This is a genomic window from Arcanobacterium urinimassiliense, from assembly GCF_900119495.1.
In the GTDB taxonomy this organism is placed as follows: Bacteria; Actinomycetota; Actinomycetes; order Actinomycetales; family Actinomycetaceae; genus Arcanobacterium_A; species Arcanobacterium_A urinimassiliense.
Genome location: NZ_LT632435.1, coordinates 1,616,996 through 1,674,666 on the forward strand (window position 1 = coordinate 1,616,996; position 57,671 = coordinate 1,674,666).

48 protein-coding genes and 3 tRNA genes (1 of these 51 cut by a window edge) are annotated in these 57,671 nt (G+C 49.2%); 19 read left to right on the plus strand and 32 right to left on the minus strand.

Annotated elements, in window-relative coordinates:
• Positions 1-40 precede the first annotated feature (40 nt).
• Complete coding sequence (locus BQ7117_RS07230) at positions 41-3,514, minus strand: SpaA isopeptide-forming pilin-related protein (protein WP_073996848.1); 3,474 nt, start codon at positions 3,512-3,514, stop codon at positions 41-43.
• 252 nt (positions 3,515-3,766) lie between these two features.
• Between BQ7117_RS07230 and BQ7117_RS07240 the strand changes: the two genes are divergently transcribed.
• Positions 3,767-5,938, plus strand: a complete 2,172-nt coding sequence (locus tag BQ7117_RS07240; RefSeq protein ID WP_084790015.1) for a GDSL-type esterase/lipase family protein — start codon at positions 3,767-3,769, stop codon at positions 5,936-5,938.
• A 173-nt stretch (positions 5,939-6,111) separates the two neighbouring features.
• Positions 6,112-7,965 carry a BCCT family transporter gene (locus tag BQ7117_RS07245; RefSeq protein ID WP_073996851.1) on the plus strand — a complete coding sequence of 618 codons (1,854 nt, stop codon included), beginning with the start codon at positions 6,112-6,114 and terminating at the stop codon, positions 7,963-7,965.
• A gap of 103 nt (positions 7,966-8,068) precedes the next feature.
• Here BQ7117_RS07245 and BQ7117_RS07250 read toward each other — a convergent pair whose 3' ends face one another.
• The 3 genes from BQ7117_RS07250 to BQ7117_RS07260 form a co-directional block, all read right to left on the minus strand.
• Positions 8,069-10,633 carry an ABC transporter permease gene (locus BQ7117_RS07250; RefSeq protein WP_073996852.1) on the minus strand — a complete coding sequence of 855 codons (2,565 nt, stop codon included), beginning with the start codon at positions 10,631-10,633 and terminating at the stop codon, positions 8,069-8,071.
• A 5-nt stretch (positions 10,634-10,638) separates the two neighbouring features.
• Positions 10,639-11,445: an ABC transporter ATP-binding protein gene (locus BQ7117_RS07255; protein ID WP_073996853.1), complete on the minus strand. Its 807-nt coding sequence runs from the start codon at positions 11,443-11,445 to the stop codon at positions 10,639-10,641.
• Between the two features lie 342 nt (positions 11,446-11,787).
• Complete coding sequence (locus BQ7117_RS07260) at positions 11,788-11,988, minus strand: helix-turn-helix transcriptional regulator (protein ID WP_073996854.1); 201 nt, start codon at positions 11,986-11,988, stop codon at positions 11,788-11,790.
• A 274-nt stretch (positions 11,989-12,262) separates the two neighbouring features.
• Here BQ7117_RS07260 and BQ7117_RS07265 point away from each other — a divergent pair, with 274 nt between their 5' ends.
• A complete protein-coding gene (locus BQ7117_RS07265; protein WP_073996855.1) occupies positions 12,263-12,502 on the plus strand; it encodes a hypothetical protein in 240 nt (79 codons plus the stop codon).
• 30 nt (positions 12,503-12,532) lie between these two features.
• Complete coding sequence (locus BQ7117_RS07270) at positions 12,533-12,841, plus strand: hypothetical protein (protein ID WP_143273991.1); 309 nt, start codon at positions 12,533-12,535, stop codon at positions 12,839-12,841.
• 227 nt (positions 12,842-13,068) lie between these two features.
• Here BQ7117_RS07270 and BQ7117_RS07275 read toward each other — a convergent pair.
• From BQ7117_RS07275 to BQ7117_RS07330, 12 genes are all read right to left on the minus strand, one after another.
• Positions 13,069-13,144: transfer RNA gene (locus BQ7117_RS07275), tRNA-Thr, on the minus strand.
• Between the two features lie 231 nt (positions 13,145-13,375).
• Positions 13,376-14,914, minus strand: a complete 1,539-nt coding sequence (locus BQ7117_RS07280; protein WP_073996857.1) for an alpha/beta hydrolase — start codon at positions 14,912-14,914, stop codon at positions 13,376-13,378.
• Entirely contained in the window at positions 14,911-16,200 is a 1,290-nt protein-coding gene (locus tag BQ7117_RS07285; protein WP_073996858.1) for a DNA polymerase III subunit delta', read from the minus strand. The genes BQ7117_RS07280 and BQ7117_RS07285 overlap by 4 nt, the downstream gene beginning before the upstream one ends.
• Entirely contained in the window at positions 16,197-16,799 is a 603-nt protein-coding gene (gene tmk, locus BQ7117_RS07290) for a dTMP kinase (protein WP_073996859.1), read from the minus strand. The genes BQ7117_RS07285 and tmk overlap by 4 nt, the downstream gene beginning before the upstream one ends.
• Positions 16,800-16,835: 36 nt before the next feature.
• Complete coding sequence (gene topA / locus BQ7117_RS07295) at positions 16,836-19,610, minus strand: type I DNA topoisomerase (RefSeq protein ID WP_202613037.1); 2,775 nt, start codon at positions 19,608-19,610, stop codon at positions 16,836-16,838.
• 259 nt (positions 19,611-19,869) lie between these two features.
• A complete protein-coding gene (locus BQ7117_RS07300; protein ID WP_073996861.1) occupies positions 19,870-20,295 on the minus strand; it encodes an Rv3654c family TadE-like protein in 426 nt (141 codons plus the stop codon).
• A 22-nt stretch (positions 20,296-20,317) separates the two neighbouring features.
• Complete coding sequence (locus BQ7117_RS07305) at positions 20,318-20,668, minus strand: TadE family type IV pilus minor pilin (RefSeq protein ID WP_073996862.1); 351 nt, start codon at positions 20,666-20,668, stop codon at positions 20,318-20,320.
• Positions 20,669-20,787: 119 nt separating this feature from the next.
• Positions 20,788-20,979, minus strand: a complete 192-nt coding sequence (locus BQ7117_RS07310) for a DUF4244 domain-containing protein (RefSeq protein ID WP_073996863.1) — start codon at positions 20,977-20,979, stop codon at positions 20,788-20,790.
• A 225-nt stretch (positions 20,980-21,204) separates the two neighbouring features.
• A complete protein-coding gene (locus BQ7117_RS07315; protein ID WP_073996864.1) occupies positions 21,205-21,729 on the minus strand; it encodes a type II secretion system F family protein in 525 nt (174 codons plus the stop codon).
• Positions 21,730-21,771: 42 nt separating this feature from the next.
• A complete protein-coding gene (locus tag BQ7117_RS07320) occupies positions 21,772-22,443 on the minus strand; it encodes a type II secretion system F family protein (RefSeq protein ID WP_073996865.1) in 672 nt (223 codons plus the stop codon).
• Positions 22,444-22,460: 17 nt separating this feature from the next.
• Complete coding sequence (locus BQ7117_RS07325; RefSeq protein WP_073996866.1) at positions 22,461-23,600, minus strand: TadA family conjugal transfer-associated ATPase; 1,140 nt, start codon at positions 23,598-23,600, stop codon at positions 22,461-22,463.
• Positions 23,601-23,603: 3 nt separating this feature from the next.
• Positions 23,604-24,614, minus strand: coding sequence for a CpaE-like family protein (locus tag BQ7117_RS07330; protein WP_143273993.1), 1,011 nt, complete (start codon positions 24,612-24,614; stop codon positions 23,604-23,606).
• Between the two features lie 227 nt (positions 24,615-24,841).
• On the opposite strand from BQ7117_RS07330, the gene BQ7117_RS07335 reads away from it, so the two are divergent.
• Entirely contained in the window at positions 24,842-25,924 is a 1,083-nt protein-coding gene (locus BQ7117_RS07335) for a hypothetical protein (protein ID WP_073996868.1), read from the plus strand.
• Between the two features lie 47 nt (positions 25,925-25,971).
• Positions 25,972-26,883: an alpha/beta fold hydrolase gene (locus tag BQ7117_RS07340; protein ID WP_073996869.1), complete on the plus strand. Its 912-nt coding sequence runs from the start codon at positions 25,972-25,974 to the stop codon at positions 26,881-26,883.
• A gap of 107 nt (positions 26,884-26,990) precedes the next feature.
• Here the strand turns inward: BQ7117_RS07340 and nth are convergent, their stop codons facing one another.
• On the minus strand, positions 26,991-27,647 hold the full coding sequence (gene nth, locus BQ7117_RS07345; RefSeq protein ID WP_084790017.1) for an endonuclease III: 657 nt from the start codon (positions 27,645-27,647) through the stop codon (positions 26,991-26,993).
• Between the two features lie 182 nt (positions 27,648-27,829).
• Between nth and BQ7117_RS07350 the strand changes: the two genes are divergently transcribed.
• On the plus strand, positions 27,830-28,507 hold the full coding sequence (locus BQ7117_RS07350; RefSeq protein ID WP_073996871.1) for a Crp/Fnr family transcriptional regulator: 678 nt from the start codon (positions 27,830-27,832) through the stop codon (positions 28,505-28,507).
• A gap of 134 nt (positions 28,508-28,641) precedes the next feature.
• Here BQ7117_RS07350 and BQ7117_RS07795 read toward each other — a convergent pair whose 3' ends face one another.
• Both BQ7117_RS07795 and BQ7117_RS07355 read right to left on the minus strand, forming a co-directional pair.
• On the minus strand, positions 28,642-28,806 hold the full coding sequence (locus BQ7117_RS07795; RefSeq protein ID WP_202613038.1) for a Sp36 family protein: 165 nt from the start codon (positions 28,804-28,806) through the stop codon (positions 28,642-28,644).
• A 14-nt stretch (positions 28,807-28,820) separates the two neighbouring features.
• Positions 28,821-29,147 (minus strand): WhiB family transcriptional regulator, encoded by a 327-nt coding sequence (locus BQ7117_RS07355; RefSeq protein ID WP_073996872.1) that lies wholly within the window; start codon positions 29,145-29,147, stop codon positions 28,821-28,823.
• A 166-nt stretch (positions 29,148-29,313) separates the two neighbouring features.
• Here BQ7117_RS07355 and BQ7117_RS07360 point away from each other — a divergent pair, with 166 nt between their 5' ends.
• The 5 genes from BQ7117_RS07360 (at position 29,314) to BQ7117_RS07380 (ending at position 34,797) form a co-directional block, all read left to right on the plus strand.
• A complete protein-coding gene (locus tag BQ7117_RS07360; protein WP_073996873.1) occupies positions 29,314-31,608 on the plus strand; it encodes a transglycosylase domain-containing protein in 2,295 nt (764 codons plus the stop codon).
• A gap of 17 nt (positions 31,609-31,625) precedes the next feature.
• On the plus strand, positions 31,626-32,747 hold the full coding sequence (locus BQ7117_RS07365) for a metallophosphoesterase (RefSeq protein ID WP_143273994.1): 1,122 nt from the start codon (positions 31,626-31,628) through the stop codon (positions 32,745-32,747).
• Between the two features lie 221 nt (positions 32,748-32,968).
• A tRNA-Pro gene (locus BQ7117_RS07370) sits at positions 32,969-33,042 on the plus strand.
• Positions 33,043-33,157: 115 nt separating this feature from the next.
• On the plus strand, positions 33,158-33,925 hold the full coding sequence (locus BQ7117_RS07375; RefSeq protein ID WP_073996874.1) for an electron transfer flavoprotein subunit beta/FixA family protein: 768 nt from the start codon (positions 33,158-33,160) through the stop codon (positions 33,923-33,925).
• Positions 33,922-34,797, plus strand: coding sequence for an electron transfer flavoprotein subunit alpha/FixB family protein (locus BQ7117_RS07380; protein WP_073996875.1), 876 nt, complete (start codon positions 33,922-33,924; stop codon positions 34,795-34,797). The genes BQ7117_RS07375 and BQ7117_RS07380 overlap by 4 nt, the downstream gene beginning before the upstream one ends.
• A gap of 44 nt (positions 34,798-34,841) precedes the next feature.
• Here the strand turns inward: BQ7117_RS07380 and BQ7117_RS07385 are convergent, their stop codons facing one another.
• From BQ7117_RS07385 to BQ7117_RS07440, 10 genes are all read right to left on the minus strand, one after another.
• A complete protein-coding gene (locus tag BQ7117_RS07385) occupies positions 34,842-35,213 on the minus strand; it encodes a YccF domain-containing protein (protein WP_073996876.1) in 372 nt (123 codons plus the stop codon).
• 433 nt (positions 35,214-35,646) lie between these two features.
• Positions 35,647-38,094, minus strand: a complete 2,448-nt coding sequence (locus tag BQ7117_RS07390) for an HAD-IC family P-type ATPase (RefSeq protein ID WP_073996877.1) — start codon at positions 38,092-38,094, stop codon at positions 35,647-35,649.
• Positions 38,095-38,145: 51 nt separating this feature from the next.
• Positions 38,146-38,880: a helix-turn-helix domain-containing protein gene (locus BQ7117_RS07395; protein WP_073996878.1), complete on the minus strand. Its 735-nt coding sequence runs from the start codon at positions 38,878-38,880 to the stop codon at positions 38,146-38,148.
• A gap of 393 nt (positions 38,881-39,273) precedes the next feature.
• Positions 39,274-39,819, minus strand: coding sequence for a MogA/MoaB family molybdenum cofactor biosynthesis protein (locus BQ7117_RS07405; protein ID WP_084790023.1), 546 nt, complete (start codon positions 39,817-39,819; stop codon positions 39,274-39,276).
• A gap of 1,171 nt (positions 39,820-40,990) precedes the next feature.
• Positions 40,991-41,461: a bZIP transcription factor gene (locus BQ7117_RS07415; RefSeq protein ID WP_073996881.1), complete on the minus strand. Its 471-nt coding sequence runs from the start codon at positions 41,459-41,461 to the stop codon at positions 40,991-40,993.
• A 22-nt stretch (positions 41,462-41,483) separates the two neighbouring features.
• On the minus strand, positions 41,484-41,696 hold the full coding sequence (locus BQ7117_RS08010; RefSeq protein ID WP_073996882.1) for a helix-turn-helix domain-containing protein: 213 nt from the start codon (positions 41,694-41,696) through the stop codon (positions 41,484-41,486).
• Between the two features lie 222 nt (positions 41,697-41,918).
• Positions 41,919-42,545 (minus strand): hypothetical protein, encoded by a 627-nt coding sequence (locus tag BQ7117_RS07425; protein ID WP_073996883.1) that lies wholly within the window; start codon positions 42,543-42,545, stop codon positions 41,919-41,921.
• 2 nt (positions 42,546-42,547) lie between these two features.
• Positions 42,548-43,828, minus strand: a complete 1,281-nt coding sequence (locus tag BQ7117_RS07430; RefSeq protein ID WP_073996884.1) for a tyrosine-type recombinase/integrase — start codon at positions 43,826-43,828, stop codon at positions 42,548-42,550.
• Between the two features lie 163 nt (positions 43,829-43,991).
• Positions 43,992-44,080: transfer RNA gene (locus BQ7117_RS07435), tRNA-Ser, on the minus strand.
• Between the two features lie 67 nt (positions 44,081-44,147).
• Complete coding sequence (locus tag BQ7117_RS07440; RefSeq protein ID WP_237563076.1) at positions 44,148-44,606, minus strand: nucleoside deaminase; 459 nt, start codon at positions 44,604-44,606, stop codon at positions 44,148-44,150.
• Between the two features lie 49 nt (positions 44,607-44,655).
• Here BQ7117_RS07440 and upp point away from each other — a divergent pair, with 49 nt between their 5' ends.
• The 3 genes from upp to BQ7117_RS07455 all read left to right on the plus strand — a co-directional run bounded on the left by upp (position 44,656) and on the right by BQ7117_RS07455 (position 46,973).
• Positions 44,656-45,294: a uracil phosphoribosyltransferase gene (upp, locus tag BQ7117_RS07445; protein ID WP_073996885.1), complete on the plus strand. Its 639-nt coding sequence runs from the start codon at positions 44,656-44,658 to the stop codon at positions 45,292-45,294.
• 68 nt (positions 45,295-45,362) lie between these two features.
• A complete protein-coding gene (locus tag BQ7117_RS07450) occupies positions 45,363-46,220 on the plus strand; it encodes a DUF5926 family protein (RefSeq protein ID WP_073996886.1) in 858 nt (285 codons plus the stop codon).
• A 15-nt stretch (positions 46,221-46,235) separates the two neighbouring features.
• Positions 46,236-46,973, plus strand: a complete 738-nt coding sequence (locus BQ7117_RS07455; RefSeq protein ID WP_084790025.1) for a glycosyltransferase family 2 protein — start codon at positions 46,236-46,238, stop codon at positions 46,971-46,973.
• Here the strand turns inward: BQ7117_RS07455 and BQ7117_RS07460 are convergent.
• The 3 genes from BQ7117_RS07460 to BQ7117_RS07470 form a co-directional block, all read right to left on the minus strand.
• Positions 46,873-49,416 carry a hypothetical protein gene (locus BQ7117_RS07460; protein WP_073996888.1) on the minus strand — a complete coding sequence of 848 codons (2,544 nt, stop codon included), beginning with the start codon at positions 49,414-49,416 and terminating at the stop codon, positions 46,873-46,875. The two genes, BQ7117_RS07455 and BQ7117_RS07460, sit on opposite strands and share 101 nt — an antisense overlap.
• 11 nt (positions 49,417-49,427) lie before the next feature.
• Entirely contained in the window at positions 49,428-50,783 is a 1,356-nt protein-coding gene (locus BQ7117_RS07465) for a PFL family protein (protein WP_073996889.1), read from the minus strand.
• Between the two features lie 98 nt (positions 50,784-50,881).
• Positions 50,882-51,151 (minus strand): ACT domain-containing protein, encoded by a 270-nt coding sequence (locus tag BQ7117_RS07470; protein ID WP_073996890.1) that lies wholly within the window; start codon positions 51,149-51,151, stop codon positions 50,882-50,884.
• Between the two features lie 220 nt (positions 51,152-51,371).
• On the opposite strand from BQ7117_RS07470, the gene BQ7117_RS07475 reads away from it, so the two are divergent.
• The 4 genes from BQ7117_RS07475 to BQ7117_RS07490 form a co-directional block, all read left to right on the plus strand.
• Entirely contained in the window at positions 51,372-52,691 is a 1,320-nt protein-coding gene (locus BQ7117_RS07475) for a sugar porter family MFS transporter (protein WP_073996891.1), read from the plus strand.
• Between the two features lie 61 nt (positions 52,692-52,752).
• Positions 52,753-55,215: a LacI family DNA-binding transcriptional regulator gene (locus BQ7117_RS07480; RefSeq protein ID WP_073996892.1), complete on the plus strand. Its 2,463-nt coding sequence runs from the start codon at positions 52,753-52,755 to the stop codon at positions 55,213-55,215.
• A gap of 222 nt (positions 55,216-55,437) precedes the next feature.
• Entirely contained in the window at positions 55,438-57,267 is a 1,830-nt protein-coding gene (locus BQ7117_RS07485) for an InlB B-repeat-containing protein (protein ID WP_143273995.1), read from the plus strand.
• A 204-nt stretch (positions 57,268-57,471) separates the two neighbouring features.
• Positions 57,472-57,671 carry the 5' end (the start) of a class I SAM-dependent methyltransferase gene (locus BQ7117_RS07490; RefSeq protein ID WP_073996894.1) on the plus strand. The gene runs 604 nt beyond the window's last position, so only the first 200 of its 804 coding nucleotides appear in the window; its start codon is at positions 57,472-57,474; the stop codon falls past the right edge of the window.

The window sequence follows — 57,671 nt, forward strand, 5'->3', positions numbered from 1 at the left end:
CCGCCCGCCTGTTCTATTAATTCGCGTTATTTAGAGTATTTTACAATCCGCGTTTCCGCCGATAGAGCAGATAGCTACCCGCTCCGGTAATAGCACACAGCATAGCGAAAACTCCTGCTAGAGAAGTACCGGTCTGCGGAAGTCCCGGCCGCTTTGGATCTCCCCCCGGAGGTGGCGTATTGGGCTGCGGCATATTAGGAATATACAGCACCGCTCCGTCGTACTGCTGCGTATCATCTTTAGGAAGCGCGTAGAAGGAGAAAGTCAGAGGTTTCTCCAGCAATTTATACCCTTGCGGAGCTTTAACTTCCCGCAATTCGTAAATATATTCGTGCTTATCATCGCTCGTAAGGAAGGTCCAGCCGAGTTTCCCGTCATCTCCCTTAATCTTAACTTCTCCGTCTTTCCCAGTACTGAAAACTAACGGAGCAGCTTCTTTTTGATCTGGAGTGAGCTTCCCTACCACCGGCTCTGCTTTGCCATCCTTAATCTGGTAAAGAGCAAATTCGGCGCCGGCCAGATTCGTACGCAGATCTCGCACATCGTGCTTGTGCAAGGTAATTCCCGGATTCGGCGCATATCCACCGAAGGATAAACGCAGAGCTACCGTACCGGTAGTATGCGCCTCTTCGCTTCCTACCGTCACTTTATTGCTGTAATTTACTACTTTTTCTCCAATAACCTTTGCCTTATAAGTGATTACCACTTTCTGCTTATTAGGAATCTGCATCCGCAGCACCCCGCCCTGATAAACCGGGCGGTACTGATAATCCGCGGGAGTCATTTGCAGAGATTCCGGTTGCAGACGCAAATTAACCATCTCATCTTGGAAAGCTAAACTATCAGCCCCATTGGCAATATCCAGGCCACCCGGATTTACCGTGACTTGGAAAGTAGCAGTATAGCCATTACTACCAGAAGGCTTCTCCGTGATTTCCTTAGTCAGAGGCTTATACGCATATTCTCCGGTAGTTTCCTGCGTATTTACCGGACCCCAGAGAGCTTTATTCTTTACCTGCAGGCCGTCTTTATTCTTATTAATGGCATTTAAAGCTGCCCGATCCTTCGGAATTAGCGCATAGTTCAGATAATACGTCGAGTGCATTTCCCCATCTGAGTAGCGCGGTAAATCTTTCTTAGCTACCTCAAAGAGAATTTCACCCGCTTTTTCAGTTACTTTAACTTTCGCTACTCCCGATATATTCGGCTGCGGATCTTTCGCTAGTTTTAACTTATCCGCCACGAATTTATCAGTAATCTGGAAAGTATCGCCCTCGTATTTATCAAGACCTTCGAGCTGTAGATGGTAATTAAATACCGGATAATCCACCCCGTCAATTTCTTTCGTCGTAATACCCGTGAAGCTCTTACGGAGCCCCTCTAAATCCGGCGTGGCGACTGCCGAAGCGTTCCGCACAACTCCATTAGCAGTAGCTTTTACTTGGTTAGTGTGCCGATACAGGCTAGATTCTCCAGCTCGGTATGCTGCTATCCAAGCCTGATCATTATCGGTGGTGAAAGTGACTTCTACTTTCCGCTCGGCTTTCTTACCATCTTTATCAAGACGTGGATTCCCATTTTCATCCAATAACGGATTCAAACCCGGATGCTGCTTTGCTTTATCTTTATAGAAGGTGAGGGAGAATCCGCGCTCGGGATGCTCTGCGTTGCGCACAAAAGCATAACTTTCCTCTCCAATCAGACCTTTTACCTCAATCTGCGCATTTTCCGGCAAAGTATCTTGGAACCGTTTATCTCCCAGTGTCAGAGCTGGCAGCACATCTTCCAGCACCAAAGAATCGTAGCCTTGCGGTACGACATTCACAATCACTTGCCAAGAAACTTTATCTTTAGATTGCGTGAGCATCTTCTTTTCTACATTAAAAAGATGCGGCGGGCGTAAAGGATCTGAAGAGGAAGTTACTTCTTCCGGAGGGGTCTGCGGATTGCCGTCATCACTAGTAGCTTTGTTTTGTACCGTGGTAGGAGCAATTTTCTTACTCACATCTACCCGCGTGGTGTAGGTAATTTCGTAGCTGGAATATTCCGGATCATCTGCTGGTAATTTATAAGACCATTCTGAATCCGTAGCTTTCGCTAGCTCTGCCCACGGAATAAGTTTCTCCGTCTTAGTGGATTTCCCTTCCGCATCGGGCTTAGTAGTGTTAACTACTTTTATCCCTTCCCCGGAGTACTTCACAATATCGCGAATCTCTTCCGGCACGATATCACTAATGGTATATCCGGTAAGTTTCAGCTTATGGTACTCATTTACTTGTAGTACCCAAGATTGCTCATAAATCCCCGAAGCAGTAGCTGTTTCCTTTGCTCCCTGCGCTTTCTTAGTAATAGTGCCTATCTTTAATTGATTCTTAAGATTATTCTCGGTTTCTTTCGGATTAGGCAGCTGATCGGTACTTATTTTTACCTTATTAGTGGTTTGCTCTAAAGTGCCGCCCTCAGCTGGATCAATCTTGCTGTAATCTACCGTGGCAAAATAAGTAATAGTTACTTCTTCTTTGTGTACCATTTTCGGAATTACCAGCTTAAAACCATTATCGGTATATTCTGGCTTCCCCGGCTTCGGAGCATGCTTATTAGTGGATTTTACCTGCAGATTCTTCGGATTGGTATCGAGCTTAAGCGCACTATTCTCTTTTCCAGTAATCTGGTCGGTAATTTCAATATTTTCATTGGTGTCAATAGATTTGACCTTAATCGTGTAGAACACCTTACCGGCCGAGAAATCATGCCGAGCTGTCTTCGTAATACTTATATCCGGATCATCAGATACCCGCACCTGCAAATTTATTCCCGCAGCCAAGGGAATTATATCTGTAGGAGGCGTAAATTTTACATCAAAAGTAGCGAAGAATTCGGCCTGCTGGGAGGCTTCTAAAGCATCGTCCTTCGCCAATTGTACGTGCAGCACATTATCTTTTATTTCGTAAGTATTATTTTCGACTTCCCCTTCTGAGGTCTGAATAGTGAATTTACCTTTCTGATGTGGGAAAGCCTGCAACCCCGCGGGGAGTTTATAAGTCAAATCTTTTCCACTCGGAATTTGCCCGCCCGGCACTCCCGGCTTTTCCCGGAATTTTAACCGCAACTGGTAGGGAGTATCGGAGTGTACCGTAAATTTTCCATCTTCTCCGGCAGTTAGTTCTTGCCCACCATAAGAAATCCGCACCTCATCAGTGAGGAAATTTATAAGCTGAGTATTATCTAGCGGCTGCGGATCGCCACTACCCGGCTCGCCAGTGCCAGGCTCTGCTGCCCCACCCGGCGTATTTTCTGGAGTATTTGCTTTGCCATTCTCGCCGGCAACATCATCTCCTGCCCCCGCGGGCTGATTTTCCTCGGGGGAAGTAGCAGGAGTTAATTCATCTGCATAACTAATTGCCGCCTGCGTGCCTAGACCCAAGAGAAGCAATAAAGCTAAAAGCGCCGGCAAAATCTGGAAAAGCCAGTTTTTTCGCATCTTTGCGTGCGGAGAAGCGGGAATAATAGGCATAGTATTTCTCTCTACGATAGTTAAAATTCAGTTTGCACTAGCACCTGCGCAAATCCGATGTATATACATACTTGAGGATATTCTACCGGATTCTTGCGACCATTATAAGCCATTGTATTAATTGCTTAAATTGGTAAATCCGCTTAAATACAAGAAAATTACTTAGGAATCTCGGTAGCAGAAGTGCAAATCATAGTTCTTTTCTTCTCTGAAGGCCCTTCTTCTTTTATAAAAATTAGGTAATATATTTTTATGCTATCTAGAACACGTAACAGCGCAGTTATTTTTGCCGCTCTACTAGCCGTTTTTTCTTTTATATTTACTACATTTTCTGCACCTACAGCTCGTGCAGATAGTGACGACAAGTACTTGACCATATCTTTACTTGGTGATTCCTATACTGCCGGTAATGGTGCCGGAGCCTACTACGGGCCTACTCTTTCCTATCGCAGTGCGCGCAGCTGGGGTCACCTCTATTCTGATTGGTTGAACGAGCAAAATATTCGCACTACGCTACATAATTTTTCTTTCAGCGGAGCAATCACGAAAGACGTATTAGGCTCGCAGATTAAAGAAATGCCCGCAGATACCGACTTGGTTATGCTCACCATTGGCGGTAACGACGTCTACTTTGCCGAAATAGTCGTGAACTGCTTCGTACCCGGAAAATCTGGCTATGCCAGCTGTAAAGGTTCGGTAGAGAAGGCCGAGAAGAAAGTAAGTGAAACTTTCGAAAAAACGGAAGAAATTTTCCGGCAACTCGACGCAAAACTCTCCGATAATGCACAGGTGGCCTTAGTTGGATATCCGCTCTTATCGATGGATATGCCCTATATTTGGGAAAGCGGTGGCTGGTTCTTCGGTGGCGGCGATAAGTACGACGCCTCCCGGGCTGTGCGCGAACTAGGTAAATCTGCCGGTGATCTCCAGAAGCAACTGGTAGATAAATGGAATGCAGATCCTAATAATCATTTACACGTAACCTACATTCCCACTGAAGCCAATTTCCAAGGTCACGAGCCTGATCCACGTCTAGATAAATATAATCCGAAGCGCTGGATTAATGAGATTTTGGAAACTGAAGGTCGCGAAGGGGAAGACGGCACCGTCACCGCTACGACCACGGTTGATTTAGGAAACTACTATCATCCGAATATCACTGGGCATGAAAAAATCGCCCAGATAGTGATCGAAAAACTGGGTATACCGCAGAACACTCATTCGGAACCTCCAGCTCAGAAGTTGCCAACGGACGTGGTATTCTTGCTCGATAACAGCACCGAGATGGAGAAGTACCTTCCGGATATCAAGAAGCATCTAGCGCGTATTACCGCAGATAGTGATGCAGAAGCAGCCAAGAATGGGGTAACTGCTCGCTATGCTCTTACTACCTTTAATGACGGCAGTGCTACTCAACCTAATGAGCAAGGAGCAGATAGAGCTGCTCCGCAGCCTCAAATCACCGCTAGTGATTTCATGGATCGCGCCGCTCTGCTAGAAAATATGGAGAAAGTACAGCTAAGCGGTAAATCCAGCACCGATGCGCTTTTCAAGGCCATTGAAGACGCCGCCGGAAGCGGTAAGTGGCGATCCGGCAGCTACCGGCAAATTGTACTGCTGGGAAATGTAACTGCTGCCGATTATGAAGATTCCCAAGATAATAACGATGCTCGCTACAAGCTCACCGCAAAACTGCGGAAGGGGAATATCAATATGATGGCAGGCATAGCAGCCGAAAAGAATGTCAATCCGGTGATTGACAAGTTGGTGCGCAATACCGGTGGCCGTTTCGCAGCCTTAGAAGATATTCGCAGCCTGATACTCGACCCGCCGACGGCGCAAATTTCGAAACTGGGAGTGCTGAAAGTAAATGAGGCAACTGTTTTCGATGCGGGCGGTTCCACCTCTCCAAATGGAGATATCGTCAAGTATGAATGGGATTTCAATAATGACGGTGTATTCGATGCGGTAAGTACCGATAGCCCGCAGGCTACCTACACCTATGCAGCTGAGTATAAGGGGCCGATTACTTTGCAGGTCACTGATGCCGAAGGTAAGCAAGCTACAGCTACGATGGACGTCACCGTAACTAAAGACGGCGATTTAATCCCCGATGACCAGGATAATTGCCCGAACCACGCCAATCCAGATCAGCAGGATAGCGATGGAGATGGAATCGGCGATATTTGCGACCCCACTCCGAATGGAGAACCGGCCAAGCCTGATAATCCGGCGAAACCTGATAACCCGGCAAAGCCCCAACAGCCCGCCAACCCAGCTCCTGCAGAGGGAATGGCAAATATGGCTCCGGCTACGCCCCGCCCCCTGCCTCGCACTGGCTACGCAGCTTTACCGATGATTGGAGCTGCTCTGCTAATCGGATTAGGCGGAGTAGGCACTCGGCGTTTACGGAAAAATAGCTAAGCTAATTAAATAAACACACACCAAGAGCACCCGCCTGAATTGCAGGCGGGTGCTCCTTTATCTTATTTAAGATCTATTCAATTCTCTATAATTCGCTAAATTAAGCGGAAAAACGTGCCTCGCTAAAAAATTTCAAATTGCCCACAGTTAGGAAATTTTAGAGAATAGAAGATATGCAGAAAAATTCCGAGACTAATTCTGAAGATTTAAGCACTTTTCCAGCTGGAGAAACGGCAGAAAATCCCGCATCAGAACGGCGCAGTGCCCCTTTAGATCCCCAATCGAGCGCCACCTCTGAACTAGCCGCCTTGCTTTCTGTAGAGCAAGAGATAAATGCAGCCGATATTAAAGAAAAAGAAATTAAGCTCAGCTCTGAAGCTGGCACGGCGCAAACTCATTGGTCGGTAGTGCTACCGGCACTTGCCGCAATCATCGCCGTAATTATTTGGGGGCTAGGCTTCCCACAGCATTTTTCCGATTTCGCCGGCAGCACTTTTACCTGGATTTTAGATAATGTGGGATGGGCTTTTATTCTTTTCTCTACCGTCTTCGTAATTTTTATTTTCACGATAGCCTTTAGCAAATTCGGTTCCATTCGCCTCGGAGCCGCCGATGAACAGCCAGAATTCACCACTAAATCTTGGATAGCGATGATGTTTGCGGCGGGCATGGGAATCGGAATGATGTTTTTCGGAGCCGCCGAACCACTGGCTTTTTATAGAGACGGCATACCCATGCATGGCGCCAAAGAAGTCGGTACGGCGATGGCGCAAACTATCTTCCACTGGGGTTTACACCCGTGGGCTATCTATGCAGTACTAGCTTTGGCGATTGCCTACTCGACTTATCGAGTAGGACGGCGCCAACTTATTTCTGCCGCTTTCACTCCGCTCATTGGCGAGAAACACGCGAACGGGCGAGTAGGAAGATTCATCGATTCGCTTTCTATTTTCGTCACCGTATTCGGCACTGCCAGCTCCCTCGGAGTGGGTACCCTGCAGATTAGAGCTGGATTAGAAGCCTCTGGCTTAGTAAAAAATCCCGGTACTGCGCTAATAGTTGGAGTAGTTTCGGTGCTAACTTTAGCTTTCCTTCTTTCGGCGATGTCGGGAGTGGGCAAAGGAGTACGAATACTTTCAAACGCCAATATGGTTTTGGCGAGCGCCCTCGCAATAATAGTTTTTGTATTGGGGCCTACCGTAGCGCAGCTCAATATGATTCCCAATACGCTGGGTAACTATATTCAAAACTTTTTCGAAATGGCTTCTCGCACCGGCACTTCTGCAGACGGTTCAGCCGGAGAATGGCTCTCCAGCTGGACGCTTTTCTACTGGGTATGGTGGATGTCTTGGTCGCCTTTCGTAGGCATGTTTTTGGCACGGATCTCGCGGGGGCGTTCCGTACGCGAATTCTGCCTCGGCGTGCTGCTAGTGCCTACCGGGGTCTCTGTTATCTGGTTCAGTATTTTCGGAGGAACTGCTATCTGGATGGAACAGCACGGCAAATCCATCTATGGTTCCGGAATGGCCGAAGAGCAGCTCTTCAATTTACTGCATAATTTGCCCGGCGGCTACGTTTGGGGGATTATCGCCCTGATTTTGCTGGCCACTTTCTTTATAACTTCCGCTGATTCCGCTTCTACCGTAATGGGATCTATCTCCCAAGGTGGCCGCACAAATGCTACTCCGGCAGTAAGTGGTTTATGGGGAGTGATGACGGCACTTATTGGTTTAACGATGCTAATTTCCGGCGGAAATGCCGCTCTCAGCAATATTCAAAACGTCACTATTGTAGTCGCTTCGCCTTTCTTGCTGATTCTTATCGGATTGATGTTTGCCATTGTGAAAGATATGCGTAACGACGTAATCTATCTCGATTCTCGCGAGCAAGAAAAATTTGCTCGGCAACTTGCTATTGAACGGCGACATTTGCGCGAACAAGCCGAACGCGCAGCTAAGCAAGCCAAACGAAAGGGTATAAAACGCATCCATCTACCCCGTGCACAGCGTATCCGGAAAGAAAAGTAATTCCAGCAATTTGAATAACTCCCAAAAGCAAGGCTAAGTATTCTCGCAGTGCGGCTATTCTCGGCGCTGGCTACTCTCGTGGCGCGTTACTCTGCACCACTTGTTACTCGGCAGCAATTGCCGCGAGAATATCGGTTTTAGCAGCTCGCCGAGCTGGGCCAATAGCAGCAAATATACCCACCACTATGGAGCCCGCCAAGCTAATTAGCAAAGTAGAATACGGGATTACTAATTTATTCAAGCCGTCTGCGGCTAGCGACTGCTGGAGACCCCAGCCGAAAAGAATACCTAAGCTCAAGCCTAAAATTGCTCCCAGCAGTGCAATTGCCACCGATTCCAGGGTGATCATCTTGCGGATATTTCCCCGCGTCATTCCCACTGCCCGCAATAGCCCTATTTCGGTAGTGCGCTCAGATACGGAAAGCGTAAGAGTATTTACGATACCCAGCACCGCAATAATAATTGCCAACGCGAGTAGACCGTAAATAAGTGCCAACATTACGTCAATCATTGCTAGCTGCTGGTCGATATAGTCACTCTTAGTTTCTACCGTAGCGAGCGGATAATCTGCCAGTATCTTCGATATTTCGGCTTTTACTGCCCCTATATCCTGCCCAGGCGCCGCGTCTACGATGATGAGCGAACTCCGATCCGGAGCTCCACTCTGCTGCAGAGTATCGATATCCGTAATAATATTATCGAAGTGCACTCCCTCCGGAGCAGTAAAGGTGCCCACAATAGTGAGCATTAAACGACTATTACTTGTGCTCAGCGCTACGGGTACGGTATCGCCAATCTGCAGATTCTTTTTCGCAGCAAATTCTTCACTAACTACAGCTTCAGCTGCAGCATCTGCATAGATACGCCCGGCTGAGATTTTTAGAGAAAAAGATTTTCCGAATTCTTTTTCATCTTCTCCCTGTATGAGGTCAGAATCTTGCTTAATAAAACCATACTCGAACTGTATGCGGCGAGCTTCTTTCACTCCCGCTAGCTGTGTAATTTGCTGATAGATATCACTAGGGATATAGCTATTGTTAATCCCGCTGATAATCACATCGCCGTGCACCGAATCGTGAAAGATATCGTCTGCTGAGGCCCGCGCCGAGGCACTGAGAATTGAAAGCGTGCCCACCAAGGCCATGCCAATCATAAGTGCAGTGGCAGTAGCAGCCGTACGAGCTGGCTGCCGCAGAGTATTTAACTCCGCCATATTTCCGATTGCGCCGAATAGTTTTTTATAAATCTTTCCCAATAACCAAATAATCGGGCGCCCCAACAAAGGCGAAATGGTGGCGGCCGCTAATAAAATAAATACCGAACCGGCACCGATAAATACTGATTTCTGAGTATCTTGTATAAATCCCCACAGGAAAAGTCCCACCCCGAGGAAAGCCAAAATCGCTCCCCCCAGGAAACGCCAACGGAGACTTTTTTCCACGCTCGTATTCTGCCCCGTCATCGCCACTATCGGATCTACCCGCCCGGCGCGTTTGGCCGGTACCCAGGCGGAAAACATCGTGAGCACTATCCCGATTCCAAAGGAAGCTACTACCGCTGCTCCGGTTATGCGCGGAACTAAGGTGCCGAGATCGTAGCCCGCTTTTGCCACCAGCTGGCTTATACCAGAAGCCAATCCCAACCCGAGCAATAGCCCGAGCGTAGCTCCCAGTACCGCCACTATAAATGCTTCGAGGAGCACCGATATCTGCACTTGCCGCTTTGAGGCGCCGAGGGCGCGATAGAGCGCTAATTCTTTTTCGCGTTGATTTACGATAATCGAGAAAGTGTTGAAAATTAGAAAAGCTGCTACTAGCAATGAGATACCGGCAAAGACGAGGAAGAAAGTATTCATGAAGCCCAGGGCTTTCTCTAAATCCTGTGCCGCATCTTTAGAAGCATCTTTTCCGTTCTCTGCTTCGTAGCCGGGTGGTAAAACCGAAGTCACCGCCGCAGAAATTTTTGTGATATCGCTTTTTTGATCAGTGACTACCCAGGCAGAAAAATATCCAGATTGCTGGCCGGGAAGAAGAATTTGCCGCGCCGCCGTATCGGTGAAGAAGGCATACGCAGCTCCTGAGGTACCGCCGGTACCCCACTTGCCGATTCCCACGAGAGTTTTCTCTACGGTAGCTGTAGGAGTGGCAATTTTAATTTTCTCCCCTAGTTGATAACCAGATTTTTGAAAGCTTAGGGGATCAATCATCACTTCTGAATCCGCGTGCGGAGCTCGGCCTTCTGCTACATATATGCCTTCTCTCCCCGCAAAAGCCGGAGCAGAAAAATAGTTGAAACCAACTCCGGGAGCTCCGTAGCTGGCAATCGCTTTGCCGTCTTTACCGATCGTATAGACCCCCACTCCCATAATGGAGCCTTCGACCTGTTTAACTCCCGGCACTTGCCGGATTTTCTCTAAATCTGCTTCTTCTAGAGGTGCGAGCTTATTCTGCACTTCTCCTGCCGCAGCAGATTCAGTACCAGCTGCACTTTTTGCATCTACATTTATATCCGACACCGTAGAAGAGATAATATTGCCGAAAGAATTACGCAACATATCCGTAAAAGTAAAAGAACCAGCTACAAAAGCCACTCCAAGTACTATGGAAATAAGGCTCATGACTAACCGGGCTTTATGCCCAAGTAAAGATTTAATAGAGGCTTTCAGCATAGGAGCTACTCGCCTTTCTGGATGAAAGAGTGGGCACCGAGCGCTTTACGCTCCTCTGTTGCTCGCATATCCGCTACCGCATTGATATCGAGGCCGGCCATTTTTGCCAATACTTTTTCGCGGCTAGGCTTTTCTAAGAAATCGTTTATCTTTCCGTCTGCTAAGAAAATTGCTTCATCTGCCTGCCCGGCCGCCGCCGGATCGTGCGTCACCATTACCACGGTAGCTCCCAATTCATCTACTGCCTGCCGCAAAAAATTGAGCACTTCCCGGCTCGAAGCAGAATCGAGATTCCCCGTGGGTTCATCGGCAAAAATTATTTCTGGGCGAGTAATCAAGGCCCGCGCACAAGCTACGCGCTGCTGCTGGCCGCCGGAAAGTTGATTAGGTTTATGCGATAGCCTCTCCCGCAGCCCGATTACATCGATAATAGTTTCATACCACTGCGGATCTGGCTTTTTCCCCGCAATTGCGAGCGGTAATAAGATATTTTCTTTGGCGCTGAGCGTAGGTACGAGATTAAAAGCCTGAAAAATAAAGCCAATTTTCTCTCGGCGCAGCAGCGTCTTTTCTTTATCGCGTAAAGACGCAATATCTCGATCACCAATTTTCACGATTCCCGAGGTAGGAGTATCCAAACCCGCTAAGCAATGAATCAAAGTAGATTTACCACTGCCGGATGGCCCCATCACTGCGCTAAATCTACCACTGCGAAATTCTACGTCTACAGCATCAAGTGCTACTACTTGAGCGTCTCCTTTTCCATAAATTTTAGTGAGTTTTTGGCAGGAAGCAGATACTTGCGCGCACATAAACTATTCCTTTTCTTCAACTGATCGACAAAAACGGAAACTGAAACAAAACTAAAACGAAAATTGAAACAAAAACTGAGGAAACAAAATTTTCTTCATTTCCGTTTCTAATTTTAACATCTATCTTTTAGCATTTTAAAGCTCTACTAGCTCACCTATCTTGTGAATAAAACAGCGGATAAATACAGGTAGTAGCTTATATTTAGAAGAATATCGACGGTAAGGTGGTGGGTTAGGTGGCAGGGCTCATATATAGGGATTTATAGGTGCTACACAACAGAAAAACCGGCTATACGCATCGAGGGAAACTCCGAAAATTTTGCAGGGTAGCTACTAGGGGAGCTATTTTTGTAGGTCTGTCCTGGCTCCTTGCCCAGGGCGGGTTTGGTTCCAGGCGTCTATAGTCTCTGGAAGCCAGCCTTCTGTTTTCCCGATTTTGGCATCCGGTGGCGGGGTGCGCCCTTGCCGCCGATAGGAGCAGAAAGTACCGTGTTTTATACCGATACGGGCGGCCGCTTCCGAACTAGATAAATATATAGTCATTCTTTTTCGTTCTTATTTTTGTGGCATTTTATGGCTTCGGTGAGAAATATTGTAAAGATAATTATACCGACTAAAAGTAAGCCGATTTGCTCTATTCGTGAGAGGCGGAAGCAATCTTCACAGATGGTGTTAGATTTACGTGGCAAACATATAAATGTAGGAGAAGCAAAAAGGTTTATATTCTGCTTTATATTATTATCACCTGAGCCTCAGTAGTATATGTTGGTTGTAGGTGAAGAGAAGTCAATACTGTGGGTGCGTTAGGAAAAATTTTATGAGCAGAGCAGCTACTTTTGCAGTGTGCATACCTACATGGCAGGAAATTGATAAAGCGTTTAAGGATGCTAATTATAAATATGCTTATGATATAGATCCTTATAATCCAAAATGCGATGAAATTCCAGAGCCTGTTGCTGATTATAAATGGTTTGTAGATGTTATTCCCGAATATGCTGACGAGGCACGTAAAATACTCGAAACATTCGATACCCCCATTAAATTTTGGGTAGGTTAAGACCATAGCTAAAGTAGCTACTTTTATAATGTGCATATCGACATTTATTTTCGACAAATTGAAAGTAGGTGTGCTTTGACCGAAGACGAATTTACCGACGATGAATATTTAACAGATAATGGCGTTTTCTATGTAAGCCTTCCGCACTGGAAACTTATCGAAGAAGCATTCGAAAAGGCAGGCTGGAAGAGCTGGTATAATGTTGACTCTATCCCAGAGTTTACTGAAGATGGAGTGACTTATAACTATGCGATAGATGTGTGGGATCAGCGTGCTGAAAAAGCGAGAAAAATTCTTGAAACACTAGATACTCCCATCAAATATGTAATTTATGAATAAAATTTTCTAACTAACATAAAAGCTAAATTATTTAGTTGTGCCAATTTTTATCCACCCTCTTCACTGAGAGTGGATATTTTTATACGAAAAACCTTATGCCCTTAGGAGGCAAACCATAGATACCGACTCTAGGCACATAAATTTTCAGATTACGGTTCTTTGGTGTTTTAAGTAGACGTAGATTTTCCGCTCTTGCTTGCTATATGGCCATATTCGGCTTATTTCTGTGGAGCCGCCTGAGAGAATCGAACTCTCGACCTTCTCATTACGAGTGAGACGCTCTGCCGACTGAGCTAAGGCGGCGCAGGTGCCAAAAGCACGCTACCTAGGTAGTTTACCGAAAAATATCCGCAGCACGAAATTCCGGGGCGTAAATCACCCCTAATACTCTTCTATTGCTTCCCTAATACTCTCCTCCTGCTCCTCAAGGGCAGAAAAGAATTAAAACTACGCGAGAATTTATTATGGTGCACCCGCGTATTACGGCAATCCGCGTATTACGGAAACCTACATATCACGGCAAACCTAGGCAAATTACTCTGCTGGGCACTTAAGGTCAGCTTCCGGTACTGTGCCATCTAGCAAGTACTTATCAATTGGTTTATTTACGCAGTCAGTAGAGCGCCCGTACGCGGTATGGCCTTCCCCTTCCCAGGTGATGAGCACAGCGTTGGCCAGTGTTTTAGAAAAATCTACTGCCCACTGATAAGGCGTAGCCGGATCTCCCGTAGTACCTACCACTACTATCGGGTTAGATCCTTCCGCTCGGAACGGACCGATAGGAGCCGGCGCTTTATAGGGCCACTTCGCGCACATATATTCATCATAGCCAGCTACTTCACCAAAAATTGGCGCTTTTTCTTTCAACTCAGCCGCTTCAGCTTGCCACTGTGCGTCATCCCCCTGCGCAGGATAATCTGCGCAGTTGATTGCCCAGTTAGCTTCTACGCTATTATCTTGGAAGGTATTTCCCGTGCGGGAATAATAGGTATCTGCCATAGTGAGGAAAAGAGTTCCGCGTTGCTTGGTGAACGCTTCTTGGAAAGCCTGCGTGAGCAGTGGCCAAAGCGTATCGTCATACAGAGGCGTAATCATACCGATAAATAGCGCCGACTGCGTGAGCTGCCGCCCTTCGCTGGCAGTGGGAAGCGGCTTTTGTAAAGTATCAGCAAAAAGCTGCTTTATCTGCGCGCGCGCCTGCTCTTTCGAGCCAGTAAAGGGGCAAGAAGAACCATCTAAACAATCATCTAAATATGCGTCTAGCGCTTTTTCAAAACCCTGTAATTGGGCTACCGTCTGCTGGAAAGAAGAAACTTGCGAAGAAACTGCTCCATCTAGCACCATCCGCCCCACGTTCTTCGGGAATAATTCAGCGTACATACCTCCCAAAGACGTGCCGTAGGAATATCCCACGTAATACAGCTGCGGATCTCCTAATACATGCCGCAATACGTCCATATCGCGCGCCGCTGATTCCGTGCCTACGAAAGGCAACAAATTCCCAGATTTTTCTTGACAGCCCGCGACCACTTTATCGGCATCTACCCGTGCGGCTGCTCTTCCCTCAGCCGTATCTGGATAAGAAGCATCGACTACTTGCGCGAGGTCTTTATCCGCTAAGCAGTCTACGGGAGCAGATTTATCTACTCCTCGCGGATCAAAGCCAATAATATCGAAATTGGCGAGAATATCAGGAGAAAAATAATCTGCCGCGCCCTCGGCCATTTCCTGCCCAGAAGCTCCCGGCCCCCCGGGGTTCACCAACAGAGAACCAATCGCTTTACCTTTAGCTTTGTGCTTTTTTGCGGCAATAGCAATCGTGGCCGAGGTAGGATTTTTATAATCAAGCGGCACCATGAATTTTCCACACTCTAAATTTTTTCCACATTCAGACCAAACTACGCGCTGCTTATAGAAAGATTCCAAACCAGCCGGAATTTCTGGCATCGGGGCCTTTATCGCTTTTGCCGTTGTAGCTCCCCCGGCGGCTGGAGTGGGATTACTCCCCGCAGCACAAGCACTGACCATAAGTAATAAGCTAATTACTACGGCTCCTAGCTGGTGTTTCTTCATTTCTTAATTACCTCCATTAAGACCGCTTCAATTACCAATAACGGAGCTACATTCGCCGTTAAACGAGTACGAGCCTCCCGAATAGCTGCTATTTTTTCCAATATGCTTTCTACGCTGCGGCTATCTGCCCAATTATATACCTCATCTTCATAATCCGGATTTGCCAACGGCAACGCCGCACCTAGCTGCCGAAGCAGTACATCCCGAAAGAATCCAGCCATATAGAGCAATTCTCTATCTAAGGCATCCCGCTGCATACGAGTACGCCGGCGCTTTTCATCCTCTTCCGCATTGTTAATCTGTGCACTGATATGAGATCGGAGAGCAGCCGGAATTTTCATATTTTCATCTAAACCCCATGCCTCTAAGCGCCGGCGCTTTTCTTTTTCAAGAGTCTCACCTGCCCCAGAACGCTTTTCTGCTGCCGAGGAGCGCGAATTACGACCTTGCATCTTCTCGATATTAGTGAGTAATTCTGCAGCTAGCACCGCATCCCCTACCGAATGTACCGATAACAACAGATCTAGCGTCTGTTTCCGCAATTTTCCGGCTTCCGGATCTAAAGCTAGCGCTCGCGCCAAACCAATATGAGATTGTGCAATCTGGGCGGCTACTAACGCTTTTTCTTTTTCCACACCCTCTTCTACTAATAAATTTGCTACCTCTTCGATTGTGGGCGTGACCAAATTTATATTCCGACACCGGGAACGAATAGTGGGGAGCACGTCTGCCGGAGAAGCCGTACAAAGTATCCACACCGTGCGCGGAGCCGGTTCTTCAATAGCTTTTAACAGCACATTAGTGGTACGCGGCAGCATTCTATCCGCATCTTCCACGATAAAAATACGCCAAGATCCAGCTGTAGGCGCCAGATAAGATTTCGCCACACAAGCACGAACTTCCTCTACGGAGATAGTCACTAAATCCGTGCGCAAAAATTCTACGTCAGGGTGGTTGCGCCCCAGCACTGCTTTACACTCGGCACAATTTCCTCCACCTAATTCTGTTTCTTGGCAGAGAAGAGCCGCCGCAAAAGCCTGCGCCAGTATGGATCTACCTGAGCCGGGAGGGCCAGTGAAAAGCCAAGCATGGCTCATCGCTGCGTCCTTAATATCATTCTGCTCTGCAGTTATGCTACCTTGCGCGGCTTTCATGCCATTTTGCGCGGCATTCTCCGCAGATTTACTTGCTGCCGTGCTTTGCACTAAAGCACGGGCGGCGGTGGCGGCGCGTTTAATTTCTGCAACCGCTGCCGCCTGCCCCGTCACTAAATTAAATACACTCACAGCGCGCCTGCTTCTGTGGCTGCTTCTCGCACTGCTTGCGCAATTTCCGCAATAGACTGCGCCGCATCAATTACCCGGAAACGCTCCGGCTCATTCGCTGCCAATTCTAAAAATTTTTGCCGGACGGCAGCATGAAAAGTGCTTCCCGCTGCCTCGAGACGATCTAGATTTTCCCCTAAGCGCAGCCGGCTTTTCTCAACTGGGAGATCCAACAGAATAGTTAAATCCGGCACCAAATTTGCACTTGCCCACAGTGAGAGCGCTTTTATTTCCGCCGCAGGAAGGGCACGAGCTCCGCCTTGGTAGGCAATAGAAGAATCAAAATATCTATCGGTAATTACCACCGCGCCCCGCGCCAGAGCTGGTTTGATTATTGTTTCCACGTGTTGGGCGCGGTCTGCGGCGTAAAGCAAAGCTTCCGCGCGCGGCACTACCTCCCCGCCATGTAAAAGAGATTGCCGAATAGCTTTACCTAACTCCGTGCCACCGGGCTCGCGCGTAAGCACTACTTCCTTACCTGCAGCCCGCAGGCTCTCTGCCAGTAGCCGCACTTGCGTAGATTTCCCGGCGCCATCTCCACCTTCAAAGGAAATAAACATTTCAGCTACCTTTCTCCTGCTGCTAACTGCCGCTACTTATTTTTTCGTCGTCTTTTTCCGGCGCGCACCCTTTTTCACCGTCCGCGCCGTTTTGTTACGCCGTTTTGCCCCGCCTTGAGCCGCAATTTTTAACCGCCGCTCTACCAGTAGTTCTTGCGCCCGCTCTGCTGTCAACTGGTTAATATCTTCTTGCCGCGGCACCGAGGCATTTACTTCTCCGTCCGTCACATAGGGGCCAAAACGCCCGTCTTTCAGCAATATCTCTCCACCCGATACCGGATCTTTTCCTAGTTTCGCCAGTGGCTCTTGCCGAGCCGGCCGGAAAGAACTCTTCGGTTCCCGGAAAATTTCTTCTGCTTCTGCCAGCGTAATCGTGAAAATTTGCTCTTCACTCTGCAAAGAGCGCGAATCTTTACCTCGCTTCATATAGGGGCCAAAACGCCCGTTGTACACATAAATTGGCTCCCCCGCCGATTCTCCTAACTCCCGCGGCAGGCTAAGGAGCTGGCAGGCTTGCTCCAAAGTAACCGTATCCGGAGTCATCGAAGCAAAAAGCGAGGCCGTCTTCGGCTTTGGCTTCACTTTCGATATTTTCCCCGTTGGCGTGAGTTGCACGGCGTCCGGCGGGATAACTTCCGAAACGTAGGGACCAAAACGCCCGTCTTTCACTACGATTTCATATCCAGTAGCGGGATCAGTGCCAAGAATTTTATCTTCCTGCAAAGTCGTTTCTAAAATTTCCCGCGCTTTTGCTTCCGTTAATTCATCTGGAGCGATATCCGGTGGCAGAGAAGCACGCCGCTGCACTTCACCATGCGTATCTTGCTCTTCTAGATAAGGCCCATATTTACCAACTCGCACCGCTATCTGTGGAGAAATAGCGATTGTGTTGACGCGGCGCGCATCAATATCTCCTAATCCGGATACTTGGGCATGCAAACCCGGCTTACCAGATCCACCATTATAAAAATCAGAAAGGTACTCTACGCGTTCTTCTTCTCCGGCCGCAATTTTGTCTAGATCTTCTTCCATATCGGCAGTGAAATCGTAATCAACCAGATCAGGTAAGTTCTCTTCAAGTAAGCGCACCACGGAAAATGCTAACCAAGTAGGTAGCAAAGCCTGCCCCTGCTTTTCCACATATCCGCGATCAGTGATGGTGGAAATAGTAGAAGCATAGGTAGAAGGGCGGCCAATACCTTTCTCTTCCAGCATCTTCACTAGCGAAGCTTCCGTAAAACGCGGGGGCGGAGCCGTTTCGTGCCCAGCAGCTTCCGCAGATTTAGTATTTACCACTTCACCTACACTTAGCTGCGGCAACCGGGTGTCTTCTTTTTTCTCTTCGTAACGCTTTGAATCTTTACTTTCTTCGTAGACGGCTAAAAAGCCCGGGGCGGTAATTACCGTACCGGCTGCTGCCAGCACAATCTGCATTTTTTCCGCCAAAACTACGGCATTATCTAGTGAATCTGCCGCTACCTCTCCAGAGCTAGCCGCCGATGAATTTTCTGCTCCTGATATTTCGGAGCTGCTCAGAGTACGTTCAGCTTGTATTTTTACCGAAGCCGTCTGCCCCCGCGCGTCTTCCATCTGCGAAGCGAGAGTGCGTTTCCAGATAAGTTCATAAAGTTGATATTCCCGCCCGGAAAGTTGATTCTTAATTTCGCCCGGCGCCCGGAACTGCTCACCTGCGGGGCGAATTGCCTCGTGCGCTTCTTGCGCTCCCTTGCTCTTCGTAGCATAAATGCGCGGCTTCTCCGGCAGTGCTTTTGCCCCATAAAGTTCCGCTATCTGAGCTCGCGCCGCCTGCAAGGCTTGCTGAGAGAGATTCACCGAATCAGTACGCATATAGGTAATAAAACCGTTTTCATAGAGAGACTGTGCCAAACGCATAGTATCGCGTGAACTGAGGCGCAATTTCCGAGAAGCTTCCTGCTGCAAAGTAGAAGTAGTAAAAGGAGCTGCCGGCCGGCGCTTATAGGGCTTATTATCTACTTCTTGTACGCTAGCTGTGCCCGAATGTAAAATTTTCGCCAAGGCCTGCGCCGTATTTTCATGTAAAACTCGCACGCCCGCAGCCACTGCTTTCGCAGTTAAGTGCCCTTGATCGTCAAAATCTTTACCGCGTGCTAAGCGCCCGCCATTCACTTCCGTAACGCGCGCAGAAAATTCACCCGTCTCAGTTTGCAGATAGGCATTCACATCCCAATAAGAGGTAGAGCGGAAAGCCATTCTCTCGCGTTCTCTCTCCACAACTATTCGCGTAGCTACTGACTGCACCCGCCCAGCCGAAAGTGCCGGCGCCACTTTTCTCCACAGCAGCGGCGAGACCTCATATCCGACCAAGCGATCGAGAATACGGCGAGTTTCCTGGGCATCTACTAGTTTGCTATCAATATCCCGCGTATTCTGCAGAGCTTTTTCTATCGCCTCCGGAGTTATCTCATGAAATACCATGCGCTTCACCGGAATACGAGGGCGTAACGCTTCTAATAAATGCCAAGCGATTGCTTCCCCTTCGCGGTCTTCGTCGGTAGCCAGATAGAGCTCGTCCGCCGTTTTCAATAGCTTGCGCAGCTCCGCCACTTTTTGCTTTTTATCAGGATTTATTACGTAGTAGGGTTCAAAATTTTCTTCTATATTGACCGCAAATTTACTATACGGGCCTTTCTTCATTTTTTCGGGCAGCTCAGAGGGACGAGGTAAATCGCGGATATGCCCCACGCTGGCGGTTACTTCATATTCTTTGCCCAGATACTTGGCAATAGTGCGCGCCTTCGCCGGTGATTCCACAATTACCAGTTTTGTCACGATATCTCTCCCTCAAATTTTTCCCCGCGCCGGCGGTAGGTAATAAGAAACTAATACGCGCGGGGCAACCGCCGATTTTTAACTTACCCCATTTTCAATATAAAGCGAAAAATATTTATATTTCTTAATTCCAGTACGATACGGCAAATAACTAAGAATTTCTCTTTATAGCTATTTTCTTGCTCGCGGAACCGCGCTCTTCAGAACCCTACTTTCGGCACCGAACTCCCCGTGACTATTCCGCTACGGGACTTTATATCTAACTAGCTACCGGACCCGCCACTGCCCGCGCCGTAATTTTTCTCCCCCAACCTAAAAAAGGTGGATCTGCTTCCAGAGCGACCACCACTTTTTCTTCTGCAATATGGCAGGAGCACTCCGCAGCAGACGCTAATTCCTGCACCTTTTGGCAAGCAGCTGCCGCGTCTCCCGTATTTTGCACGATTTGTGCGCCAGCCAGAGCCGCCAAATCGGCAGTATTCTGCAATTGCCCTATTTTAGCGGCACTGAGGCTGAACTGCGCCACCAATCCAGTTAAAAAAATAACTACACAGATAGCCACCGCCACGAAGGGCGTAACCATTCCCTTTTCACCTGGATTTTTAGCAAAGCTTTCTGCTAAATTTTCCACCAAATTTTTGCCAAATTTTCCAGCCTGTTTATTTATCCTACTGAGTGCCCTCATTTTGCCAGTTCCTTTGCGTCTTTTATTCTGCTGGTTCCATTACCACCTGATATGCCGAATAAAAATTTATCTTCAAGTAGCGAAAAATCCCCATCCCGGGTTTCTTTATCGCAATTTTGACGGTGTCAGCATTCGTATCTATCTGCATGCGCGCATTTTCTCCCGCATTGGCGCGCACAATTTTCTCCGCTTTTTCTGCATCGGCGTATAGAGAATAGGAACGGGCGGCCGCGCGCGCCGCATTATCTACTACCGCCACATTTATACTCTGAAAAATTCCAGATACGCAGAAAAGCACTACTAATAGAAATACCGGCATAGTAAGAGCCCACTCCACACTCACCATTCCAGATTCCGCTCTTCTATTTTTCATTTTTATTTTTCATTTCTATTCTTCATTTCCCCGCCTTATAAAATTTCAGATTTTCCGGGGAAGCTAGCCGGAGCACCTCTTAGATACCAGTGCCCGCGGCCGCCCCTCCGTATATGAAATCAGCCTAAAGAGAGCAAAGTGCGGAATATATTCACGATTAAATCCCGAAACCACTCTTGCTTAGCTAGCCAAATCAAGATCCCAGCTATTCCAGTGGTTGCCACCGTACCGAGGGCATACTCCGCCGTCACCATTCCGCGCTCTGCACGCAGCATCCCGGAGGAAATTTTTTTAAACATTCTATTTTTCATTGCAGATTCTCCTTTTAATGGTTTTACTCTGCCGGCTACTGCAGGCAGGTATCGCTTTGCGATAGAGCAAGCATCGCTTAATTTCGCGCGGAGAATTGGCGCGGTTGTTATCTTGTGTATTGCAGCTTTACTTGTAGGCCTTGTGGAAAAATAACAACCTCTTTTTCGAAAATCTGTAAACGCCACGCCAGCCAGTAAGTAAAAATTGGGGGAAGAGCCTGGCTTTTAAAAAATTTTTTCTCCCGCTCCGACCACTATTGGAAATACTCCGATTAGCATAAAAGCGGGGAGAAAACAGGATACCAACGGAATAACTAGACGAGCACCGAGGCGAGCTGCCGCCTCTTTAGCTCGGCGGGCACGCGTCAAGCGCAAAGTTAAAGCACTGCGCTCTAGAAGCGCCACCGGAGCCGCTCCCTGATTCCAAGCCGGCTCCAAGGCTGCAGCTAGATCTCGATAGCGTGGCGACGTATTTTCCCAAGCCTCTTCCCAATCCGCTCCGAGCAGCAATGCTTTACTCACTTCGGCGAGAGAACGAGCAGAGAAATTAGCATTTTCTTCGTCCAGAGCCTCTCCCACCGCAGCCAGAGCACCGGGAATAGAATGGCCAGCTCGAAAAGAAGCCGCAGCTAGATCAAGAATAATACTTCTATCTACCAAGATCGGGGCCGCCGGAAAAGAAAAAGAAAAACGGCGCAGCGGCGGTGCTAGGCAAGCCCAGATTAAAAATACTGCCCAGATTAAGTACATAATTTTCACTTCCTTATTTTCGCTCCCTTATTTTCACTTCCTTTAAGAATCTTCGTGCCTCGCTTGCACTACCATCTTTTTCACCAGTAGTATCCCCGCTATTTCTGCCCCCGCTCCGCCGAGTAGCGCTAGATTCCCTAACCTCGTAGCAAAAAGAAATTCCAGTACATCGATTCCGAAAGCGTAGCCGAGTAAAAATCCTCCGAACGGGAGAGCAGCTAGTATGCGGGCGGAGCTGACGGGGCCGGCGAGAGCTACTTGCCGAGCTGAATGTGCCGCCGCCGCTTCGGTGATGCTGGTGGCGCAGGAATCTAAAATTTCTGCCACCGGAGCTCCACTCCCGTTTCCGAGACGGCAAACTGCGAAAACTGCAGGTAAAGAATCAAAGAATGCGGGAGGAATCCGGCGGCGAAAACGCTGCAACCGGTTTAGCGAAAAAATTTCTCCTAATACTTCCGGCACCCCTTGCGAATCGAGCTGTGTATTTTCCCCTAAATTATGCCGCCGCAGGGTCTGTGCCCACGCTTGAGCGGGGCTAGCTCCGCAGCGTAAACGCGTGGCCACCTCCGTCACCACTAAACCCATATCGGGGAAAGAGGTTTTGCGCCGTGGTAAGCGCCGTTTAATTCGCGAAAATTTTCGGCGTACTTGCCGTGCCGGCAGCGTGGTGATTGCTACGGCCCACACTAAAATTACTAATAAAAAAGGAATCATTTTCTCCGCCTATTTCCCTAATCCTTTTCTAAAGAAAAACGCTCTGCCAGGCGGCAAAAAGCCGGGGTAAATTCAATATCTTTCCCCTGCACTTCCACTGCTATTTCGGTATAAAGTTCTCCTCGGCGCCGCTCCAAGACCGCTATTTGCGAGATATAACGCCGCGCTCCGCCACGGCGAATATGAATTACCGCATCTAAAGCTGCGGCCGCCTGTGCCGCTACCGTAGCTTCCTGCATATCCGCTAAAGCTCCGAGCGCTACTAAGCGCGCCGGCACGTCTAACGCTGAATTGGCGTGGATAGTGGCCCATCCTCCCTCATGCCCCGTATTTAAGGCTCCGAGCACATCGCGCACTTCTGCGCCTCGGCATTCACCTAGCACCAACCGATCTGGGCGCATTCGCATGGCGGCGCGCACCAGCGAACTCATAGAAATAGCCCCCGCTCCTTGCACATTGGCGTGCCGCACTTGTAAATGCACCACATGCGGATGCGCTGGGCGCAACTCCGCTGCTTCTTCGATAATAAGGATTCTTTCTTCTGCCGGCACCAAGGAAAGCATGGCGTTTAGAAAAGTAGTCTTCCCCGCACCCGTTGCACCGGAAATTATTACATTGGCCCGCTGTGCCACTAATTGGCACAACAGCTTTTCCAACTGCGGATGTATGGAATTATTTGCCAGTAAATCTCCTAGTTCTAGGCGCTGCTGCCGGTGTTTCCGCAGCGAAATTAAAGTGCCTTCTGCGGCAATTGGCGGTAGCACGGCGTGCAGGCGAATACCGGAAGCAAAAGTGCCGTCTACTATCGGGCTGGCATCGTCGAGCCGCTGCCCACAACTCGCTGCGAGCCGTACTGCTAGAGCGCGCACCCCTGCTTCACTTTGCAGTTGCCGATCTGCTACCGGTACTTTTTCCAGTCCGCGGCCTCTATCTACCCAAACTTGCCCCGCCCCGTTTACCAGCACATCTGTAGTTTCTAGCTCCTCTAGCAACGGCATAAGCGTAATGCCGGCACCCGCGAGCTCTGTGCGCACCCGCGAGCGCATATTAGCCAACTCTTCAGTATAGAGTGCCGGTATTTCCGCTAGCGCCTGCGGCAAAGGCTCTCCGGCTGCTAAACGAGCGCGAATTTTTTGTAGATCGTTTTTTACCGGCATTTTTCACTCGCGTAAAAATTTCTGGCAGATTACCCGCACGTCTTGGTCAGTCAGCGATTTCTGCCGATCGCCGGGAGTAATTCCGTGCTCTATATCGGCAGAAAAATTTCGGCTGTGCCGCAGTCGATATACTTCCTCGAGCTGTAGCGATTTCTTTATATAGGCGAGTTGATTCTGCGATTTCGCATTCACTGCCGCCACCGCCACCGGCACCTCTCTACCGAGCTGTTGCAGCTTTAATTCAGCTTGTGCGAGCGCCAAATTAGAAACGGCGCTTACCAATAAAATGTAGTCGCACCACTCTAACCACGAATTTTCTGCCGGAGAGATAGGAGCCGCCGGCGATAGATCGAGAATCGTCCACTCATTTACCTGTGCCAGAGCTGCTATTGCTTTTATGCCATTATCGTTATCTAGCGGGACGCCACCGCGCTCATCAGCGGAGAGAAATTTAATTGATTTCCAGCTCGGTAGCGCATTTTGTAAACGCCCAGCCAGAAGTGAGCCATCTCCTTGCAGATCTGCCCAGCGTTTCCCCGGGGTATCTACTGCTCCTAAGAGCAGCTCTATTCCTGCCGAGGCAGGATTCATATCCAATACGGCTATCTGCTCATTGGTAGCGAGCCGGCGGGCTAACCAGAGAGCTAGTACCGATACTCCACAGCCTCCTTGGGCGCCAATCACGCCGAGCACTTTCCCGCGTATAGTGGCTCCCACTGCCACCATCAGCTCCAAAATATCGGAGGTATCTTGCCGGTAATCTAGTTGCAACTGCCCTTTTGCAAAATAAGGGGCAAAAAGTTCGTGAAAATGCGCCGTCACTTTTCCTTCTGGGCAACCAACTGTGGTGAAGTTAAGGATTCCTTGGGAATGAGAAAATTTTTCGGCGTATTTAATATCGATACCTACTATTTCTGCCAAACGCGCAAGCTCGGCATAGGCTTCTTTATCGGTGCCACTATAGATAAGTGAGTGGAGAGATGCCTCTGGCTGCAACGAAATTTCCTTTTTCATATCTAGCATCCTGCTACAGATGTAAAAACCTAGAAGCTCACTATTCTCCCCTTGTGTATATCGCGAGTTTTCCACCGCCCCTTCACCAAAGATAAAAATAGCTAGATTTTACCGCGGAAAAGACGTGGTTTTCCCTACCTTTTTAAGGCACGCCGACACAGGTATCAGAATTTTTCGGCTCTGCACGGTAGCGTCAATGCTAGATATAAGTAGGCAAGGAGTAAAAAGTGCATACACCAACTGATCCTTATAACTCGGCAGATGCGGATAATCCAGAAGAAACAGTGCTCGACCCCATCGAAGAAGGTCAGGCAGAAAATGCCGATGCCCAGCCAGCTTATGGGCAAGCTGACGAATTAGCTTGGGAAAAAGCCTTTACGGGAGAAAGTGCTGCCACTACCGGCGCCGAAGAAGAATCGAGCGAGAGCGCAGATTTCCATAATCTACCTCCCGAGATGCGCAGCAACGCCACTTTGCACGACGTAATGTCGGCTCATTCAGCCGAGGAATCGGCTTTCCCACCGGCGCCGCCATTTTTAGCAGCCGAAGAACCACCAGCTGCGCCCGAGCTCGAATTCCCCGAGCCTACTTCTTCGGAACTTGAATTTTCGGATTCTCTAGCAGCTGGAGAATCCACTCCAGCAGCAGCTGACTCCGCGCAGGCGGAGGAAGTGGCGAATCACGAGCACTGGGCGGCCGATCCAGGAGATGTGGCCGGCACGCCGGCACCTTATGTGCCAGACGCACCTCCGAGCCGTTTCAGCGCACATATCGCCGTATTTTTTGCCACCCTCGTGCTTATACCCATAGCTTGGTATCTGATTTCTGACGCCGGAGTCCGCCTCAATCTGGTGACGGATAATCCGTGGGATACGGGGCATATTAACTTTGCAGCTCTCCTTGAACTAGCTGGCGGAATGATTGCTCTGGCAATGATTGCCCTCATGGCGCGGCTCTCTTCTCTCGGCGGACAAGTCTGGGGAATTGTGCTCACTCTCTTGGGGCTAGCAGCCGTCATCGTACCTGGGCAAGCTGCGGCACTTATCGAGCGCTTAGATAAAGCTATCGGCGGATTCAATCCTTTCACGGGAAATGTGGTGCATCACCTCGGACTCGATTTAGGCTCCGGGCGGATAGCTATTTTCGGATTTTTGCTCTTCATATTTGCTCTCGCTATTCATGGGGCCCGCAAACGTAGCGCTGCCCGGCAAGAAATTTTGCTGCGCCGTGAACTGGCACTTCCTCAGTACGAGCAGGATCATAAATCGGCTCCCGCTGAGTCAGACCCCGCTGCCCCCGCAGCTGAGTAATCGCAAAATAGCAGATAAAGCAAACAGATAAACAGAGAGGCGCTTTTATGCCGGCTGATAATTCCTGCATCAGTATTTCCGGCCCTTGGCAGCACCGATTTGTACAGGCCAACGGCGCGCAATTTCATATAGCGCACGCCGGCACCTACTCCGATACTCGCCCTCTCGTACTTTTAGTACACGGTTTTCCGCAATACTGGTGGGCTTGGCGAGAGCAAATCGCGCCTCTAGCGGCGGCCGGATTCGAAGTAGCTGCAATCGATAAGCGCGGCTTCGGCGGATCAGATAAGACACCAAACTCCGCCGATGCCCTGCTTCTCACTGACGATTTAATTGCCCTGGTGCATTCTCTGGGCTATGACCGCGCATTTTTAGTGGGACTGGGGCGCGGGGGTGCCTTAGCGTGGTCAGCGGTTTCTAAAGCACCTGATTTATTTGCGGGGCTAGTCACGGTGTCTTCTCCGCATCCGCGCACCCTACATCGCCTAGGTATGCATTTAACTCTCCGCACTTGGCGGCACGCTATAAGTAGCTTCCTCACTCCGCTTGCCGAAAAGAAACTTCAAGATTCCCGCCACATCGCCCAACTTTTACAGGAATGGTCGGCGCCCGGGAATAACGGCGCAGCTGGACAAGCAGATCTCTATACGCAGGCATTGCGGTTGCCAGGGGTAGCTCGAGCAGCTCTGGCCCAACTGCGCTGGACGCTACTTTCTCAGCATTCCGCCCGCGGCCGGCAATATTTACGCGAATCAGCAAATCCGGTAAAAGTTCCTATCCTGGCCGTGCGCGGCGCGCTCGATCCGCTACTTCCTCCCCGAGCATGGAATAAAGACGCGGAATTTGCACGTGGTTCCTATGAATTACTTACCATCGCCCAAGCAGGCCATTTTGTGCCGGAAGAGCAACCGGCAGCATTCACAGATGCTCTCCGGATTTTTTTACAGACGCACTGCTGAGATCTCACCGCACCATTAACTTTTCACGCTAACACTCTTGCTGCGGCGCTAATTTTCTGCCTATTAACTACGGCGCTAGTGCATTATTTCGCTAGTGCGCTGTTTCGCTAGTTCTTCGTTACTTCGCTACTTGGGCAAATATCTTCTAGAGCGCATTGCCCGCATAGCGGCTTCCTAGCGCGGCACACTGCCCGCCCGTGCGCAATAATACGGTGGCAAGTAGGGGTCCAAATCTCCGGCGGTAATAATTTCTGCAGGTCTTTTTCGGCCTTTTCCGGATCTTGGTGGCGCGTCCATTTCCAACGGCGGGCCAATCTCCCCACATGTGTATCTACTGTAATTCCCGGAATTCCGAAAGCATCGCCGAGCACCACATTAGCGGTTTTTCTCCCTACTCCCGGAAGAGTCACCAGCTGAGAGAGCTCCCCGGGTACTTGCCCCGCAAAATTTTCCACTAAGCCGCGCGCCAGCCCCTGTAAAGATTTTGCTTTAGAGCGAAAAAATCCGAGCGGATGCAGTATTTCTTCTAGCTCTGCTAGTTCCGCTTTCGCCATGGCTTCCGGAGAAGGAAAACGGCGAAAAAGTTCCGGCGTCACCTTATTTACCCGCGCATCAGTAGTTTGTGCCGATAGTACTGTAGCGCAGAGCAGTTGAAAAGAATTTTGAAAATCTAGGGTACAAGCTGCCTCCGGATACAGCTGTGCGAGGCGCGAAGTGATCTGCTGAGCTTGTTCTCGTCGCTCAGAAATTTTCGGGCGCGGCATTTTCTCACTCTCGCTAATTGTGCTAGTAGTATCTTCTTTATTAAAAAAACCGTGCTAAATATCAATTAACATGGCAAAATTGATACTGAGTATGACATCTCTTACAGAGTTTACTAAATTAGTTTACTGGTTCAGAGTTGCTAACGTATTTATCACAGCAGAGAGTAGAGGAAAACACAGTAATGGATGCAAATTTTTTAGCGCAGGTCGAGCTGTTCAAAGGGCTGACTGAGGAAGATTTAGAATCTCTGGCGGCACTCATGGCAGAGGCTTCTCTCAAGCGCGGAGAATCGCTTTTCCACGAGGGAGACGCCGGAAACCGCCTTTACTTGATTACTGAAGGAAAAGTAAAACTCTCCCACACCTCTCCAGACGGACGGGAAAACTTAATCGCCGTACTCGGACCCGGAGAAATAATCGGAGAACTTTCCCTCTTCGATCTCCAGCCTCGTTCTTCTACAGTTACCGCCATTGCGCCCACTAAGTTACTCACGCTGGCGCATGAAGAAATGCGGAAATATATCGAAGAGCACCCGCGGCTAGCTATTTTAATGCTTCGCCAATTGGCACTGCGGCTGCGTAACACCAATAACCAGATGGCAGATTTGGTATTTTCCGATGTGCCCGGGCGCGTCGCCAAAGCTCTCCTAGATTTAGCTGAGAAATTCGGAGAGCGCACTCCCGAAGGTATCTATGTGGCGCACGATTTAACGCAAGAAGAATTAGCGCATCTCGTAGGAGCTTCTCGGGAAACGGTAAATAAATCTTTGGCTGATTTTACTTCCCGTGGCTGGATTCGCTTGGAAGGGCGAGCTGTACTCCTTATTCAGGTAGCGCGGCTGCAGCGGCGAGCTCACTAAATCCGGTATATAAAGAACCCGGCATACATGCGAGCTAATTCTCTAGCTTAAAATAATTTGCCCCCACCAGTTTTAACTGGTGGGGGCACTTTTATATGCTTACAAACTCTGCAGCTCAATCTGCTTCATTTTATTTATGCATCTTGTGCAACGGGGCGCTTCAGATAAGCGACTGGATTCGTGCCATCTGGTCCAGGTAGCACCGTCACCAATTCCCAGCCTTGCTTTCCCCAGTTATCCAAAATTGCCTTTGTATTGTGTATCAACAGTGGTATCGTCACATATTCCCATTTAGTCATATTTTCACAATACCTCAGCGAGTAGAAATACGGGGCACTCGTCCAGCTCGGAGTTCAATAGCTACTGGTTCTTCCGAAGTAGTGAGGCGAGCATACCAATTGGTTTCATTGGGGAAACGCCGCAAAATTGCCCGCCGCTCTCGCTCCGTCAATCCACCCCACACTCCGAAACCGGCATTAGAATCAAGCGCATCCGCTAAACACTCTAAACGCACTGGGCACGCGTAGCAGAGTTGGCGTACCTGCCGCTGCGCCGATCCCCGTACGAATAACGAATCCGGGTCTATTTTTGCGCATGCAGCTCGTGTGGCCCAGGTTTGATCCTTATACACAACCCTCATAAATTGTTTCAACCCTTCTACATTATTTGCCTATGGTGATTGGCGTCACTCGTATACTACAAATTATTTTTCGAAAACGCACATTGAGCCCATTTATCGAACAAAAATCGTGCCGATAACTAAAAATCACTAGGAAAACCACCCGCAAAACAAGTATTCTGACTCTATGGCATCTTCTGGAGATAAATCGAAAAGAAAGCTGCGGAAAAATTTTAGCCGGCAAGAGCTACGCACGGCACTCGCCGCTTTCCTCGCACTCTCTCTTATGGGCGGAATACTCGCCGGAGCAATAGCTATGCCACTGGTGGCAGCTTCAGCTACCGCCGCCAATGCGATACTGCGTCTTTTTAATGATTTACCTACCGAGATTGACTTCACCCGCCCCTCTGAGCAGTCAGTAATTTTGGCAGCAGACGGTAGCGAAGTGGCGAAATTTTACGCGGAGAATCGCATTATTGTTTCTTCCGAAAATATCTCGCCACTCATTAAGAAAGCTGCTGTCGCTATCGAAGATCGCCGCTTTTTTGAGCACACCGGCCTAGATGCGCAAGGAATCATTGGCGCTGCCGTCAACAACCTCACCGGCGGGCGGCTGGCTGGGGGTTCTACTATTACCCAGCAGTACGTAAAGAATGCGCTTATCGAAGAGGGGCGCATCGCGGGAGATGCGGAAAAAGTACAAAAAGCTACCGAACAGACCCTCACCCGCAAACTTAACGAAGCACGCTATGCGATAGCGATTGAGAAGAAAATGGATAAAGACCAGATTCTCACCGCGTATCTAAATATCGCCCAATTTGGCCCCTCCCAGTGGGGCGTAGAGGCAGCTTCGCGCTATTTCTTCTCCGTATCAGCAAAAGACGTCACCTTGCCGCAGGCAGCGATGCTAGCCGGAATTACCCAGGCGCCCAATAAATGGAATCCGCTCATCAATCCGCGTGATGCACAAGAACGCCGCGACATAGTACTTACCGAGATGGCCGATCTAGAGTTCATCACTCCGGAAGAGCGTGATGCGGCTATGGCGGTGCCAGTAGAAGACACTTTGAAAGTAAATCCGACGCAAAATGGTTGCGAAAGCGCAGGAATTTCTGCCTATTTTTGTGAAACTGTGGTGGCGGACGTCTTAAATTCAGAGCTCTACGGTAAATCGCGCAGCGACCGTATACAGATGCTCTATCGCGGCGGATTAAAAATTACTTCTACTCTCGATCCGACTGCCCAACAAGCGGCTTACGATGCCGTAATAGCGGGAGTGCCGATTGATGACCCCTCTGGTTTAGAAACTTCTTTAAGCGCTATTGAACCGGGCACGGGAAAGATTCTTGCTATGGCGCAAAATACCCACTACGGAAAAGCCACCGAGCAAAATCCGGCAGCCACCACTTTGAATCTGAATGTAGGGCGCACCCGGGGCGGCGGAGAAGGATTCCAGTCTGGATCCACATTTAAGATATTTACACTGGTAGATTGGATAAAATCTGGTCATAGTATCTATGATTCAGTAAATACCACTAAGCGGCTTTATCCGGCGAATAAATGGAATATCTCTTGCGCCCCGAGCCTAGCGGGCCCTTACTCGCCTAATAATAACGAAGGAGAAGGCGGCGGAATGCGCTCTGTGCAGCAATCTACTGCTCTTTCTTTGAACGTAGGCTACGTGGATATGGCCACGAAACTAGATTTATGCGATATTACTGCCACGGCCACCGCTTTAGGTGTACAACGTGGCGGTCTGGCCACTGAAGCAGATGTGAAACAGTTTGCTGATATGGGGAAGGGCGCTGCAAAGAATCCGCTGCACGCCACCCGCGGAGAGCCGCTCCCGCTTATTCCTAATCCCAGCATGGTGCTGGGCACCAATCCGGTGACTCCACTTTCTATGGCTTCGGCAGCAGCTACTTTAGCGGCAGATGGAAAAGCTTGTACCCCCATCAGCTTTACAGAGATTAAAGATAGCTCCGGTAAAGTGCTGGCTACGCAAGAGCCGAGTTGTAAAGAAGTAATAAAACCAGAAGTAGCCCAGCAGGCCACGCAAGCGCTGCGTTCAGTAGTTACGAGTGGTACCGGCGTGACTGCCTCACTCGGAGCACGGCCAGTAGCTGGAAAAACTGGCACTACCGACAGTGCTAATCACGCTTGGTTTGTGGGCTATACTCCGCAATTGGCCACCGCCGTCTGGACAGGAAATATGAGCGGAGATACCCCGATGATTGATATCACGGTGAACGGCAGGTACTATCCAGTGCTCTACGGAAGCGCTATTCCCGCCCATACTTTCCGCGCTTTTAACCAAGCCGCACTAGCTGGAAAGCCCATCGAGTACTTCACGCAAAGTTATGTGCCCCGTGCTGGTACTTTCCGCGATGATTTGAATTCTGATTCTGATTCTAATCAGAGTACTCCCCCGGCTAATCCACAGCCGCCTGCCGCTAATCAAGCACCCCGCACTGAGCAGTGAATACGAAAAAGATACTTTTGGCTGGCGCTGGCGTGGCAGCCAGCGGGTGTTTAACTGCTGGAGCTGCCTATATACACGGACGGAGCTACCAGCTCTATCGGCGCACAATTTTCCCAGCCCCTCCGGCGCCTTTGCTTAGCTCCTCACCAACTCCGGCGCCTATGTCTACCCACGCGGCCCCAAAAACAGATTACCCACCGGCAAATGCAGATTATGCGCCACTGCGAATTCTCCATATTTCTGATCTACATCTGACTAAGTGCAGATATGCGCAATTGCGATTTTTAGTGCAAGCCGCTCATACCCACCCCGATTTACTGGTATTTACCGGAGATTTAATTTCCCAAGCTGCCGTATTGCCAGAGTTAGCGCGCGCTCTAGAGAGTTTTGCCGGCATTCCCGGCGTATTCGTATATGGATCAAATGACTATACAGCTCCGCGCTTCAAAAATCCTTTCCGCTATCTCTACCGCACTTCCAGCGCTGATTCCCTTAAGCAACATTCGGCGCGCCCACTCCCCACTGATCAGCTCACCTCCCTCTTGGAATCTTTCGGCTGGATAAATTTGAATAACGCACGAGCAGAAATGACGATAAAAGGGCGAAAGATAGATTTCATTGGGGTAGATGACCCCCATATAAAACGCGATGTTTTCCCCACGACTGCGACTGAGCCCGCAGCCACAGCCGTAACCAGCGAGCACGGCGAGCTAGCTACCCAAACCCCTCTGCATACACAGGGCACCCCAGCTGCTCAGAACCCCCCAAATATGCAAGGCACCTCAACTCAAAATCGCGATTTACGAATAGGTCTGACGCATGCTCCTTATTTACGGATATTAAAAAAGCTCGCCGAAAATGACTGCCAGTTAATTTTTGCTGGGCACACCCACGGCGGGCAGGTCTGCTTACCCGGCGGAAAAGCTCTCACCACTAATTGCGATATTCCTACCCCCTACGCCTCGGGAATTTTTACTTGGCCATTAGGTGCACCCGCTCAGAAAGGCGATGCCCAATTGACTTTCCCGCAAGCTAAGCAGCACGCAATAGTGGAAGTTTCGGCAGGCCTCGGCTCTTCACCTTTTGTACCTCTGCGTACTTTCTGCCCGCCCGAGTTAATTCTTCTCGAAGTGTATTAAAAGCGCGCTAAAGAGTACGCCACAGGCATACTGAGCGGGGCACTAAAAAGCACTAAGAGACGCGCTCAGAGATGCCTAGCGGCCAATAAAATCCGCATATTTTCACTTTGCGAGCCGGAAAGCTGTGAAGTGAGGCGCAGCTTGCGAAAAATGATTTTACCCGCGCGCATTTCTCAGATAGTATTAAGCAGTTGCTTTAGTGAACACATCACTTCAAACAACGGGGTGTGGCGCAGTTTGGTAGCGCGCTTCGTTCGGGACGAAGAGGTCGTGGGTTCAAATCCCGTCACCCCGACTGATTAGCTGGGATTCCAGCTGAGCCAGCCACCGGATTTTCCGGGCAGTGAGCATCTGTATCTCGCCAAGTAGGCGGCACAGCATTTTATTCTCCAACTATTAAGGATAAAGCGATGAAAATTGTAGTTATCTATAAATGGGCACCCGACCCGCAAGAAGCAGAAGTATCTGCTGCGGGAGAAGTAACTTGGGGGAATCGGCGGAGTATATCGGAATATGATCCGGTAGCCATTCAGATGGGGAGAATGCTGGCGAATGCCGCTGGCGCCGAGGTGCTGGGGCTGAGCGCTGGCGAGAGTAGCGCTGGAAGTAAAAAAGCGCTCCAGGCTGCCGCCGCACGCGGTTTAGATGAATTATTCGTAGTGGCAGATGACTCTTTGGAAGACGCTACGCCGGATTTATATGCACGGGTATTGGCTGCTGCCATAAAAGGAATTCGCGACGTCGATGTGATAATTGCCGGAGAAGCCTCTGCCGATGTGGGTGGTAAAGCAGTACCTGCACTACTAGCTGGATATTTAGGGATTCCCGCATTTTCCGATGTTACCTCGATTACTCCGCAGGCAAATGGCTTAGAAGTAACTCGTATTCAAGGAGAAACCCTTCAAGATCTCGAAATCACCACTCCGGCAGTACTCTCAGTGACTACCGATGCCGCCCAGGTGCCACTGATCGGCATGAAAGATATGATGGCGGCACGGAAAAAGCCGGTACATATACTGAGTTTAGAAGATTTAGAGTTGGAAGAGGCTCGCGGTAAAGCAGAAGTAATTTCGAAGCGGAAACCGGAAAGCCGGCAGCGGAAGCAGATTATATTTGATTCGGAAAATGCGGCGGCCGAATTGGTGGAGGCGTTGCGCGCGGAAGGAGTACTTTCATGAGCACGTGGGTAATAGCAAGTAGCTCGCCAGAAATTTCCACTTTATTGGCTCAAGCGGGAACAGAAGCTAATTTGCTGGTGGTCGGCAATGCCGAGCTGCTCGATTCCTTACGCAATGCACCAGTGGCAAAAATTCTTTACGTGCCCGGAGCCGAGATTCCAGAAAGCTATGCGGCGGCAATTAGCGATTACTTGGAAGAAGCAGGAGCCGATACGGTGCTGGCGGCAGATTTTCCCAGTGAGCGTACGCTCGCAGCGGCCGCTACTGCTAAATTAGGCGGAGTGTGGATTTCTTCCGCCCTCACTTGGGATAATGCACGGCGGCAGGCCACCCGGCTGGTTGCCGCACGTGCAGAAGAAACTTTAGCAATCTCTGGGCCGGTCGGTTTAGTCCTCGAAAGTGCTGGGATACCAGATGGTGGCCAGGCCGAAGTGAGCGAATTAGCACTCACCCCTCGCGCCGGAATAACGCTTCAGAAAGAATCTGCCCGCCCCAGCAATAGCGAAAATTTAGCTGACGCAGCTCGAGTAATAGGGGTAGGGCGCGGTATCGGCGAAAAAGCCGATTTAGAGATGATTACTACTTTGGCCACTGCTCTAGACGCTAAGGTGGGAGCTACTCGCCCACTGGCCGAGGGATACGGCTGGTTTGATTCCTATATCGGCCTGACTGGGCAGAATGTGCACGCTGATTTATATATGGCGATTGGAATTTCTGGCCAGATTCACCACACCGGCGGAGTGCAAGATTCCGCCGTCGTCGTGGCTATTAATGACGATCCACAGGCTCCTATTTTTGCCGAAGCTGATTACGGAATTGTAGGCGATTTATACGAAGTAGTGCCCGCTCTGCAGGCGGCTTTAGAGGCTTAGAAGCAAGACGGCAGGAACTAAGAAGCAGAACGGCAAGACGGCGATTACTGCGCCACTATTTCTTTTCCAAAGGGGAAACAGACTAGTGGAATAAGTTTTAAGTTTGCCCAGGCCATCGGCAGTCCGATTATGGTTACTGCTTGCGCAAAGGCGGTGATTACATGCCCGAGCGCCAGCCACCAGCCCGCAATAAAGAACCACACTATATTCATCAGCGCACTGCCTCCGCCGGCACTGCTCTTATCTACTACCCGCCGCCCGAAAGGCCAGAGCACATAGCCGGCAATACGGAAACTAGCCAATCCGGCCGGTATCGTAATTATGAATAAGAAGCTGATGAGGCCGGCTAATATATAGCCACAGAAAAGCCAGAAGCCACCTAAAACTACCCAAATTATATTTAGTATCATGCGCATAAATATTCTCCTCAAGAAATTATCGCCTTTTAAGTATATATAGATGGCTTATTTAGCGTATAGAAAATTATCGGGCGTATAAGCCAATTATAAGTAATTATTCGGCGCATAAATGTTGTAAATGCCGTAAATAATTAGTGGGCTATGCGCAAATCACTTACGAAAATTTTAAAAGCAGAAACGGCGAAAAAGAGTAAAAAGCGAGGGCGGCCATCCACGCAAACCGACCGCCCTCGCAGGGGAAACAATATTGGAGGCACTAATTCCAATATTGCATATTCATTTTAGTATTCAATGAGGAAGAAACTTCCCTGGATTCAAGAAAAACTCTATTTGCACTTCTACAAATATCTCCGCTATCCCAGGAAGCGTTCTCGATAATGATTCTATTAATTAATTACGCAGTTGTCTAGACTTAGGGTACACTTACTTTTTATTGATTTTTCAATCGCTTATTCCAAATCTTTTTTACCCCGAGCAGCAGTTCGAGCAGCACTATTCCGCCTACTCCGCCTGCTAATCCGCACAGCATAAAAGATAAATTCGTGGAATCTAAATGGAAGATTTGCTGCGTAAAACTCCACGTAAAAATAATCGAATAAAAAATCAGCGGCAATAAAATAAGTAAAACTTTCCACAGCTGCCACGGCCGAGCCACTTGTACCAACACCCAAGTGGCCGAGATAATAAGTGCAGCTAACGCTGCTGTGGAAGCCTGCATAAGCAGCTGCGGAGTCATGACGCTCTGCTGCGCCCGCACCCCGATATAGGTAAAGAAAGCTGCACTTGCCACTGCCACACCGGCGGGGAACGAAAAAGCGAGTACGCGCCGCGTGAACCCGGGGCGCGCCCGCTGATTATTAACTGGGAGCGCCAAGATAAAAGCCGGAATACCAATTGTGAACCAACCGGTAATAGTCACGTGGATGGGTTGAAAAGGAAAAGGCACTCCGGCGAAAATCACTAGCATTGCCAATAAGGCAGAGTAGACGGTTTTCGTCAAAAAAAGTTTTGCCACTCGCTCGATATTGCCGATCACTCTTCTTCCTTCGGCCACCACATACGGGAGCGTAGCAAAGCGATTATCGAGTAACACTATTTTTGCCACGGCACGCGCAGCTGAGGAGCCATTCCCCATGGCGATACTGATATCAGCATCCTTCAGAGCTAAGACGTCATTCACCCCGTCGCCGGTCATCGCTACCGTATGCCCCGCTTTTTGAAGCGCCCGCACCATTTCTTGCTTCTGTGCTGGGCGCACCCGGCCAAATATCTGGTTCTGCTCAACTTTCGCGGCCAATTCATCCGGCGCAAGCTCTCGCGTATCTACCGCCGCAACTTCTCCCATTCCGAGCCGACGCGCTACCGCCGCTACGGAGACGGCGTTATCTCCAGAGATTACTTTTATCTCCACGCCTTGCTCGCGGAAAAAATCCAGAGTCGCGGCGGCGTCAGGGCGAATCTTCTGCCGCAGAATAAGCACCGCCCGCGCGCGCAGCGGCGGTAGCGCGCTGCCAACCGAATTTTCATTCTCTAAATCTGCACTGCTCTCACCTAAGAGTAATACCCGTAGCCCTTGGGCGGCGGCTGGCTCCCAATAGCTGCGATAGGTACCCGCCGCATCCAAAATATCGGGAGCTCCGAGGAGAAAAGTGCGATGACCAGTGGCAATAGTGGAAGTAGCTGGCAGAGGATTCTGCACTTCAGAATTAGATTTCCCGCCTATCGCTTCCGAAAAAACTACTCCCGACCACTTATCACGCGAATTAAAGACTTTGCGCCCGTGCACTTCCCACAGTTCTGCGGGGCAAGGAAAGACCTCTTGCAGAGCTTTTATCGTGGAGTTTGGGGCGGGATCTGCCCAAACTAGCTGCGCTATTTCCGATTTAAGTTTTTCCGCTGGCTCAGCTCCGATAATTTCCATTTCGGCGAATTCCAGCTCTGCCGCAGTTAAAGTACCCGTCTTATCAGCGCAGACTATATCGACTCGCGCCAGACCTTCAATAGCGGGTAACTCTTGCACTAGGCATTTGCGTTTGCCGAGGCGAATAATTCCCAGCGCGAAAGCCGTAGAGGTGATGAGCACTAGACCTTCTGGCACCATTGGCACTAAAGCACCTGTAATAGCGAGCACCAGCGCCCGCCAATTGTTTCCAAGAAATCCGGCTTGCGAAATTACGGTGAAGATTCCTACGGGGATGAGAATCCACGTAATATATTTCAAAATGCTGTCTATACCCGCCTGCAGCTGAGATTTATCGAGGGAAAATTTCGCTGCTTGCGCCGTCAAACGCGCCGCATAGGAATCAGCCCCTACTTTTTGCACCCGATAGCGCCCGGTGCCCGCCGCCACAAAAGAACCGGAGTAGATAGCATCTCCTGCTTTTTTCTCCACTTCCGTGCTCTCCCCAGTGAGGAGGGATTCGTCCATCGCTAAGTAGTCGGCGCTCAGCACCTGCCCATCTACTACCACTTGGCTACCTGGTTGCAGCACAATCACATCGTCAATCACTAGATCTTCTTGCGCACACGGGCGGCACTCCCCATCCCGCACGACGAGAGGCTGCTCCGCACCGATTATGGAAAGCGAAGCGAGGGTGCGGCGCGCCCGAAATTCTTGTACCGCACCAATTACCGAATTGACGATAATAAGTAGACCGAAAGCAGAGTTTATCCAAGAACCGGTGCTGATTACCATCAAAAAAAGTACGCCGAGAATTGCGTTAATGCGGGTAAAGACGTTGGTACGCACGATATTCCAAAAACTTTTACCTCCGCGCGGTGGCAAAACATTCCGCTTCCCGGCGGCGGCACGCGCGCGCACTTGCGCTGTACTCAAACCGGTAGCAGCGTAATCTACAGCGGAATCAGACTTGCTCACAGCACAAATCTACCGCAAAATACCTCCGCAGCACATAGAGTATTAGAGAACTTACTCCCCAGAGGAATTCTCGTGTAAATGTACTTCGCAAATTCCCGAACGGATACACGGAAATAGGGCTGCGTTTTCGCTCTCTTCGCTCATATCTTCGACCAACCGCACCAGTTGCCCCCGATGTACTTCGCAGATAAGCGGATTAATAGTGCCATCAGTATCTAGGAAAGGGCAAGCATGCATCTGCAAGATATTTTCACTACCCTCTTTTATGACGGCGGCATGCCCAGCCGCAGAGAGCAGTGAACGCACTACCGCCATACGCTGAGTGCGAGTGAGTTTGGAATACTCCTGCCCGGTATCCACGCGGTAGTCTATTTCTTTATGAATCAGCCCGCGCATGGTACTTCCCCAGGCCGCCCCCAAAGCATAGGCTTTTTCCTGCGGATTATCCCAGGTGGAAATCATTTCGCTCACTGCTTTCATGAAGCGCGAAATATAGGCTCCGTTTACTACGTCATTCTGTGGCGCGATAGAGAAATACCCCCACGACGGGCGGCCGCGCCCAGGACTATCAATTTTTTTGCGGCTCACGAGCCCAGCGGCGTAGAGAGAATCGATACTTTCGCGCACGGAATTGTGGTGCAAATTCTGCCGCTCTGCTATTTCTGCGATTGTGATTGGGCGCGTGAAATTTGCCAAATAGGAGAGCATAGCCTGCTGAGCAGTGGAAAGGCGAGCGACTGTCTCGAGCATCTCATTTGCTGCTGCCGGAGGGGGCACGCTAGACATATTCAGATTCTCCTTAAAATTTCCCAAAATACCGCATTGTAAAATTGCAAAACCAATATCCCAATAATATACCTAGAAAAATCCAAATAAGCGGGCATAAGGCCTACGGCGCCCGGAAGAGAAAGTGGCAGAAAATTTACACGCGGCAACTCAAGCCGTTTTCCCTTGACTTTCGGTGAAAATTTCGGCTGGGTACCAAAATAAAGCATCCGTAAAATTCATTTACGAAAGCGAAAAATAACTTAATTTACAGTTTATTTTCGAACTAGCAGGGGAAATTCTCTTTAATAAAGCGAGTTTTACTCGAAACTCGAAACTCGAAACTCGAAGCTTGCCGACCGCAGTTCTCAGCTCTCAGTTTGCAGCCCGAAGCTTCAAGCTTCAAGCCGGCGCCTATTCTCCGGTAGGCGTTTCCCGCATTTCTTCTACGGCATATTCCAAAATAGGAAGCAATACAGCCAGAGCGTCGTCTACTCCCGCTATATTTCCACTGGCGTTTACCACCAAAGTGCGGTGCCGCCCTGATACCAGCACTCCGGCGCGCCCACGGCTGAGAATAGCCTGCGGATAGCCACTTTCCACACCACGCTGGCGAATTTGCTCCGCAATTCCGGGGATATCGAAACGCAACAACGGATCCATTGCGCGCGCCGTATAATCTTGCGCCGAAATGCCGGTGCCACCGGTGGTAAAAATCAAATCAACTTCGTTATAGGCAGCTGTCTGTACCGCTTCTGATATTTCCCGCACGTCGTCGCCCGAAGTAGCTTTGTACACCACTTCTACCCCGGCTTCTTCCAGAATACGTACCGTGTGCAGGCCAATCGCATTCTTTTGCTCTGAGTTCTGCCCAAATTCCTTTGCTTCTATTTCCCCGAATTTTGCATCCGAAACTACTATTACCGCCGCCGTAATTTTTCCGCTCGTTTTTTCGCTCATTTCCCTCTCCCTTCGGGCAGTTGTACCTCTTTGGCTATTTCTAATTTACCTACTACGTAGTTTGCCCAAACCCCGCCAAATCAACGATTCAGCGGGGCTATCAGCGGTGACGGTGGGAGTTTCCACCAATACGCCATTGACCTTTATAAATACACATTAAATAATTGAAATGTCGGCACGCTGTCGGAATTTTAATTATTTAACGATAGAAAGAAACATAATGAAAGCCAAACATGTAACCCTTACCGATAGCCTAATTATTTCTACAAGTGTACAAGATTTAGAAAACAAAATCAGGGAACAACTACCACCATGGGCGAACAGTATACAAGTAATAGATTACGGTCGGCCTGAAAGTAGCGTATACGTCTCTTACCAAAGCAGCGAGTACGATATGGGGATATGCCAACTATTCGCGAGCGCTGACCCTAGCGAACAGTTAGGAAAATGGGAATGGGTTATACAGTATGAACACCACGGGAACGATTTAGCAAGCGTTAGCGACTTCGTGGCAGAGTTAAACAATTTTCTTACACGTTTTCAAAATTCAAAATAAAACTATTAAACATATATCGCGCGCGCGATTTAGCCTATAAACTTATGTGCACGGGGCAGGGTACGCCCGCGCATAGTTGGCCGTGACCGCTTCGCGTATAGGCGCTGTGACTCTGTACGGGTTTTCTTTAGCCTTATGGTCGTGCATGTGTTCTAGATATGCCCGTTAAGGGGTCTAGAATCTCCTCTGAGCGACTTTGACGCTATTCTTGTGGTAGGGTAGCGGTATAGGATGTTGAGCGTCTCTAGTGCCGTTCTCCCCTTGTTGTTTCGGTGCATGTGAATATCCCCCGTCTAGTATTTGTGTGGTTTTCTACTAGGCGGGGGATACTCTTTTAACAATAAATAAATTCGTAATAGCTTAGTAATTAATTAGTAATTGAAAGTAATCCTAGGATAGGACAAGGACAGGTACACGGGTTAGAACTAGTTAAGTTTATTGTTTTCTTTCCTTTTTTCGTCATTACTAACTTAATTTTCTATTCTTAGCCTAGTTTGATGTTGAGAAATTAAATTTTGCCGCTTTTTCAATAAAATTCCCCTCCCCGCACAGCTTTGCTGTGCTAGAGAGGGGAGTGCCATATTAGAGAAAACGAAACATTAGGGAATTAAAGAATTAAGATTCTTGTTCTTCTTGTTTTGCTTTGTTTCGGTTTCTATAGGCTTGCTGGGCTGTTCTGTTGTTTTCTCTTTTTCTTGCTCTTTCCGCTTCTGTTGTTTGCCATTCCCACGACACATAAAGCCCGTGAGATTCTCGCACTATTAGCCCCGCTTCCTCTAAGTCGTCCATGACTTCGGGTATTGCGTAAGGTATTCCGGTAACGTATTTGCTCGCGTTCTCGTCGATGTCGTAATACTTTCTAGGAATGTATCCGTCTGTTCGTAGAGATAGGGCGGTTATGAGTAGCCATACAAAGCCCGCGAACGCTTCAGAGGTTAGCCCGCGATATTTCGGGTCGGTTATTATTTCGGTGTTTATTCGCACGTCTAAGGGTTTTGTTCTATAGCGTCTGTCCCGAGTTCCTAAAAGTGGGTTTTGCGGTACATTGTCTAGATCTCTGTAGCTTTCTATATTGGAATTTTCCATTTTTCCCCCTCCTTTCTTGTGTTTAGTATGCGTAACTGTTCGCGGGTGCTAATAGTTGGGTGTCTATATCTTCGCGTCGTATTCTTAAAGCGCGTTTGCTACGAGTATTTTTCCCTAGCTTGTAGGCTTTGAGTTCTCCGCTTGCTATACGGCGATACACGGTAGGGATAGAACAGTTTAGATATTCGGCAGTTTCTTGCACGGTTAAAAGTGCAGAGTTATTTAGTGCGCTCATTTGCGCCCTTTCTACTAATGCCTAGAGTGCTTGCATGTTTAGAAAGTGGCTATATACAAATAAAGCCCCAGCAAAACAAAACACCTATGGCGTATCTGTTATTGCTAGGGTTTTCAGGGCGCAAGTGAAAACTTATCTAGGATAGAAAAACTATCATCTTAGAGCGCATCTAGTGATATACAAGATAATACAGAGCATTAAAGAATACAAATTTTACGGCTTTTATTTAATGGTGTGTCGCCCTAAAATTAACGCTTCTGCTATTTCTTCCGGCGTGAAAATTTTGTCATCGCCGCATTTTATTCTGCCTGTTAGATAGTTGGTTACATATCGGCTAGTTACTGCTTTACGGGGTGTCCCCATAATAGCTATATCTAGGCTAGCTTGCGCGTAATAGTTCCCTGTATCCACTCTAGGAAAGAATATAGGGTCTATGTCGTTATATTGCATGTTTTGCACACAGTAAGCGCATTCTGCCGTATTTGTTAGGGCTTCTCTTTCTAGGTGTTGTTTTCCGTCCTCGCCAATAATTAGAGTGCTGTCTATAGCCCATATGCTTCGGTCTGTTTTCGGTATTCTATACCGCCCCGCAGTAGCGATAATTTTCCCGCAAGAAATGCACTTAATTCTTATTGTTTTCTCACATAGTTCTTGTATTTTCGCTTCTGAAAACGTAAATTCCTTATTGCCGTTTTTCATGCCGTCTTCAAAATTAAATAGTTCACGGTCTATAGCTTCTAGCGTTACCATGTACGGGTGCATAATATAGTCGTCGCCTTGTTCAACCTTTAACTCTGGCACGTCCCCTAACGGCTTCAATGAGTGGGGCAATTCGATAAGTTTACTCATTTCTAAATTGCCCCTTTCCCTTGTGTACGTGCATTAATATCGGGCACTTTTTCCATCTGTTCCTTAAAATCGGTTAAAGAAATTATCTTCTTATCCATGGCCTTAGTTAGTTCACGGTCGCGCGCGCTCGCGCTTCTCTGATACCGCATAGCTACTTCCACATCTTTATGCCCGCCCCTGTTCAAAAGACTTTTAAGGTCGGCATTAACTTGGGCGTATTGTGTTAAGCCACATGCGCGTAAATCGTGGAAACGTAAATTATTTTTCCCTATCGTTTCGCGCGCTTTATTCCAATGTCGCCTAAAAGTGCTTTCCGCTACGGGTTCTTTTCGTGAGGTTCTGGCAAATAGTAACGCTTCGGGGTTATCGTCTACGTATTTATCTAAATGTTCTATTAAGTCGGGAATTAAATTAGAGGGAATCACTATACTGCGAGCGCTATCTGATTTAGGTGTTGTAAATCCGCCCGCTTTCTTATTCCATTGTCTTACTATGTTTATTCGCGCATTTTCGGGGGTATCTAAATTAGTTAAGTCTTGTCGCTGTAGCCCTAATACTTCCCCGAGCCTTAAAGAGCACCAATATGCAAGCATTACGGCTATTTTCAAGTTTTCCGGCATTGCGTAAGCTATATATACTACTTCTACAGCGTCGGCATAGTTTTCACCTTCAGCAAGTACTTTCACACGCTTACTAGGCCTACATTTCACCGTGACTGCGGGGGATACAGTAAGCCCGCCTATATTGCGTTTTACGGCTTCATTAAATAGCGATTTAAGACAACTAATAACATTTCCGCTAGAGCCGTTTCCGCGAGCATTCTTGATATTTTTCGCGGGCTTACTATCTATTTCTTTCACTAGCCGCTCTATATCTTCTCTTGTAACATCTATTAGCCGCTTATTACCTATGTAGGGGGCTATATTCGTTTTAATGAGTGATTTACGGGTCTTAGGTGTGGCTAGTGAAAGTAGTCCGGCTTTTGCTTTATCTTCTTGTTCTTTCAGCCACTGTTCCGCCCATTCGTTTACTGTAATGTTTTGTTCTTCTTGGGCTTTTTCTTGCGCTTTTCTTTCTTTCTTGCGTTGCGCTGGCGGTTTCCATATGCCCCGCGCTAGGTCGCCTTTTTCTCTATCTTGAGCTATTTTCGCGGCCGCAACGCTGTCATAGTTCCCGATATGGTAATCGCGACTTTCTACAGATAGGCGTACACGGTATTTTATTGTTCCGTCTTTTAATTTCTGTTGCGTTATTCCTTTAGGGAGTTTTATTTTTCGGGGCATAATGTGGCTCTTCTTTTCTGTGTGGTTTTTAAAATGTCGGAATAATGTCGGAAATTCCCGACATTTAGAGTATATACTGATTAATGCTGATAAGGTAGCGTATTACTTAAAACGTTGCTATATAAGCGAAAACCCCGCTAAATCAACGATTCAGCAGGGCTACTGGCGGTGACGGTGGGATTTGAACCCACGGTGGCTATTAACCACACAGCATTTCGAGTGCTGCACCTTCGGCCGCTCGGACACGTCACCTAAACTAGTAAATCCTAGTGCGGAGTATAAGTTTACCTAACTTTTCCCCGCTTCCCAAATGAAATTTTTAACGCAAATTTTCGGCAAACCATTGCCGGAGTTGATTAGCGGCTATATTTTCTTCCACTCCGCCGATTACTTCGACTTGTTGCGGCAACCGCGCATCGCGCAATACATCTCGAATAGAACCAGCCGCTCCCGCTTTTGCGTCCCAAGCCCCGAAAATTACGCGGGAAATACGCGCATTGAGAATTGCTCCGGCACACATCGTACAAGGCTCCAGCGTGACCACTAGAGTGCAGCCACTTAAATTCCAATTCCCTTTCCGCGCAGCTGCGGCACGTAAAGCATTTATTTCTGCATGCCCCACCGGATCAGCATCTCGCTCCCGAGTATTGAAACCACAGCCGATTATTTCGCCAGCGGCGTCTACTACCAACGCCCCTACCGGCACATCGCCGCTCGCTACCGATTCTTCACTCAGCGCAAGCGCCTTTTTCATGAACTGGCTTTCATTTTTCTGCACATCTTTATCCTATTACCATTTCGACTTTAGAAAACGGTAGATTAGAAGTATGAAACTTAAGGTAATTGATCACCCCCTCGTAGCTCATAAGCTCACTGTATTACGCGATAAAAACACTCCATCCACGATATTTCGCCAGCTCGTAGGAGAACTAATTACTTTGCTGGCTTACGAATCTACTCGTGACGTGGAAACGGTACCCGTAGATATCGAAACTCCTATAGCTCCTATCACCGGCACCCGACTGGCGGATCCTCGCCCGATCGTGGTGCCGATTTTACGTGCCGGTTTAGGAATGCTCGACGGTATGACGCATTTGATGCCCACTGCGGAAGTAGGATTTTTAGGGCTGCGCCGCGATGAGGAAACTCTAGAAGCGGTCACCTACGCTAATCGACTTCCGGAAGATCTAACCGACCGGCAGTGCTTTGTATTAGATCCGATGCTCGCCACCGGCCACACCTTAATCGCCTCTATTGACTACTTACTAGAGCGGGGAGCGAAAGATGTGACGGCGATTTGCATTTTGGCCGCTACGGAAGGCCTCGAAACACTCGAAAAGCATATTGGCGATCGCGGAGATGTGAAGATAATCGTCGCGGCAGTAGATCCGAGCTTAAATGAGCACGGCTTTATTGTGCCGGGTCTGGGCGATGCAGGCGACCGCCTCTACGGCATAGTCGATTAAAATTACCTAAATAAACTCTGCAGGCGCGGCAGTGGGGACTGACGCGCCTGCCTAATAATTGGAGAAATATGGGAAAGAAAAGCCGCCGGAACCGCAGTGAAAAGCCGCAGCGGGTGCGGATCAAATTCGTAGCTCGCCCTTTTGCGGATTTGCCGCAAGAAGCAGAGCTAGTAGCTATGCGGGAAATTCTTCCTGCCGCCATGTTGCCAGCTAAAACTAGCAGCGCCTACGGGGAAGAAGAGTTTTTCTTTGTGACGCAGTTGCCGAAACTAGCCGCCGCTATGCGCCGCAGCGATGGAAAACTGTTGATTGCTTTACAGACGGTGATGCAATCCGGAAATGCCGCTTTGGATCTGGCTGACCGTTTGCGCCACGGTTTAACACTAGAAGCTGGTGCTAGCTATCAGCAATCAGAGCAGCCCACGCCGGGAATAGAACTATCGGAAATGCTCGATTTAGAGTTTCCTGGGCAACTGGAGATTGTAGATGATTTCCACTACTGCTTTACTGATGCCGAATTGCAGAAACCAGAAATAGAGATGGCACTGCAGCAGAGTAAAGAAAGCGTGGTGCCGATGGAAGAAGTGCCGGGAGTACCGCGCGCTTACCTGGCGAAAATGCAGAAGGAATTTCTCCGGTGGGTACGCCCAGAAGAGGAAGAAGCGGTATTGGCCGGATTGGCACGCCTGCAGCAGAAACGGCAATTAGAATTCGCAGGCGGGCGTTTCTTGGGGGCTTTCCGCGCGTTGGGGCTTTTGATTCCGGTGTTTGAGATAGCAGCTGGGCAAGATATAGAAGAAACTGCTAAAGCAGTGCAGGATTTTGCACCGATACTTTCCGCAGCGATAGCCAGCGATGAGCCGCTTAGCGATGCAGAAAAACGCGCTAAAGCTGGCATTATTTCACGGCAAATCACTCTGCGCTAAAGAAGGCTGACTAGAGTGGTTTCGCAAGATAGCGTAGCGGCGCTCATCCCCGCAAAGAACGAGGCAGAGAGAATTGCCCAGACGATAGCGGGAATAAGGGCACTGCCAGAGATAGGGCGGATAGTAGTTATAGACGACGGCAGTACCGATAGTACTGGCGAAATTGCCCGCCGCGCGGGTGCGGAAGTAATTACGCATTCGCGAAACCGCGGCAAAGCAGCCGCTCTGGAGAGTGGCTACCGCTACCTAGCGGAGATGAAAGATTCCCATTCTTCGAAAGGTACTCCACCGCTGCCGATGGCGTTACTGCTCGCTGATGCAGATCTAGGAGATTCTGCCTCCGCCTGCGCTCCCCTTATAGAACCGGTGCGCAGCGGAAAAGCAGATTGCACGATAGCGCTTTTACCTGCCCAAAAAGGCGCCGGCGGACATGGTTTCGTCACGGGCTTGGGGCGGAAATATATTTACCAGCTCACCGGCTGGGAAGCTCGCCAGCCGCTTTCTGGCCAACGCTGCTTAAGTTGGGAAGCTTTTTCGGCCGCGCGGCCGCTCGCCGCTGGTTGGGGCGTAGAAGTGGGAATGAGTATTGATTTGCTACAGGCGGGATATCGGCTGCAGGAAGTACCTTGCGCGCTACAGCATCGCGCCAGCGCTAATGATTTTGCCGGCCAAGTTCATCGCGGGCGGCAGTATGTGGATGTGTGGCGGGCGGTGCTACCGCGTTGGTGGGCGGCGCGGCGGAAAAACAACTGAGCCACAGCGGCACACCGTAGCAAAGACCGATACAGAGCATCACTAAGCCGGAATCATTAATAAGCATTCCGCAAAGTAGTACTACCAGGCCAGAAATACCGGCACTGAAGATATCGGCAGAAAGCGGGAAATTCTCTGCTTGCCCCCGCGTAATTGCGCGAATTTTCCGGCGATAGTTCCACAGCGCCCAACCTATTCCCAGCGCAATAGCGATTCCGATTCCCCACGCCCAGAAGGGGACGGAGGTGAGAAGCTGCGTGATCTTTCGCATCACCACTTCTCCACCTTTACCGTCGATAAGCTGCGCAAAAAACTTTCCAAAGTGTGAACGCACTGCCGGCGGGCGGCGCCAATCTAGGTAGGCCACACCGAACATTCCTGCAGCCCCGCTCAAGAAGGCTAGGCACAGTTGGTAGAGACGAAAACCGCGCGAGCGAGATAAGAAAAAAAGCGTCAAAAAAGCTAAGAAGAGAGCCGGTGGCCCTCCGAAATCTGCACCTATTTGCGGAGCTCCGTCGATGAAGATACCGAGAATCGCCAAGATAACTACCACAGCCACGCGAAGTGAAGCAGGAGCGGATTTCCTTCGTAGATATTCGAGGAGCACGCCCGCTGTGAAGAGCAGCGAAAGCGCGAAAACTACGAAGGGGGCGTTGCTGAAACCATAGAATCTACCGCCGGATTGCGGCTGATCACCCAGGAGAGATGAAAAGTGCAAGGGGGAACCGCAGAGTGCGTCAATAGCTAGAGTGCCCGCACTTAAAGCAGCAACTATAGAAGCGGGAACGAGCGGCGAGCAGCGGCGGGCGGGCACGATGAGAAGAGCTAGAGCGGCGGCAAAAATCAGGAGAAGCGGCAGTTGCCAGATTTCTGCCCGCGCCAGCCGCCACCACGGGAAAAGATTCAAAAGGAAAGTGCTGAGCGGCAAAACAGCGATGAAGATACAAAAATAGAACAATGCCGGCGGAAGAGGCCATATTTTTGCCGGCGGCAAACCGGGAGAAGATTTGCGCTGCGCGCGTCTATAAAGCAAAACGGCGAGTAAGGCGGCAATCGCCCCGATCCCAAAAGTGAAGTAGAAAGGCGCTACTCCGGAGCGCACCAAGGCCGCACGGAGTTCTTTATCTGCTAAATAGGCAGCGCGCACCTCTCCGCTGCGTTGATCAGATTTCAATTGCAACGGAAAATCAGCAGCGGAAGGAGTACCAGCGAGAACTGGATTATCGGCATCATTTTGCGCAGCTGCGGTATTTTCCCCAGCCACCGCACCCAGCAGCTGCGTGATAGTAGGCAAGATATCCGTAAGTTGTACCACGCCAGGTTGGCGGGTAGAAAGGGATTCAGCTAAAGCTGGGCCGCTAGAAATTTGCGGAGCTGGATTTTCTCTCGCTCCCGCGCTATCTCCCACGCTAGATTCCGCACTAGATTCCCCGCTATCTCCCGCATTAGTTCCCGAGCTCTTTCCCGCACCGGCAGCAGCAAGAGCCCCGGAACGCCGGAGCGCAAAAAATTGCATACGCGCAGTTTGGCTATCGCCATCTGCCACCGAGAGAAGAAGTACGTTATGGGTGGAAGGGATAAGAGGAAGCAACTCCCCGAGGCGCGCATCTATTTCCGCTACTTGCGCTAAAAATTGGGGGCTATCTGGATGCGGAGCACGCAGTGCCGCCTGCAGACGCGGCGGCAGAGCAGAAGCAGCAGGAGGAGAATTTTCCCAAGCGGCTCCCGCATCTATTATTACGAAACTTTTCTCTTTTACCTGCTGGTAGGCCTTTTTGAAGCCGTCGTTATCGCGCGGAACTCCCGCATATTCTCCGTATATTATTCCTTCATGGTCTGCTAAAGCTAATCCCGCTCCCGGACCTATTCCGCCCGCACTTATCGAATGCTGGCGCAGCTGCGCCGCTAATTTTCCCAACTCGGGATGATAGGGATTCCTCCGATTGGCGGCAGCTATTTCTGTCCAATGGGGAATTTGATAAGGGGCGGGCAGCGACTGCGCCACTGCCGGCATACAAAAAGTAGCAGAATCCGGCAAGCTAGCTCGAGTACCGCTCGCCAAGGTGAGCCAGCCAGCGGCTGGGCAAGTAGTATCTGCACGCGTGCGCACCACTAAGTTAGCAGCAGCAGAATTTTCTAAGAAATCTGCTAAATGCGGGGTACGAGCTCGATCGATATGCGAAAAGCGCACGCCGGAAAAACCAATTACGACGAGCGGTGCAGATTCAGAAGCAGTATCAGCTACAGCAGGCAAATTAGCTGCGCTCGGTGCCGACAAGGCAGAATTGGCAGCCGACGCAGCAGGGCTAGCAGCCGGCAAAGCAGGATTCTCAGCTGGGCGCTCAGCCATCGCCACTCCCCACCCGGAAAATAGCGAGAGGAAAAGACTGCTGAGTAATACCCAGAAGAAAGAAACCTTAACTATGCGCCGCTTGCTAAGCATCGTATTATTCTTTAATTTTTCAAAGCGTGAATAGGCGCAGGAATCCGCCCACCCCGTTCGGCAAATTTTGCGGAAGCGAAACGACTCACTTCCATTACGGGCGCTCTCCCGAGCAATCCTCCAAATTCAGCCATATCACCTACTTTTTTCCCGGGTATCGGAATCAACCGCACCGCAGTGGTCTTAGAATTCATCACTCCAATAGCTGCTTCATCGGCAATGATTCCGGAAATAGTGGCCGGCGGAGTATCGCCCGGAATAGCGATCATATCTAAACCGACCGAACAAATCGCCGTCATCGCCTCTAATTTCGCCAAAGAAATAGAGCCTCGCTCTACCGCCGCAATCATATTGGCGTCTTCCGAGACTGGAATAAAGGAACCGGAGAGCCCGCCGACCGAATTCACCGCCATCATTCCTCCCTTTTTCACGGCGTCATTGAGCAAAGCCAAAGCCGCTGTGGTGCCAGGAGCCCCCACAGATTCCACTCCGAGTTCTTCCAAAATAGCACCTACGGAATCTCCCACTTTCGCAGTGGGAGCGAGGGAAATATCCACGATGCCAAAACGTATTCCGAGCCGCTCTGCCACAGTTTGCCCCACTAGCTGCCCCATACGCGTAATCTGAAAAGCAGCCTTTTTAATAGCAGCCGCACACTCTTCAAAAGGTCGGCCGCGCACTTTCTGCAAAGCCCGCTCCACTACACCCGGGCCAGAAATTCCCACGCTAATCACCGAATCCGCTTCTCCTATCCCGTGAAAAGCGCCCGCCATAAAAGGATTATCCCCTACTGCATTAGCAAATACTACAAACTTAGCAGCCGCTAAACCGGCATTAGCTGCCGGAGCTTTACCCAGTGCCACCACTTGCCGGCCGGCTTCCGCCACGGCTTCCATATTGATTCCCGCGCGCGTAGAGCCGATATTTAACGAACCACAGACGAGATCAGTCTCCGATAAAGCCTGCGGAAGCGAATGAATAAGCGCTAGATCTGCCTTAGTGCAGCCCTTTTCCACTAAAGCACTGTAACCACCTACAAAATCTACCCCTATAGCTTTACCGGCACGATCTAAAGCCTGTGCAAAAGGAAGTGGATCTGCGCCGCACGCAGCAGCCAGTACCGCTATCGGAGTCACTGAAATGCGCTTATTGATTACCGGCACTCCTAGTTCTTGTGCCACTTCGTCGGCCGTGCGCACCAAATTAGCCGCCAATTTAGTGATACGCCGATAAACTTTTTCACAAGCTGCCTCTACATCGGAATCAATACACTCCAACAGCGATATTCCCATGGTTACTGTGCGCACATCGAGATTATCTTCTTCTATCATGCGGAGAGTTTCGAGAATTTCCGGAGCAGTATCCATACCGTTCTTCTTTCCGTTTCTTCTTTCGCTTACTTCTAAATTACTGGCAGATAGGGGGATAAGGGGATATAGGGCGTTATTAAACTCTTAAGGCACTATTAAAGTTTATGCATGGCGTCAAAAAGAGATTGCGCCTGCACTTTAATTACCAACTGTTGCTCCGCCGCCACCTCGGCGAGCCGCGCCTGAATAAGAGATATTCCCACCTGAGTTTCCGAAAATTCCAGCTCCATAATCATGGTGAAATATCCACTCATTAAAGTCTGCGAAACGTTAATTATATTCACTTCTAATTCTGCTAATGCCGTAGAAACGGCAGCAATAATTCCCGTGTGATCGATACCGGTGACACTCATAATGGCTTTCATGCTCTTAAAATATCATTTATTAGCGGGCAGAGCGCGGAGAGAATCTCCTTAAGAAATTTGCGCAAAACTTTTCTCCGGCCTCTATTTTGTGCGCGGTGCGTTTCTTAACATTTAGACACCAGCCCAAATAGTAGATTTGCTCTGAATGCAAAGATCGCATCTCCTAGCATCTCTACCAGTACGGCTGCCAGATAATTGTTCTCAAAGATGAGTAGGAAATATGAAAAAGCATCTAGTACCATTTTCCGCCACTGCTGCATCACTGGGTGGCTTCCTTTTTGGTTTCGATACGGCAGTAATTTCGGGAACCACAGCCGCCCTGCAAGATAAATGGGATCTCAGCGCTGGGCAACTCGGTTTTACCGTATCTTGCGCGCTAATCGGCACTATTATTGGCGCTTTATTCGGCGGCATCCCCGCTGATAGATGGGGGCGCCGGCCAGTTCTCAAAGGAGTGGCCTCCCTCTACCTATTGACCTCCATATGCGTAGCTATCGCCAATAGTTGGGCATTTTTCTTAGTATTTCGTATGCTAGGCGGCATAGCAGTAGGTGCATCTTCCGTAATAGCGCCACTATATACTGCAGAAATATCTCCAGCCGCCCGCCGCGGAAAATTAGTAGCTACCGTACAACTCAACATAGTTATCGGAATAGTAGTTTCATATCTATCTAACTACGTCATAGTTAAGATGATGCCTATCGAAGTAGGCTGGCGTTGGATGCTCGGAATTCAAGCAATTCCGTCGTTAATTTTCCTCGCAGTTTGCTATTTCATTCCTGAGAGCCCGCGGTGGCTGCACCAGCACGGCAAAGAAAAAGAATCTTTAACGGTCATGAAAGATCTATGGGGGAACGAAGAAGCCGCAGAAGTATTGGCCAATATGCAACAAATCGTTCCGCAAGCAAAAACAAAAGAACCTTTCTTCTCCAGCCGTACTGCCCGCCCAATTGCGATGGCTATTCTTATCGCCTTCTTCTCCCAGTTCGCTGGCACTAATGCGGTACTCTACTACGCGCCTTCTCTCTTGCAATCAGCAGGTATTGCGGGCGATGCCGCTTTCGCGTCTTCCATATTAGTAGGGTTGACGAATTTAGTATTCACACTGCTGGGACGCTCACTAGTAGATAAAGTGGGGCGGCGGCCGTTAGTAACTTTGGGAGCTGGAGTAGATTTATTAGCTTTGGTAGCAATTGCAGGTATTTTCTACTTCTCCGGCAATAATCTATCTACCACGACGGGCATTATCGTTTTGCTTTTGATCATCGTATTCATTGCCGCATTGGCGGTGGGAATCGGCTCAGTACTATGGGTATTCATCTCGGAAATCTTCCCACCCGAACACCGCGCCAATGGGCAAGCCACTGGTTCGGCTGCACACTGGGTAGCGGCAGCGATTATTTCCGGCACTTTCCCCGTAATGTTTAAAGCCTCTATGACTTTCACATTCCTTTTCTACGCAGCTTGTATGCTAGGTGCAGTGATTTGGTCACGCACTATGATGCCGGAAACAAAGGGATCAATCCTCGAAGAAGTCTAAAAGAGCAATCTAGCTCAGCGGCGAGGTCACATTTCAATCCGTACTTGCAGAGGAGGAAAAGATGCAAAAAGTAAGTATGAAAGACGTAGCGCAATACGCTGGCGTATCCATCACTACCGTATCTCACGTCCTCAACGGTACGCGCCGCGTCGCTGAATCTACAAAAATGCAAGTTCTAGCAGCTAGCCGGGCACTAAATTACAGTAGTCCGCGCACTGTGCGCTCTTTACAAGCAGGAGCACTGCCGGGAGTAGGAATCGTCGGCACCTTGCTTGGAAATCCGAGTGGAACTGCATTAAATCTAGAGCTAGCAAGGCAAGCCACCGATAGTGGATTAACACCGTTCTTATTGGATACTGGCGCAAATGTGCTTACAGAAGAAGCCGCTCTGAATGCTTTGATTGCCCATAGAATCGATGCGGTAGTCATTAGTCCGGTACCAGGATGGCGGCGGCATTCTCTGCCCCGTTTACGCCAGCACAAAGTTCCATTTGTAATAGTCAATAGCAACGATTTAGCTGTGATTGCACCGCAGATATGCACCGACCATCAGCAAGCTATTAGAGATATTACTATGCATCTGCTGGAGCATGGAGCACGATATCCCGTACTTTTTTATCCAGATAGACGCATTAATAACGGATCGCGGCATATGCGAGGATTCGAAGAAGCCTTAATTGAAAAAGGATACCGGATAACGCGCCGGCAACTGGTCAATACCCCATCCTCTCCGTGGGGAATCCAGCGGCACATATCTTGGACTTTGGATAATTTCCCGCATATCGATGCTCTCGTATTGGGCAGTTCTGCTATGTGCGCACCTGCTTTAGCAGAAATTCGCCGCCGCGAGCTCACTATCGGAAAAGATATCCGAGTGGGAGTATTTGAAGATTCTGAAATTTTCAATGATCAGTTCTTCTTGCGCGCAATCGACCCGTTAGAAGAAGTGGCAGAAAAAGTAATTGAGAAAATTATTTATTTTCTGCGCACCCAAAGTGGAGCCAATACTGAATCCTATATCGACTTAGTGCCTTGCCCGCTAGTTACTGGCCCAAGTTGTGGTTGCCCAGCTGTTGAGCAAGAAATACCGCCTTCAGAAACGGAATCACATCCTCTTTATGCTTCTGCACATGGGCGGCGGCATGCTGGATGGATTTCAGATAAACCACCAATTACGAAAAATCGAAAAAATAGCTTATCTCGTATGAAAGAAAATACTATGACTAAATCTAATAATTTCCCCGATAAATTCTTCCCTGGCCTGCATATGCGCCCCAATTTCGGTTGGGTAAATGATCCGAATGGAATTCACAAGGTTGGAGATACTTGGCATATGTTCTACCAGTTCAATCCGAAAGCTCCTTGGCATGATCACATTCATTGGGGGCACGCTACTTCCAAAGATCTAGTAAATTGGAAATCGCAAGAAATTGCGCTAAAACCGCGCGCTGGTAAACCGGATGCAAGTGGCTGCTGGTCTGGGATAGGGCTGGTGCATGAAGGAATTTCTTCTTTACTCTACACCGCCGTCACGCAGCTCGATGGCCCCTCTCTCACGGTGCTAGCAGAGGAAACAGCTGACCGCACCGGCTGGGAACCCACAAAGGTAGTGGCTACCATGCCTCCTATTGAAAATATCCGCGCTATGCGCGATCCTTTCGTTTTTGAAGTAGATGGCACTACTTACGCTATTCACGGAGGCGGTTTTGAAGACGGCACGCCCGCTATATTCCTTTATGATTGCACCGATTGGTACAACTGGAAATATCTAAATACGCTGCTCGTAGGGGATGATTCTATTGCTTCTATTTACGCTCCCGCTTCCATTTGGGAATGCCCACAACTGGTAAAAATCGGAAATTCTTGGGTACTTATTGTTTCGCAATGGGTAGAAGCCGAAACGCTTATGGATCACTTAACCGGAGTTGCCTACCTGGTAGGTGATTTAGATATGAGTGCCGGATATCCCCGATTCGTTCCGCGCACCGGCGGCAAATTAGATGCCGGCCCCGATTTTTATGCTCCCCAGTGCGTAGTGGATAAAGATCGCATTCTCATGTGGGGTTGGACGTGGGAAGGCTCCGATCGCAGCGATGCAGATATTGACGCATCTGGATATAACGGAGCACTCACCCATCCGCGCCGTTTGCATATTTCGGAAGGACGAGTGTGGGCTGCACCTGCCCAAGAACTCTTCGCTTTGCGAGAGGGGAAAGGGGAAGTGATTACTGAGCTCCCCGATACTTTGCAATTCTCTCTAGATATAGCTGGCACCGGGACTATTGCTTTGCTTGATTCGAGCACTAATGAAATCCTCTTCTCCGCAGAGATTAGCAATCCGGCTACGCTCTGGGTAGATGGATCATTAGTGGAGCTATTCCAAGACGATACTCCCTCTTTTACGCAGCGTATCTATCCACAAGGCTCGCTCCAGTTACAACTATCAGAAAATCTACAAGCAACTTTCTACCGGCTATCTGCTTTTGATGACGACGGTACTCGCCTACCGCGTGCATTGCGTTAAAAAATATCGAGGCCTAGAAGTTTCTAGATAAATATTGGGTCGCCCAGCTTTCTTGCCGGGCGACCCAAATTTTCATAATGGTTACTTTCGCTCTCATTTTGATACAACGCGATATTTGGGTGCGGAGTTAATATTTTGGGTTAAAACCAGAATATTTCTGATAAACTCTGACCCGTAATATATCCCATTATAAGAAAGTGTTTTATTGTGAAAAGTTTAAGATTGGCCGCTTCAAGTGTGGCAGCGGTTTGCGCTGTATTTGCGCTTGTATTGCCCGGAGGGGTTGCGTTAGCTGCTGATCCACCAGCGGCGGGTAACGAGGTCCCCAACGGTCCCGATTCGCCCATTGTAAGTTATAAGGGGAATAAGGTTGATATATTCAATTTTCCGTTCACTGAACAGACGAAGGCAGTTGTCCTTCCTGAAGGTCAGAACGGGTGGGGCTGGGACCCGGCTACAGCAACTCTGACACTGCGTAATTACGATAATTCGAAAGTTGTGGCTTCCCAAGACGATAAGTTAGCCAACAATCCGAATGATCAGAACGCGCGCACGCGAGTCGTACTTTTTGAAACCAAAAAGAAAGTAACCGTCAAATTTGAAGGGACTAACCACCTCGCAACCAACTTCGGTAGTGGCATTTCTGCGGAATCCACGGTGTTCATGCTAAAAAATAGCGGCGAACATGATGCAGGTGGACTTGAGCTTGTTGGGGATGACAATGCTTCATTAACCCTGGAAACTCGCGCAACAGATGCTACTTCTGTTACAAATGTCATTCATTTCTACGATACCCAGGCAAAGAACTCGCCGCTGGTGTTCAGGTCTGGTTCCGTGAATATGAAAATGTCTACCACAGAAAGTGCATGCGCTGCTGCTTCCAAAGATAACAAGATTCCTGGCGAGTTCCTGCGCCATACGAATGATGTGCAGATTCTCGGGAACGCGAGTCTAACCCAGACGATTAATTCCACCTGTAAGGATAAGACGGCCTACAAAGCGCTTTTAGCAGGGAATGTTAAAGGCAGTGAGAGTCGCGTATTGTTTGATACGACCAAGCCGGTGACTCTCGCCACGACTGGCAATTCATATTCCATGAGCGAATGGTCATGGGTTGACCGTAAAGCGTATCCAGTCTACTGTGACTACTCGGGTAAGGCTCCTGTGAATTTTACGGAAGGCGGAGTTCCTGGATGCTTGCCCCGTTCGACGAATAAAGACGTTCTAATTGGTAGTATCTCTCCAGTTAATCTGCGTTACCAGAATCCTTTACCTGATGAAGAAAACCCTGGATCGTATCTAAAACTTGGGCAGTTCTTAAACGAGGATTCGAGTTCTAAAGAAATAATCCGGCCAACTGAGTCCATGCCGATTACTGTCGGCCAGGTATTCCCGATTACGGTTACCAACGGTGTGGCCTCGCATGGAAAATTTGCGATCAATAAAGCATTCACGGACGATAAGACAGCTATCGCTGCTAATGCAGATGTGACTATTAAAGCCAATACTGCTCCCGCCGGGCAGATGTTCGACAAGTGGGTGGCCACAGATAACACCTCTCTGCCCGCTGGGCTTGACGAGAGTGCTGAGCAGACTACCTTCGCTATGCCGGCCAGCGCGGTGGCTCTTAAAGCTACGTATAAGCCGCTCCCAGCTCCCGCATGGAATGATTCTAAGGCCACTCCTGGAAACGACGTGAATATCCCGAATACTGGCGGTCCGGTTCAGAAGGGAACAACGGTGAGCACCGATGGTCCTGGAAAGGCAGAGTTGAATAAGGATGGTTCAATTACGGTGACGGCTGACCCGAAAGCGAAGGTAGGCGACACTATCACTGTGACAGTGAAGGATGCTCAAGGAAATACCGTTGATACCATTGCCGTCAAGGTCTACCAGGATCAGCGCGAAACTAATACTAAGACCCAGCCGAATACCGGCAAGAACCTGCCAAAAACTGGTACGAATATGGGGGCCTTTGGCTTAGCTTCTACTGTTCTAATTTCCGCTGGAATGGGGTTCGTTTTAGCGCGCCGCCGCCGGCAGAATCGATAGTAATCAACCGGCTTTCTAGCCAAAAATAATCTAGAGCTTGAGGGGAAGATCCTTTTTAGGGTCTTCCCCTCAAGCTCCCTAGGCTATGGGGTTAAACTGGGGATCTGGCTGAGTTGGTTTAGCGGGTGGGGTAGCTTAATCGTATATGAGTAAAGGGGCGCCGAATGATTGACTAAGGTAGACCTTAGTTATTAAAATTTCGGTATGGATTACGCGTCTTCTTTACCTCAATCTGATCGTTCAACCAGTACCGCTGCCGGGCATTGGGTGCTCGCTCGTGCCGGTAAGCGGGTGCTTCGCCCTGGTGGGTTGAAGTTGACGAAACGGATGTTAACTGCCGCCGATATACAAGGAAAGCAAATCATCGAGTTTGCTCCCGGCCTGGGTCGTACTGCCCAATTGAT

What these genes read in the sequence shown, in the direction of transcription:
- BQ7117_RS07230 (WP_073996848.1), bottom strand. Translation starts at nt 3,514, where the DNA reads ATGCCTATTATTCCCGCTTCTCCGCACGCAAAGATGCGAAAAAACTGG.
- BQ7117_RS07240 (WP_084790015.1), top strand. Translation starts at nt 3,767, where the DNA reads ATGCTATCTAGAACACGTAACAGCGCAGTTATTTTTGCCGCTCTACTA.
- BQ7117_RS07245 (WP_073996851.1), top strand. Translation starts at nt 6,112, where the DNA reads ATGCAGAAAAATTCCGAGACTAATTCTGAAGATTTAAGCACTTTTCCA.
- BQ7117_RS07250 (WP_073996852.1), bottom strand. Translation starts at nt 10,633, where the DNA reads ATGCTGAAAGCCTCTATTAAATCTTTACTTGGGCATAAAGCCCGGTTA.
- BQ7117_RS07255 (WP_073996853.1), bottom strand. Translation starts at nt 11,445, where the DNA reads ATGTGCGCGCAAGTATCTGCTTCCTGCCAAAAACTCACTAAAATTTAT.
- BQ7117_RS07260 (WP_073996854.1), bottom strand. Translation starts at nt 11,988, where the DNA reads ATGACTATATATTTATCTAGTTCGGAAGCGGCCGCCCGTATCGGTATA.
- BQ7117_RS07265 (WP_073996855.1), top strand. Translation starts at nt 12,263, where the DNA reads ATGAGCAGAGCAGCTACTTTTGCAGTGTGCATACCTACATGGCAGGAA.
- BQ7117_RS07280 (WP_073996857.1), bottom strand. Translation starts at nt 14,914, where the DNA reads ATGAAGAAACACCAGCTAGGAGCCGTAGTAATTAGCTTATTACTTATG.
- tmk (WP_073996859.1), bottom strand. Translation starts at nt 16,799, where the DNA reads ATGTTTATTTCCTTTGAAGGTGGAGATGGCGCCGGGAAATCTACGCAA.
- BQ7117_RS07300 (WP_073996861.1), bottom strand. Translation starts at nt 20,295, where the DNA reads ATGAGGGCACTCAGTAGGATAAATAAACAGGCTGGAAAATTTGGCAAA.
- BQ7117_RS07305 (WP_073996862.1), bottom strand. Translation starts at nt 20,668, where the DNA reads ATGAAAAATAGAAGAGCGGAATCTGGAATGGTGAGTGTGGAGTGGGCT.
- BQ7117_RS07310 (WP_073996863.1), bottom strand. Translation starts at nt 20,979, where the DNA reads ATGAAAAATAGAATGTTTAAAAAAATTTCCTCCGGGATGCTGCGTGCA.
- BQ7117_RS07315 (WP_073996864.1), bottom strand. Translation starts at nt 21,729, where the DNA reads ATGTACTTAATCTGGGCAGTATTTTTAATCTGGGCTTGCCTAGCACCG.
- BQ7117_RS07320 (WP_073996865.1), bottom strand. Translation starts at nt 22,443, where the DNA reads ATGATTCCTTTTTTATTAGTAATTTTAGTGTGGGCCGTAGCAATCACC.
- BQ7117_RS07325 (WP_073996866.1), bottom strand. Translation starts at nt 23,600, where the DNA reads ATGCCGGTAAAAAACGATCTACAAAAAATTCGCGCTCGTTTAGCAGCC.
- BQ7117_RS07330 (WP_143273993.1), bottom strand. Translation starts at nt 24,614, where the DNA reads ATGAAAAAGGAAATTTCGTTGCAGCCAGAGGCATCTCTCCACTCACTT.
- BQ7117_RS07340 (WP_073996869.1), top strand. Translation starts at nt 25,972, where the DNA reads ATGCCGGCTGATAATTCCTGCATCAGTATTTCCGGCCCTTGGCAGCAC.
- nth (WP_084790017.1), bottom strand. Translation starts at nt 27,647, where the DNA reads ATGCCGCGCCCGAAAATTTCTGAGCGACGAGAACAAGCTCAGCAGATC.
- BQ7117_RS07350 (WP_073996871.1), top strand. Translation starts at nt 27,830, where the DNA reads ATGGATGCAAATTTTTTAGCGCAGGTCGAGCTGTTCAAAGGGCTGACT.
- BQ7117_RS07795 (WP_202613038.1), bottom strand. Translation starts at nt 28,806, where the DNA reads ATGACTAAATGGGAATATGTGACGATACCACTGTTGATACACAATACA.
- BQ7117_RS07355 (WP_073996872.1), bottom strand. Translation starts at nt 29,147, where the DNA reads ATGAGGGTTGTGTATAAGGATCAAACCTGGGCCACACGAGCTGCATGC.
- BQ7117_RS07360 (WP_073996873.1), top strand. Translation starts at nt 29,314, where the DNA reads ATGGCATCTTCTGGAGATAAATCGAAAAGAAAGCTGCGGAAAAATTTT.
- BQ7117_RS07375 (WP_073996874.1), top strand. Translation starts at nt 33,158, where the DNA reads ATGAAAATTGTAGTTATCTATAAATGGGCACCCGACCCGCAAGAAGCA.
- BQ7117_RS07380 (WP_073996875.1), top strand. Translation starts at nt 33,922, where the DNA reads ATGAGCACGTGGGTAATAGCAAGTAGCTCGCCAGAAATTTCCACTTTA.
- BQ7117_RS07385 (WP_073996876.1), bottom strand. Translation starts at nt 35,213, where the DNA reads ATGCGCATGATACTAAATATAATTTGGGTAGTTTTAGGTGGCTTCTGG.
- BQ7117_RS07395 (WP_073996878.1), bottom strand. Translation starts at nt 38,880, where the DNA reads ATGTCTAGCGTGCCCCCTCCGGCAGCAGCAAATGAGATGCTCGAGACA.
- BQ7117_RS07405 (WP_084790023.1), bottom strand. Translation starts at nt 39,819, where the DNA reads ATGAGCGAAAAAACGAGCGGAAAAATTACGGCGGCGGTAATAGTAGTT.
- BQ7117_RS07415 (WP_073996881.1), bottom strand. Translation starts at nt 41,461, where the DNA reads ATGGAAAATTCCAATATAGAAAGCTACAGAGATCTAGACAATGTACCG.
- BQ7117_RS08010 (WP_073996882.1), bottom strand. Translation starts at nt 41,696, where the DNA reads ATGAGCGCACTAAATAACTCTGCACTTTTAACCGTGCAAGAAACTGCC.
- BQ7117_RS07425 (WP_073996883.1), bottom strand. Translation starts at nt 42,545, where the DNA reads ATGAGTAAACTTATCGAATTGCCCCACTCATTGAAGCCGTTAGGGGAC.
- BQ7117_RS07430 (WP_073996884.1), bottom strand. Translation starts at nt 43,828, where the DNA reads ATGCCCCGAAAAATAAAACTCCCTAAAGGAATAACGCAACAGAAATTA.
- upp (WP_073996885.1), top strand. Translation starts at nt 44,656, where the DNA reads ATGAAACTTAAGGTAATTGATCACCCCCTCGTAGCTCATAAGCTCACT.
- BQ7117_RS07450 (WP_073996886.1), top strand. Translation starts at nt 45,363, where the DNA reads ATGGGAAAGAAAAGCCGCCGGAACCGCAGTGAAAAGCCGCAGCGGGTG.
- BQ7117_RS07460 (WP_073996888.1), bottom strand. Translation starts at nt 49,416, where the DNA reads ATGCTTAGCAAGCGGCGCATAGTTAAGGTTTCTTTCTTCTGGGTATTA.
- BQ7117_RS07465 (WP_073996889.1), bottom strand. Translation starts at nt 50,783, where the DNA reads ATGGATACTGCTCCGGAAATTCTCGAAACTCTCCGCATGATAGAAGAA.
- BQ7117_RS07470 (WP_073996890.1), bottom strand. Translation starts at nt 51,151, where the DNA reads ATGAAAGCCATTATGAGTGTCACCGGTATCGATCACACGGGAATTATT.
- BQ7117_RS07475 (WP_073996891.1), top strand. Translation starts at nt 51,372, where the DNA reads ATGAAAAAGCATCTAGTACCATTTTCCGCCACTGCTGCATCACTGGGT.
- BQ7117_RS07480 (WP_073996892.1), top strand. Translation starts at nt 52,753, where the DNA reads ATGCAAAAAGTAAGTATGAAAGACGTAGCGCAATACGCTGGCGTATCC.